This is a genomic window from Microbacterium hominis NBRC 15708, assembly GCF_001592125.1.
Classification (GTDB): domain Bacteria; phylum Actinomycetota; class Actinomycetes; order Actinomycetales; family Microbacteriaceae; genus Microbacterium; species Microbacterium hominis.
In genome coordinates, this window is sequence record NZ_BCWI01000005.1 from 57672 (window position 1) to 112686 (window position 55015).

The window sequence follows — 55015 nt, forward strand, 5'->3', positions numbered from 1 at the left end:
GCCTTCCCGCGGTCGGGTGCCTTGACACGCCCGCGGCCGCCGCCCTACCGTGAGCCGCGTCGGATTGTTTCCGCTAACACGCACGACCGTCCATCGGCGGTCGACCCCCTGAGCGATGGCGCCCTCCCGATCCCGCGACGCAGCCGTCGCGGGATCGGACCACCGGCTCGTCGCCGCGACCGAGAACAGCGAGGTACCCGCGCATGACGACGCGCCCGAGAGCCCGATTCCGCCTCCCCGGAGTCCCGAACCGTCCCGCCGCCGCCCGGCCGCCGATCCGCGCCGGCGCCGTCCTGACCGCCGTCGCCCTCGCGGTCGCCGGAGCGACGGTTCCCACGGCCGCCCAGGCGGATGCCGCGGCGCAGCCGATCATCCACTACTCGTTCGACGCGGCCGCCGGCACGACCGTCGCCGACGCGAGCGGCAACGGGAACGACGCCACGATCCGCCTCACCGGCGCCACGGTCGCCGACGGCGCGCTGTCGCTGCCCGGCGGCGCCCGCGCGACGGCGGCCTACCTCGAGATCCCGACCGCCGCGCTCGTGGGCAAGAAGGACCTCACCATCTCGACGTGGCTCTCCCCCCGCACCGGCGCCGCGAACACGGCCGCCGCCTTCATCGGGGCGCCGGTCGCCTCCGGCGCGTCGTACTCCTCCGGCTACTGGCTGCTCAACCCCAGCAACCCCTCCGGCTACGTCAAGTCCGTCATCACCAACGCGACCAACGCCGGGTCGCCGTGGAGCACGGAGGTCGGCGCGGGCGCGACCGGCGCCGCGACCGCGGGCGCCCGTACGCCGGCGGGGCTGAGCCTGTACACCACCGTGATCGACGGCACGAGCGGACAGCTGCGCGTGTACGTCAACGGGTCGCGCATCACCCAGAACGCCATCGCGCGCGACGTCGCCTCGTTCGGCGCCACGCTGACGGCGAGCCTCGGCCGCTCGACGTACAACGACACCAACTGGAGCGGTCTGGTCGACGACTTCGCCGTGTACGCCCAGGCGATGTCGGATGCCGACGTCCAGAGCCTCTACGCGGGCCAGGCCCTCGACCGCGCCGTCGCGGGGGTCACCGTCCCCACCACGGCGACGGCCGACTTCACCCTCCCGACGACGAGCGCCGGCGTCGCCGTCGCGTGGCAGTCGGATGCCGCGGCGATCTCCGTCTCCGGGGGATCCGCGACCGTGCGCCGGCCCGCGGGGGGCGCGGGCGACGCGCACGTGACGCTCACCGCGACCTTCACGGTGGGCACGACCACGCGCACGAAGACCTACTCCGTGACCGTGCCGCAGGAGCTGACCGACCAGCAGCGGGTGTCGCAGGACATCGCGGCCGTGCAGGTGAGCGGCCTCGACGACGTGCGCACCAACTTCTCAGTGCCGACGATCGGCGCGCAGGGCTCGACGATCACCTGGACCGTCAGCTCCGGCGCCGCCTCGGCCTCGCTCCGCGACGGCGTGCGCGCCGACGCGCGCACCGTCGTGGTCGCCCGACCGGCCGCGGGATCCGCCGCGGCCACCGTCGAGCTCACGGCCGTCGCCCGCAGCGGCGACGCCAGGGCCAGCCGCACCTTCACGGCCCGCGTGCAGCCGATGCCGGGCGGCTCGGCCACGACCGAGGCCTATTTCTGGACGTTCTTCACCGGCGAGGGTCAGGGCGCGGAGCGGGTCAGCATCGCGGCATCCAAGGGCAACGACGCGCTGAGCTGGAACACGCTCAACGGCGGGCAGCCCGTGTTCTCCTCGACGGTGGGCACGCAGGGCCTGCGCGATCCGTTCATCCTGCGGGCGCCCGGCGGCGACAAGTTCTACATGATCGCCACCGACCTCAAGATCGACGGGCTGGCCGGCGGCTTCACGACGGCGCAGATCTCCGGCTCGCGCTACATCGAGGTGTGGGAGTCGACCGACCTCGTCACCTGGTCGGCGCAGCGCCACGTGAAGGTCTCCAGCGACTTCGCCGGCAACACCTGGGCGCCCGAGGCCTACTGGGACGAGGAGCTCGACACCTTCGTGGTCTATTGGGCCTCGAACCTCTACCCGACCGCGAACGCCGCCGACCGCACCGCCGTCACCTACAACCGCATGATGTACGCCACGACCGACGACTTCGTCACCTTCTCGGAGGCGAAGCCCTGGATCGACGTGCGTCGCGGCACGGGTCTCGGCACGATCGACTCCACCGTGGCCAAGGTCGGCGACGTCTACTACCGCTTCACCAAGGACGAGGCGAGCATGACGATCCGCGAGGAGAAGTCGACGAACCTGCTGGCGACCGTCACGGGCTCGCTGCCGGGCACCTCGGGAGCCGCGGACCAGTGGACGCTCGTCCAGGAGCGCGTCGCCACGGGCCTGTCCAACGGCGAGCCGGGCGGCGTGTACTCCAGCGGCGAGGGGCCGAACGTCTTCCCCGCCAACGAGGGCGACGTGAACGGGCTGGACTGGTATCTGTTCATCGACCAGCCGAACTACCACGGCGGACCGAACCACTACGTCCCGTTCGGCACGACCGACCTCGACGGGGGCACCTGGCAGCCGCTCGGCGCGAAGCTGCGGCAGGGTCTGCCGCAGAACGCCGACGGCGGCAAGCCCCGTCACGGCACCGTCCTGCCGATCACCCGCGCCGAGTACCAGAAGGTGCTGGAGGCGTACGCCCCCGACATCGCGGTCGCCTCGGTCGCGGCGATGGACCTGTCCACCACGGCGGGCACCGCCCCGACGCTGCCGCAGGCCACGCTGACCACGCTCAGCGGCGCCCAGCGCACCGTCGACGTCGTGTGGGACGCGGTCGCCCCGTCGTCGTACGCCCAGCCGGGCACCTTCACGGTGCGCGGCGTCGCGCAGGACGACTCCCGCATGCCGGTGGAGGCCACCGTCACGGTGACGGCCGCGGCCCACGTCGCGGTGACCACCACGGCCCGCTGCGTCCTGGGCAAGGCGACGCTCGTCGTCACGACCGCGAACGAGCGCGGCGGCGACGCGACGGTCACGGTCGTGACCCCGTACGGGTCCCGCAACATCACGCTGGCCGCGGGCGCGACGTCGTCGTACGCGTTCACGACGCGTCTGACGACGATGCCGGCCGGTCAGCTGTCGGCGACGGTGACGCAGGGCGGGGCCGTGTCCCCGCTCACCGTGGCCTACGCCGCCCGCAGCTGCGGCTGACGCCGCCGCATCGTCGGTCGACGACGGGGGTCCGTTCTGTCGGGAACGGGCCCCCGTCGTCATACGCTCGAGGCATGCCTCTGGACGATGCCGCCCCCGAAACACCGGCCGACGCCGTCGACGCGGTCGTGGATGCCGTGGACCGCGCGATCGACGAGATCACCGGGGTGCCCACCGACGACGGCCGCATCGAGGTGTTCGCCGATGCCGGGGCGAGCCTGATCGCGGAGCGCCGCGGCGACCCGCAGGCCGAGCTGACGGTCGTGCTGATCCACGGGATCGGGATGGGACGGAAGGTGTTCGGCGACCTCGTGCTGCACCTGCAGGACCATGCGCTCGTCGTGGCCGTCGACCTGCCGGGCTACGGCGACGCCCCCGAGCCGCCGCGCACGCCCACGATGGAACGCATGGCGGATCTCGTCGCGGCCTACCTGCGACACCTCGACCGCGGTCCGGTGGTCCTGCTGGGCCACTCCATGGGGACGCAGGTGGCCACCGAGGTCGCCGTCCGTCACCCGGAGACCGTGGGCAGGCTCGTCCTCGTCGCGCCGACCGTCGACCGCCACCACCGGCGGGCCCTGCGCCAGCTGTGGCGCCTCGGGCGGGATCTCTGGGGCGAGAGCCCCAAGGTGCTGCTCCTCGGTGCGCGCGAGTACGTGCGGGCCGGGCCGCACCTGCGACGCAAGATGCGGGCGATGCTCGCGCACCGCCCGGAGCACGCGTTCCCCCGGATCGCCGCGCCCACCCTCGTCGTGCGCGGGGAGTTCGACGTCGTCGTGCCGGCACCGTGGTTCGACGAGGTCGTCGCCGCGATCCCCGATGCGCGCCCGTTCGTGATCGAGGGACATCGCCACGAGACGCTCATCCGCACGGCCGATCCGGCGGCATCCGAGCTGCGACGCTGGCTGTCGCAGGACTGAGCCCCGCGACCCTTCAGCCGGCGGTGTCGGCGGCCGACAGCTCCGCGATCAGACGCGCGACGACGTCCTCGTCCACGGTGAGCCCGGTCTCCGCGATGCGTCCGCGGACCGCCTTCTCCACCGTCGCGACGTTCTCGCCGAGCACGTCGGCGCGCAGTTGCGCGACCAGCCCGTCGAGCCGCTCCCCCTCCGTCGCGTCGTGCATCGCGAGCGCGGGCTCGTCCTGCGTGGCGCCCTGCGGGCCGCTCGCACCCTCGGGCCGTCCGTCACGGTCGTCGACCATGGTGTCCTCCTCCTCGCCGAGCCCACGTCGTGGCTGAGATCACTGTGCCGCCCGCCCGGCCGGCGGGCCAGGGCCTTGACGGCGCGGTCGGGCCCGCAGTAGGCCCTCAGCCGGCGCGGCGCTCGGCGAGCAGGGACCGGTGCTCGGGGTGGGCGTCGAACCAGTCGGAGACGTACCAGCAGACCGGGCTGATCGCGCGATCGCCGCGGGCGGCGACCTCGGCGACGGCGCGGGCGACGACCTCGCCGGCGTAGCCGTGGCCGCGGAAGGTCGGGACGGTGTACGCCCGCGTCATCGCGACCGTGCGGCCGTCGTCGCGGTAGTCGAGCACGCTCACGATCTGCTCGCCGTCGCGCAGGACGTACCGCGACTGCTCCGCCTCGTTCGTGAAGGACAGGTCGTCGCGTGTCTCTCCGGTCATGCCTCTACGCTACGCCGCGCCGCCGTGACGGGGGCCGGGTGCGTCGCTATCGCCGCGGAGCCTCCGGCAGCGAGCGCACCCACGCGTCGACCTCGCGCTGCCCGCGCAGCCGGACGACGGGATCGCCCGCCGCGATGCGCGCCTCCATCCGCCGGGTCATCGTCGGATGGGTGGTCCACGCCCAGCGGATGATGTTGTCCTCCGGCGCCCACTTCAGCCAGGTCCGCGGGCGCTCGCGGTTGCCGTGCCAGAGCTCTTCGCGAAGGATGCCGCGGCGCAGCGTGCGCCGGATCACCCGCGCCATCACGACCGGCCGCGAGTGGTCCACCCAGACCACGGCGTCGGCGCCGCCCGGGGTGCCGGGCTCCATCAGGTCGCCCAGGCGCGAGTTCCAGTTGCCGTCCGCGACCCACCCCTCCGGGTGCGCCGCGAGGAACGCCCGCACGCGGTCCTGGGCCTCGTCGAGGTCGCGGTACGTCCACCCCTCGTCCCAGAACACCGCGTCGAGCTCGAGCCGGGCGAGCCCCATCCGCGCGGCCACGACCTCCGCGAGCCGGGACTTGCCCGACCCCGAGGTGCCGACGACACGGATGCGATGGGGAGGGGACGCGCGCACGATCATGCACTCTGTCATATTCCGTCATCTTGCGGCGGCGGCATCCGTGCGGTTTGACACATCCGGACACCGTTCGTCATAATCAGGCGCATGACTGACAACGCACGCACTCTGTCCGCCCTGGAGGCGAACGGACATGCCGGCATCATGATGCCGCGCGTTGCCATGTGTTGCCGAATGTGCCACTGACGGTGAACCCCGCCGGGTGCGCCCGCCGACGCTGACCCACACTCTCAGCCGGCGCCACCCCCCGAGCACCGCACCGCGCACAACGCGGATGCCGGCTGTCTCGCACAGGCCCTCGCATCGGATCCGATGCGACATCTTCCTCCGGGCCCCTCGCAACACACACTCGAACCCGCTTCTCGGCCCTGCGCCCGGGTTCCGCCTCCGAAGGACATCTCCCGTGTCGAACTCCGCTCTCCTCGCCTCGCCCGCCCCCGTCCGTCACCTCCGCGCCGTCCCCGACGTCGCCGCCCGCCCTGCCGCTCCCGCTCCCGCCGCTCCGGCGACGGCCGCACCGCCGACCGGCAGCGTTCCCGTCGGCACCGCTCCGCGCGGGTTCGCGCTGTACGTCGGCATCGACGAGGCGAAGGCCGCCGCCGCCGGCGTGTCGCTGTCGACGCTCGTCGAGGCCCTGCGGCGCACGCTCGGCGAACTCGCCCCGCACGCCGAGACGTACGCGACCGTCGCCCTGGCCCCGGCCGGCGCGGGCGGCCGTGACGTCGACGTCGTCCGCCTCGCCCTGCACGAGCCCAGCGCCGTCGCGCGCACGAAGCAGGAGGAGCCGGAGGACGACCACGTCCCCGGCGGCGTCACGATCGACATCTCGCGTCGGCGCGTGCACATCGAGGGCGAGGCGGCGCAGCTGACGTTCAAGGAGTTCGAGCTGCTGCAGTACCTCGTGCTGCGCGAGGGGCGCACGATCGAGCGGGCCGAGCTCGTCTCGTCGCTGTGGAGCCACGCCGACGCCGAGGAGGCCCCCGGCGAGCGCACCATCGACGTGCACGTGCGACGGCTGCGCTCCAAGCTCGGCCGCTACGAGGACATCGTGCGAACCGTCCGCGGCATCGGCTACCGCTTCGACCGCCACGCCGACGTCGTCATCCGCTACGGCCACGGCACCCCCTCGCCCGACCGCTTCTGAGCCACGGCGCGTCCGGCGCGTCCGACCGCCCGCGGTGTCGGAGGTGGTGACGTAGGGTGTGCGCATGACGACGCGGGAGAGGATGCCGGTGCGCCCGGCACCGGTGCGCACCCGTGACCCGCGACCCGCCTCGCCGCGCCCCGTCGAAACCGAGTACCGCCCGCGCCTGCCGATCGATGCGGCGCGAGCGATCCGGCATCAGCAGCGCGGCGCGCACGATCCGTCGCAGCGGGAGCACGAGGGGGTCATCTGGCGCGCGACCCGCACGCCCGAGGGCGTCGCGACGCTCGCGCTGCGCATCGAACGCACCCGCGTGCGCGCCGCCGCGTGGGGACCGGGAGCCGCGTGGGCGCTCGCGCAGGTGCCGGCACTGTGCGGCGCCGATGACGACCCCGCCGGCTTCGAGGCGCACCACCATCCGGTCGTCGCCGAGACCCACCGCCGGCACGACGACCTGCGCCTCGGCCGCACCGATCTCGTCTTCGACGCGCTCGTCAGCGCGATCTTCGAGCAGAAGGTCACGGGCCTGCAGGCCTTCGGCGCCTGGCGGATGATCCTGACCTGGTGCGGCGAGCGCGCGCCCGGTCCCACGCCGCTGCCGATGTTCGCCCCGCCCGCCGACTGGCATCGCATCCCCAGCTGGACCTGGCATCGCGCGGGGCTCGAGCCGGCGCAGTCGCGGACGATCGTCGAGGCCGCCGCCCGGCGCGCGTCGATCGAGCGGGTCGCGACGGATGCGGCATCCGCCGATGCACCTCTCACCGCTCTGCGCGGGATCGGTCCGTGGACGAGCGCGGAGGCGCGCATCCGCGCCTTCGGCGACGCGGATGCCGTCAGCGTCGGCGACTATCATCTCGCCCACCAGGTCGGTTACGCGTTGACGGGACGCCGCGTCGACGACGACGGGATGCTGGAGCTGCTCGAGCCCTGGCGCGGGCACCGGCAGCGGGTCATCCGCCTGCTCGGGCTCAGCGGCCGGTTCGAGCCGCGGCGGGGTCCGCGCCTCGCGCCGGAGGACCATCGCGCGCGGTGACGCGGTGACGGCGATCTCCTAGGCTGACGGCATGACGCACAGAGGCTGGCCGCGCGGTCGCATCGGATGGCTGGTCGGCACGCTCGTTCTGCTGGCGGCCGGCGTGGTGTTCGGGCTGATCCTGCAGAACGTCTGGCTGGGACTGCTGCTGGCCATCATCGTCTCCATCGGCTGGCTCCTCGCCTACGAGTCATGGCGCGGTCGCACCCCGCGGCTCGACGATCCCTGGGACGACGGCGCGCAGCTCTGACCCCCTCCTTTGGCGGTGTCGACGCCCATCCGGCATAGTAGAGATTAGGTATGCCTAACCTATCTCGCGACGACGGTCGCGTCACACCGCAACCGAGGAGTTCCCTATGACCCTGCGCCGTTTCGCGGCCGCCGTGCCGCTGGCCCTGGCATCCCTGCTCGTCCTGTCCGCCTGCGCCGGCACCTCCACCGCGCCCGCGTCGTCCGCCGCGGCCGCCGCCGACTACTACCCCGTGACGGTCACCGACCTCGGCGGCAACGAGGTCACGATCGAGAGCGCGAACAGCGTCGCGATCACCGACAACCGCCTCTTCCAGCTCGCCGCCGACTGGGATCTGCCGATCACGGTCGCGCCGCGCGATCTCATGAGCCCGAACAACCCGCTGAAGGACGACGAGGACATCCTCAACATCGGCACGCACGGCGAGCCGGACTACGAGCAGATCGTCGCGGCCGGCCCCGACCTCGTCATCACGGGCTACCGCTTCGGAGGCGAGGAGACCGCGAAGGGCGTCCGCGACGCGGCCCCCGACGCGGCGATCGTCGACACCGACACCCCCGCCGGGATGTCGGCCGACGAGTACCTCGTGAAGAGCGTCACGCTCATGGGCGAGATCTTCGACCGCAAGAACGAGGCCGCCGCGCTGATCGCGCAATTCCACGACGCCGTCGCCGCCGCCACGGCCGCCTACGACCCGGCCACGACGGTGATGGGGCTGATCACGACGGGCGGCGAGATCAACTACTCCAACCCGACGGACGGGCGCGGCGCGAGCATCTTCTTCAGCCTGCTCGGGCTGACGCCCGCCCTGGATGCCGCGGGCACGCAGACCGACAAGGGCGACACCCTCTCGCTCGAGGCGCTGGCCGCCGCCGACGCCGACGTGTTCCTCGTGCTGGACCGCGACGCCGCCGTCGGCGACGGGGAGGTCACCCCGGCGCTCGATCTCATCACGGGCTCGACCGCACTGGCGAACGTCGCCGCGGTGAAGGATCGCGCGATCTACATCCTCCCGTCCGACTACTACCTGACCGAGGACGTCTTCGCCTACATCTCGGTCCTCAACGGCCTCACGACGCTCTTCGAGAGCCGCTGACGCCCCCACAGGTCGCCGCCGCGACCCCCGGCATCCCGCACGGCGGGCCGGGAGGCCGTGGCGGCGGCCACCGCTCGGAGCCGCCTCCCATGCCCGATCCCACCGCCCTGCGTCGCGTGACGAACGTCGACGCGCTCGCCACCCGGCGAGCACCCGTGCGGAGCCGGCGCCGGCGCGCCGTGACCCTCGCCGCGGGCGTCGCCGCCACGGCGGTGCTGCTGGGCGTCTCCCTCTTCGTCGGCGTCGCCGACATCACCGACCCCACCGGCGCCGACTTCCTGTGGATCACCCGCGTCCCGCGCACCGCGTCGCTCATGCTGGCGGGGGCGAGCATGGCGATGGCGGGACTCGTCATGCAGCTCATGACCCAGAACCGCTTCGTCGAGCCGACCACCGTCGGCACGACGGAGTGGGCCGGCCTCGGACTCCTGCTCGCCGCAGTGCTGGCGCCGTCGGCGGGAGTCGTGGCGAAGATGCTCGCCGCGATCGCGTGCGCGTTCGTGGGCACCCTCGTCTTCTTCGCGTTCCTGCGGCGCGTGTCGCTGAAGTCCTCCCTCATCGTCCCCATCGTCGGCATCATGTTCGGCGCCGTGATCAGCGCCGTCACGGCGTTCATCGCCATCCGCGCGGGGCTGCTGCAGATGCTCGGCGGATGGTTCCTGGGCCGCTTCACCGGCGTCGAGGCCGGTCGCTACGAGCTGCTGTGGATCGTCGTCGCCGTCGCCGCGGTCGTCGCGTTCACGGCCGACCGCTTCACCGTCGCCGGGCTCGGCAAGGAGGTGGCCACGAACGTCGGGCTGCACTACGAGCGCGTGGTGCTCATCGGCGTCGGGCTCGTCGCCATCACGACCGGCGTCGTCACCGTCGTGATCGGGATGCTCCCCTTCCTCGGCCTCATCGTGCCGAACCTGGTCTCGATGATCCGCGGCGACGACCTCCGCGAGAACCTGCCGTGGGTGTTCCTCGCGGGAATCTGGGTGGTGACGGTGTGCGACATCATCGGTCGCATCGTCATCATGCCCTTCGAGATGCCCGTCTCCCTCGTGCTCGGCGTGATCGGGCCGGTGGTGTTCATCGGGATGCTGCTGCGCACCCGGAGGACCGATGCTCGCTGACCGCGCCACCGGCCGTGCCACCGCATCCGCCCCCGCCGCGCCCCGCGCCGTCGGCGCCTACGCGAGCGCCGCGCGGCGCTCGCGCGCGCACCTGCGGACCGCCGCCCTCGTCGCCGTCGCCCTCGCGCTCACGGTGCTGCTGCTGACGTGGGACAACCGGTTCGAGCCGTTCAGCGATCGTTGGTGGCGGGTGACGTCGATGCGGACCACGACCGTCGTCGTGATCGCCCTCGTGACGTTCTGCCAGGCCCACGCCACCGTCGCGTTCCAGACGGTGACGAACAACCGCATCCTCACCCCCTCGATCATGGGGTTCGAGTCGATGTACGTGCTCATCCAGACCGCCGTCGTCTTCGTGTTCGGGACCACGTCGGTGTCGGGCCTGTCCCCGACCTGGCGCTTCGTGCTGCAGTCGGCGGCGATGGTGCTGTTCGCCGTGCTGCTGTACTCGTGGCTGCTGTCGGGACGCTTCGGCAACCTGCACGTCATGCTGCTCGTGGGCATCGTCCTCGGCACGGCCATGAGCTCGCTGTCGACCTTCCTGCAGCAGCTGCTCGATCCCAGCACCTTCGACGTGCTGCGCGCACGCCTGTTCGGCAGCATCGGCAACGCGGACACGGGGCTGCTGTGGCTCGTGGTCCCGATCTGCGCCGTCGCCGGAGGGGCGGTGCTCCTGCTGTCCCGGCGGCTCGACGTGCTCGCGCTCGGCGGCGACATCAGCACGGGTCTGGGCATCCGCCACCGGCGCCAGGTGATGCTCATGCTCACCCTGGTGGCGGTGCTGATGGCGATGAGCACGTCGCTGGTCGGGCCCATGACGTTCCTCGGCTTCCTCTCGGCGACGCTGGCCTACGCCGTCGCCGACACCCACGAGCACCGCCGGGTGCTGCCGACCGCGTGGCTGGTCGGCTACGTCATCCTGACCGGCGCCTACTTCCTGCTGCGCCACGTCTTCTCGCTCGTGGACAGCGTGACCATCGTCGTCGAGCTCATCGGCGGCATCCTGTTCCTGCTCGTCGTCTTCCGGAAGGGGCGCCTGTGATCCGTCTGGACGGTGTCGTGAAGGACTACGGAGCCACCCGCATCGGCCCCGTCTCGCTCGAACTGCCCGCGGGCGGGATCATCTCCCTCGTCGGGCCCAACGGCGCGGGCAAGTCCACGCTGCTCACGATGATGGGCCGCCTCTCGACGCCCGACACGGGGACGATCACGATCGGCGGCGTCGACGTGCACCGCACGGCGTCGAGAGAGGTCGCGCGCATCGTGTCGATCCTGCGGCAGGAGAACCATTTCGTCACGCGGCTGACCGTGCGCCAGCTCGTCGGATTCGGGCGGTTCCCACACAGCGGCGGCCGGCTGACCGCCGGCGACGAGGAGAAGATCTCCGAGGCGATCGACCTCCTCGATCTCGCCCCGCTCGAGCAGCGGTTCCTCGATCAGCTCTCCGGGGGCCAGCGCCAGCGCGCGTACGTCGCCATGGTGCTCGCGCAGGACACGCGCTACGTGCTGCTGGACGAACCGCTCAACAACCTCGACGCCGAGCACTCCGTGCGGATGATGATGCAGCTGCGTCACGCCGCCGACGCCCTCGGGACGACCATCGTGATCGTCCTGCACGACATCAACTTCGCCGCCGCCTACAGCGATCGCATCGTCGCGATGGACGACGGCGCGATCGTGGTGCACGGCACCCCCGACGAGATCATCCGGGACGATGTCCTCAGCCGCGTCTTCCGCACCCCCGTCACCGTCCTCGACGGTCCGACGGGACGATTCGCCGTCTACCACCGTCCGCCCGTCCACTGAGGAGCCCGCATGACCGCCACCCCCGCCTTCCGCCTCGAGCGTCGCCCCCTGGAGCTGCGGTTCCGCCGCGCGCATCTGACCGCGCGTCAGTGGCTGACCCCCGCCTACGTGCGCGTGCGCGTCTCCGGCGCGGACCTGCGCGGATTCGACTCCCCGGGCGCCGACGACCACCTCCGCCTCTTCTTCCCCGACGCGCCGCCGGCGTCCCTCGAGGAGCTGCGGGCGGCGCCGAGCCGCGAGTACACCCCGCTCGCGTGGGATGCCGAGGAGGGATGGCTCGACATCGAGTTCGCGCTGCACGGTGCGGAAAACGGTGCTGACAACGGTGCTGACGGCGGCGACAACGGCGTGGCCGCCGCGTGGGCGCGCGACGCGGAACCGGGCGCCGCGATCGGCGTGGGCGGCCCCCGCGGTTCGATGGTGCTCACCGGCCGGCCCGACGGCTGGCTCCTCGCCGGCGACGAGACGGCGGTGCCCGCGATGCGCCGCTTCGCGCACCTCATGGACGCCGACGCCGTCGGGCGCATCCTCGTCGAGACGTCCGACGAGGCGCACGAGCTGCCGATCTCGGCGCCGCCCGGGGTGATCGTCGAGCAGGTGCATCGCGGCGGCACGGCCGCCGGCGTCGCGCTCGCGCACCGGCTCGACGCGCTCGGGGCCGCCGACCGGCCGGCCGGCGACGTCTTCGGCTTCGTCGCCGCCGAGCAGGGGATCGTCCGCCCCGGGCGGGCGCTGCTCGTCGAGCGCTGGGGCCTGCCCGCAGACCGCATCGTCGTGAAGGGCTACTGGAAGCGCGGCGAGAGCGAGTACCACGCACCCCACTGAGCCGTCGACCGCCGCCCCGCCCCCTAACATGGGCGCATGATCGTGCGCTCCCGCCTCCTCGCCTTCGGGTATCGCGCCGTCGCGGCGCTCGTCATCGTCGTCGGCATCGCGCGGGTGTCGGGACTGTGGACCGCGTCGCCGACCTGGACGTCGTTCCTGTACTACACGGTGCTCAGCAACGTGCTGTGCCTGGCCTGGATGATCCTGTCGGCCGTCGTGACGCTGCGCGACGCGCAGCGCGAGGGCTGGACCGGAGCCTCGACGCCCTCCGCGCGCTGGGCGGCGGCGGTCATGGAGGCGATCACCGTCACGATGCTGATCTACCTCTTCGTGCTCGCCCCGTCGCTGTTCACCCAGCCGGGCGCCTATCAGCCGTTCACCCTGACCGACAACCTCGTGCACATCATCACGCCCGTCCTCGTCATCGTCGACTGGCTCCTGTTCGTCCCCAAGGGGCGACTGCGCGGCTACGACCCCCTGCTGTGGGCGCTCATCCCCTACGCCTACCTCGTGTTCGCGTTCGGCTACAGCGCCCTCGGCGGCCGCTTCGCGGGCGGCACGACGGTGCCCTACCCGTTCATGGACGTGTCCACGCACGGCGTGGGCGGCGTCGCGGTGTGGATCGTCGGCCTCACGGTCGCGCTCGTCGCCGTCGGCTATCTCTTCCTCGGGCTGGACCGGCTGCTCGCGCGCGTCGGGCCCGCCGCGGAGGCGGAGCCCGCCCGCTGAGCGACGACGCGCCTACATCTCCTCGTGGGTCTCGGGGTCGCCGTCCCACAGCCGGCCGCGTTCGAGCCCGCTGATCGCGCGGATCTCGGCATCCGTGAGCGTGAAGTCGAACACATCGGCGTTCTCCACCTGCCGCGCCGGAGTCGCGGACTTGGGGATCGGCGTCGACCCGAGCTGCGTGTGCCAGCGCAGCACGGCCTGGGTCGGGCTCACGCCGTGCGCGGCCGCGACGTCGGCGACGACCTGCTCGCTCAGCAGCTCGCTGCGCCGCGCCAGGGGGCTCCAGCTCTCCGTGCGGATGCCGTGGGCGGCGTGGAAGGCGCGGAGGGCGTCCTGGGGGAAGTAGGGGTGCATCTCCACTTGGTTCACGGCCGGCGTCACGCCCGTCTCGTCGATGAGCCGCGTGAGCATCGCCGCGGTGAAGTTCGACACACCGATCGAGCCGACCTTCCCGTCGCGGCGGAGGTCGATCATCGCGCGGAAGGTCTCGACGTAGCGATCGACGCTGGGGTTCGGCCAGTGGATGAGGTAGAGGTCGATGCGGTCGAGACCGAGACGCTCGAGCGACCCGTGCGCGCTGCGGACGGTCTCCTCGTAGCCGTGCTCGCGGCCCGGCACCTTCGTCGTGACGATGAGCTCGTCGCGGATGCCGCTGCGGCGCACGGCCTCGCCCACCTCGACCTCGTTCTGGTAGTTCACGGCCGAGTCGAGCAGGCGGTAGCCGGCTCCGATCGCCGCCTCGATCGCCGCGACGCCGTCGTCGCCGCGCAGCGTGTAAGTGCCGAAGCCGAGCTCCGGGAAGGCGGTGCCGTCGTTCAGGGAGACCGTGGGGATCGTGACCATGACCCCACGCTACGCCCCGCGGCGGACCGTCAGTCGCCGAGCAGCCGCGCGATCACGGTCAGCACGCCGGCCTGCGCGTTCGACGGCGCGCGGAAGCGCGCAACGGCGGCGACCTCGGGATGCGCGTCCGCCATCGCATACGACCAGTCGGCGGCCCGCAGCAGCTCGAGATCGTTCAGGTAGTCGCCGAAGGCGGCCGTCTGCGCCGACGTCACGCCCAACGCGTCCTGCAGCGCGCGCAGCGCGACGCCCTTGTTGACGGTCGGGTTCATGATGTCGACCCAGTGCTGACCGGAGACGACCACCTGATGGGTCGCGGCGAGGTCGGCGAAGGCGGGCGCCGTGTGCCGTTCCCCGCCGTCGACGTCGAAGATCGCCAGCTTGAGGATCTGATCGTCGACCGCGAGCAGGTCGGGAACGACCTCCAGCCGGGCGTAGTACTTGTCCACCTCGGCGAGGAACGCCTCGTCCGTGTCCTCGACGTAGGCCGAGCGCTTTCCGCACAGCACCAGCCCGGCCCGCAGGGCTCCGGAGGCGACCAGCGACCGCACGCGCACCACGACCTCGGCCGCGACCGACGGGTCGACGGCGTCGGAGCTGACCTCGACGTCGCCGCGGACGACGTACGCGCCGTTCTCGGCGATGTAGTCGAGCTCTGCGTCGACACCGGCGAACGTACGCTGCAGCGTCGCGAGCTGCCGTCCGCTCGCGGGAGCGAAGGCGATGCCCCGATCGCGGAGGCGCTCGAGCAGGGGCCACAGGCCCTCCGGCACCGAGCCGTCGGGCAGCAGCAGCGTGCCGTCCATGTCGACGGCGATGAGACGGATGTCGGCGGAGGTCACGCCTCCATCCTCTCCCACCGGCCCCGCCGCGCGTCGCGCGCCGCGACCGGGGGATAACCCGAAACGGAACCGGGGGACCGCTCCCCTGCGCCCGCGGTCGGCCGCGCCCTAGCGTGGAGTCATGCCCCACACCGATCATGCCGGCGCCCGTCCCGCGCCACCGGCGACCGTGCCCGAGGCGACGCCCACGCGTCGGATCGGCCTGCTCGCCCACCTGGGCGCCATCGCGCAGCTCGCCGCGATGGGCCTCGCCGGCACCGCCGTCTTCACCGTCCTCCTCCTGCTGCTGAGCCTCGGGCTGGGCCTGCTGCCCGCCCTCGGCATCGGCGCGGTCTTCCTCGTCGCCTTCGTCTACGCGATGTGGGCCACCGCCTGGCTCGAGTACGCCCGCGTCGACGGGCTCTACTCGTTCGGCCTGCCCGCCCTCCCCCTCCGACACAGCGGCCGTCCCGGGTTCGGCGGCTGGCTGCGTTCGCTGTGGCGTCAGTTCACCGACGGACCCATGTGGCGCGGCATCGCCTCGGCGGCGATCTCCACGATCCTCGGTCTCGTGGTGCTGCCGATCGTCGGCGCCCTCGCCTCCAGCGTCGCCGTGCTGTTCACCCCGCTGGTCGGCGGCGACAGCGTGCGCGTGCCGAGCACCGACGTGCACATCGGCAGCGAGTGGGCCGTGTTGGTCGGCGTCGTCGGCATCCTCGCCGGCCTCGCCCTCCTGGTCGGCGCCGCCCTCCTGCACGGCGTGCTCACCCGCGCCGTCCTCGTGCCCAGCCGCGAGGCCGTGCTCCTCGAACAGGCCCGCACGGCCGGCACCCAGCGCGAGAGCGCCGTGCGCGCCGGCGAGGTCGAGCGCACCCGCATCGAGCGCGACCTCCACGACGGCGTGCAGCCCCGGCTCGTGTCCGTCGGGATGACGCTGGGCCTGGCCCAGCAGAAGATCGACTCCGACCCTGCCTCCGCGAAAGCCCTGATCGACGAGGCGCACACCTCGACCAAGGCCGCCATCACCGAGCTGCGCCAGCTGGCCCGCGGCATCCATGCGTCGGTGCTGGACGACCGCGGGCTGGATGCCGCGCTGAGCGCGCTCGCCGCGCGTTCGCACGTGCCGGTGAGCCTCGACGTGCGCCTCCCCGCCCCCGCGGCCGGCCGCTGCAGCCGCACCGCCGAGGCGGCCGTCTACTTCGCGATCGCCGAGTCGCTCACCAACGCGGCCAAGCACTCGCGCGGCAGCGAGGTGCGTGTCACGGTGCGTCTGCGCGACGCCGTCGACGGCGCGGCGCCGATGCTCTGGGCGCGCGTCGAGGACAACGGCGTCGGCGGAGCCCAGGTGCTCCCCGGCGGCGGGCTGGACGGCATCGCCCACCGCATCGCCGCGGCCGGCGGCATGAGCCGGCTCGACAGTCCCCACGGCGGCCCGACGGCGCTGGAGGTGAGCGTCCCGTGCGCATCCTGATCTGCGAGGACTCCGCGCTCCTGCGCGAGGGACTGGTACGGCTGCTCGACGACGCCGGACACGAGGTCGTCGCAGCCCTGCCCGACGCCGGCGACCTCGTCGCCACGGTCGAGGCGACCGCGCCCGAGCTCTGCATCCTCGACGTCCGCCTCCCCCCGACCTTCACCGACGAGGGCATCCGCGCCGCGGTGCACCTGCGCCGCACCCGCCCCGACCTGGCGGTGCTGGTCCTCAGCCAGTACGTCGAGGAGCGGTACGCCGGCGAGCTCATCACCGAGCAGTCGGGCTCGCTCGGCTACCTGCTGAAGGACCGCGTCGCCGACGTCTCAGACTTCCTCGACGCGGTCGCGCGGATCGGCGCCGGGGCGACCGTGCTCGACCCGGAGGTCGTCGCCCAGCTGCTGACCCGTCGCGGTCGCGACGTGCGCATGGAACGCCTCACCGACCGTGAGCGCACCGTGCTGGCGCTCATCGCCGAAGGCAAGAGCAACCAGGCGATCGCCCAGACGCTGTTCGTCAGCGAGGCGAGCGTCGAGAAGCACATCACCTCCCTGTTCCAGAAGCTCGATCTGGAGCAGGACGAGCACGGCAACCGCCGCGTGCTCGCCGCCCTCATCCACTGGGAGAACGGAACCGCCCGATGACCACCCTCACCCCGCCTCCCGTCCCGCCGTCCCTTCCGGCCCCGCCCCAGCCGCCCGCGCAGCCGCCCGCGACCACACGCTCGGCCTCCCGGGTCGTCGCGATCCTGACGATCGCCCTCGGCGGCGCGCTGATCCTCGGCGCGCTCGGCACGGCCGCACTCGGCGCGCTCGGCTCCGCCACGCGCGGTGCCGGCGGCACGCTGACGGCGGATGCCGCCGGCATCCGTTCGCTCGACGTCGACGTCGCCGCGGCCGACCTCACGATCGTCTACGGCGGCGACGAGGTCACCCTCGACGTCGACGGCGCGGCCTCCGACTGGCGCCTGCGCCGGGACGGAGGCAGCCTCGTGGTCGAGACGCAGCGCGCGTGGTGGAGCGGCATCCGCCCCTTCGCCGAGAGCGACACGGCCGTGCTGACCCTCCCGCGCGCCCTCGAACGCAGCGCGCTCGACGCCGACATCTCCTTGAGCGCCGGCGCGCTGCGCGCCCAGGGCACGTACGGCGAGCTCGACCTCACGGTGAGCGCCGGGTCGATGACCGTGTCGGGTGGGGCGTCCGCGCTGGAGGCGGACGTGTCCGCGGGGCGGCTGGTGATCGACCTCGACCGCGTGCAGACGGCCGACTTCACCCTCAGCGCCGGCTCCGTGGAGGGCAGTCTCACGGGGTCCGCGCCGCGCGCGCTGACGGCGGAGCTGAGCGCGGGACGCCTCGCGCTGGTGCTGCCGGACGACACCTACGCGGTGTCCACCGATGCGTCGGCGGGCGACGTCGAGAACCGACTCCGCGTCGATCCGGCCTCGCCGCACCGCATCACGATCAGCGTCGCGGCCGGCTTCGCGTCGCTGCGCTCGTGAGTCGTCGCCGCCGTAGCTGACAGGACGGTATGCGAACGGTATGCACTCGTCGGGCTCCCTCGGCTCCGTGACCGAACCGTTATACGGTGAAGTCATCGCCGGAACCCGAATACGACTCCATGATCCGGGGGTCGGCGACGCAGGACTCTCCCCCTGCGAATGTGGTGCAACGGATTGCAGGGCCGGTCGTCCGCTCGGACGGCCGGCCCACCGTCGTTCTCGGGCACCGGCGCGGGCCGTGTCTTTCTCACAGGACACACGACTGCGCACCCTCCCCCGCGGGCGCTAGCGTAAGGGCGTGAGCACTCCCATCGACGCCACCCGCACTCCCGCCTGGGCCGCCCTCTCCGACCGCGCCGCGAGCTTCGCGCCCGATCTGCGGGCCTGGTTCGCCGACGACCCGACGCGCGTCGAACGCCTGACCTTCGACGCCGCCGACCTGCACGTCGACCTCTCCAAGAACCTGCTGGACGACGGCATCCTGGCGTCGCTCCTCGCCCTCGCCGACGACGTGCACCTCGCCGACCGCCTCGCGGCGATGTTCCGCGGCGAGCACATCAACACGACCGAAGACCGTGCCGTGCTGCACACGGCGCTGCGCCGTCCCGCCGGCGCGACACCCGAGCTCGTCGTCGACGGACAGGACGTGGATGCCGACGTGCAGGCCGTCCTGGAGGCGATGACCGCGTTCGCCGACCGCGTGCGGTCGGGGGCATGGAAGGGCGTCACCGGAAAGAAGGTGACGCACGTCGTCAACATCGGCATCGGCGGCAGCGACCTCGGCCCCGCGATGATCTCCACGGCGCTGGAGCCGTATGCGACCGCCGGCATCCAGGCGCGCTTCGTCTCGAACATCGACCCGTTCGACCTCGCCCACAAGACGAAGGACCTCGACCCCGAGACGACGCTGTTCATCGTCGCGTCGAAGACCTTCACCACGCTGGAGACCCTCACCAACGCACGACTCGCGCGCGACTGGCTGTGGGCGGGCCTGACCGCCGCCGGCGCGATTGACGGGTCGGACGCGCAGAAGCAGGATGCCGTCGCCCACCACTTCGTCGCGGTCTCCACCGCGCTCGACAAGGTCGCGGCCTTCGGCATCGACCCGGCCAACGCCTTCGGGTTCTGGGACTGGGTCGGCGGCCGCTACTCGGTGGACTCCGCCATCGGCCTCTCACTGATGGTGGAGCTGGGCCCCGACGCGTTCCGCGAGCTGCTCGCGGGCTTCCACGCGATCGACGAGCACGTGCGGACGACCCCGTTCGAGCGGAACGTCCCGGTGCTGATGGGCCTGCTCAACGTCTGGTATACGAACTTCCTCGGCGCCCAGTCGCACGCCGTGCTCCCCTACGCCCAGCAGCTCAGCCGCTTCGCGGCGTACCTGCAGCAGCTGACGATGGAATCCAACGGCAAGAGCGTCCGCTGGGACGGCTCTCCCGTCACGAGCGACACGGGCGAGATCTTCTGGGGCGAGCCGGGGACCAACGGCCAGCACGCCTTCTACCAGCTGATCCACCAGGGCACGCGCCTCATCCCGGCCGACTTCATCGCCTTCGTGAACCCCGCCTACGACCTCAGCGACGGCGGCCGCGACGTGCACGGCCTGTTCCTGGCGAACTTCCTCGCGCAGACCAAGGCGCTCGCCTTCGGCAAGACGGCCGAGGAGGTCGAGGCCGAGGGTACGACCGGCGCCCTGGTCGCGGCGCGCACCTTCCCCGGCAACCGTCCGACGACGTCGATCTTCGCGCCCGCGCTCACGCCGCGGGTGCTGGGCGAGCTGGTCGCCCTGTACGAGCACATCACGTTCACGCAGGGCGTCGTCTGGGGCATCAACTCCTTCGACCAGTGGGGCGTCGAGCTCGGCAAGCAGCTGGCCCTGCAGATCGCCCCCGCGATCGAGGGCGACGAGGCCGCGACCGCCGCGCAGGACGCCTCGACCCAGGCGCTGCTGTCCTACTACCGCTCCCACCGCAGCTGACTCCCGCATCCGTGCATCCGCGAGAAACCATCGCCGCGTCGAGAAACACGCGCCGGCGTGGTTTCTCGCGGGGGTGGTGATTTCTCGCCGTCAGGCGAGGTGCGTGTGGAAGCGTTCGCCGGCGGCGCTGAAGATGCTCAGCACCTCGGCGGGGCCTTCCGCGGTCGCGCTGAGGGAGTGCGGCAGACGGGTGTCGAACTCGGCCGCCTCCCCGACGGCGATGGTGTGCTCCGTGCCGTCGAGGGCGAGCCGCACGCGACCGCTCAGCACGTACAGCCACTCGTAACCGTCGTGGATGCGCGGCGCCGGGGCGGCCGCCGACGGCGGGTAGACGATCTTCAGCGCCTGCACGGCGGAGCTCTCCCGCGTGAGCGGTGCGATGACCATGCCGTCGCGGCGCTCGACGGCGCGGTGCACGCGCGGGTCGGCGGTGCGGGCCGGCAGCAGATCGTCGATGCGGATGCCGAGCTGACGCGTCAGCGGCAGCAGCAGCTCGAGCGAGGCCTGCCGCTTGCCGGACTCCAGACGCGAGAGCGTGCTGACCGAGACGCCGCTCGGGCCGGCGAGGTCGTCCAGCGTCCAGCCGCGAGCCCGCCGCGCGGCCCGCAGACGCGCACCGACCTGATCGAGCCCCGTTTCCATGCGCCGATCTTGCCATTACCGCAAATCAGATTGCAACAGCGGCATCCCTCGCGCAGAGTGGAGCCATGCAGGAACGGGAATGGGATGCCGTGGTCATCGGCGGCGGGGCCGCCGGGCTGAGCGCGGCGCAGATGCTGGGGCGCGCCCGGCGCCGGACGCTCGTCATCGACGGCGGCGCGCCGCGCAACGCCGCCGCGGAGCACATGCACGCCGTGCTCGGGCACGACGGCATCGCGCCGGCAGAGCTGCTCGCCCGCGGGCGCGACGAGGTGGCCCGGTACGGCGTGCGGGTCGAGGCCGGCGAGGTCGGGGCGGTCCGCGACGAGGGCGCGACGCTGCGGATCACGCGCGTCGACGGCACGGTCGACCTCGCCCGTGCGCTCGTCATCGCGACCGGCGTGCGCGATGTCCTGCCGCCGGTCGACGGCATCGCCGCGCTGTGGGGCCGCAGCGTCCTGCACTGTCCGTACTGCCACGGCTACGAGGTGGCCGATGCCCGCCTGGGCGTGCTGGCGACGTCGGCACAGAGCCTGCACCAGATCGAGCTCGTCCGGCAGTGGAGCGCCGACCTCACGGCGTTCACGGCGGCGATCGAACCGCTCGACGAGACCGTCCGGGCGCGCCTGCGCGCCCGCGGCATCCGCATCGTCGACGCCCCGGTCACCGGCGTGCGGAGCGAGGACGGGACGCTGCGAGCGGTGCAGGATGCCGCGGGCGGCAGCCACGGGATCGACGCCCTGTTCGTCGCGCCGGCACCCGTGGTCGACGTCGCCTTCGCCGACGCGCTGGGCCTCGCCCGCGCCGATCTGCCGGGCTCACCGCTCGCGGTCGACGTGCTGGGGGCGACCTCGCACCCCCGCGTGTGGGCCGCCGGCAACGTCGTGGCACCCTACGGCAACGTGCCCGTCGCCCTGGCGGCCGGGTCGATGGCCGGAGCGGGTGTCAACGCCGCCCTCGCGGCGGAGGACGCCGACCTCGCCGTCGCAGCGCGCGCCCGGCAGCGCGCCGCCGACTGGGAGCAGCGCTACGCGGAGCGCGACCGCATCTGGTCGGGCCGGGTCAACGCGGCCGTCGCCGCCGTCGCGGGTGGTCTCGAGGTCGGCACCGCTCTCGAGATCGGTTGCGGCGAGGGCGCGGATGCCGTGTGGCTCGCGGAGCGCGGCTGGCGCGTGACGGCGGTCGACCTCTCCCCCACCGCGATCCGTCGCGGCGCCGCCGCGGCGGCCGAGCGCGGACTGGGCGGCCGGATCGCGTTCTTCGTCGGCAGTGGCGCCGATGCCGCCCCGGCCGGCACGTTCGACCTCGTCAGCGCCGGCTTCCTGCACTCGTGGGAGGAGGACTTCCCGCGGATCGCGCTCCTGCGGGCGGCGGCCGACCGCGTCGCCGTCGGCGGCCACCTCCTCGTCGTCTCGCACGCCGCCGCGCCGCCCTGGTCCACCGGTCACGGCGACGGCCACGCGCCACGACTGCTGCCGCCCGCCGAGGAGCTGGAGCTGCTCGCGCTCGACCCCGACGCGTGGGAGCGCGTGATCGTCGACATCCGCGATCGCGAGGTGACCGGCCCCGAGGGCGAGCAGGCGGTGCTGAAGGACGGCATCCTGCTGCTGCGCCGCCGCTGACCGCCCCGACGGACGCGGCTCGCGCCGACGAGAAACCGGATCCGGCGCGAGAAACACCCCGCCACGCGGTTTCTCGCGGTGGTTATGGTTTCTCGGCGCCAGCAGCGGCGGCGGCGGCGCGGCGCTGCCAGGCGGGCGGCGTGCCGTAGCGCTGCGGTGGGATGAGGCGGCCTTCCGCGCAGTCCGCCACGAGCGCGGCGAGGCGGTCGGCGCGGGTCTGGGCGCGTTTGGCGCCGCGCACCCAGTGCGCGCAGACGCGGCGGTAGCCGTCGGTGGCGGCATCCCAGAACGCCTGCGCCGCCGGGACGGCGGCGAGGGCACGCAGCTCGACCTCGTCGAGCTCGTCGCGCGTCTCGTAGGAGTAGACGGCACTGCGGTCGGGGCGGCGCCGCTCGAACGCCGCCAGGCCGGCGGGGTGCATGCGCCCTTCCGCGGTCAGCCGTTCCACGTGGGCGATGTTGACGGCGCTCCACGTCGAGGAGGCCGTGCGGGGCGTCCACCGCTGGATGCGCGCGTCGTCGTCGAGGCGACGGCTGGTCGAGTCGATCCAGCCGAAGCAGAGCGCCTCGGGGACCGCGTCCTCCCAGCGCAGCCCCTGCTCGGGATGCCCCTTGCGGCGGCGCACCATCCACAGCTCGGTGGCCGTGGCGTGGTGCTGCTCGAGCCAGGCCCGGAAGGCCGCGGCATCCGCGAAGAAGACCGCCTCGGGACCGGCATCGCTCATGCCGCGACGCTATCAGCGCCGTGAGACACCGGCCAGAGATCGCTCTGCCGACGGATGCCGGATAGACCCCGCGGCCGACGACGCCGACGACGGCGGCGCGAAGACTGGAGGCATGAACACTCCCGTGCTGTCTGCGACCGGCCTCCTCAAGCGCTACGGCGATCTCACCGCGCTCGCGGGCGTCGACGTCGAGATCGCCGCCGGCGAGGCCGTCGCCGTGATGGGCGCGTCGGGGTCGGGCAAGACCACGCTGCTGCACTGTCTCGCGGCGATCATCCCCCCGGATGCCGGTTCGGTGCGCCTCGGCATCCCGGACGCCGCCCCCGTCGAGCTCGTCGGCATGACGGAGAACCAGCGGTCGGCGGTGCGACGCGCGCACCTCGGCTTCGTCTTCCAGGAGCACCTGCTGCTGCCCGAGCTGACGGCGGTCGAGAACGCCGCGCTTCCGCTCCTGCTGCAGGGCCGGCCACGCGCGGCGGCCGAGGCGCACGCCGCCGCCTGGCTCGGGACGCTCGGGCTGGCGGGCATGGAGCAGCGCCGCATCGGTCAGCTCTCGGGCGGCCAGGCGCAGCGGGTCGCGATCGCGCGGGCGCAGGTGACCGGTGCGCCGATCGTGTTCGCCGACGAGCCCACCGGAGCGCTCGATTCCCGGACCTCCGGCGAGGTCATGACCGCACTGCTGCACGCGACCACCGGCCAGGGGCGCAGCCTGGTCGTCGTGACCCACGACCCGGGCGTCGCGGCCCGCTGCGATCGCACGCTGCACATGATCGACGGACGCATCACGAGCCCGGCGGCCGCCGCGGACCGCACGCCCGCCCCGGACGGGAGCGTCGCATGAGCCTCGCCGGAACGCTCCGCCTGACCGCGATGCTGGCCCGCCCGGCGCGCCAGGGGCGCGCGGCGCTCGCGCTGCCCGTGGTCGCGTTCGCCGTGACCACCGCGCTGCTGCTGGTCGTCGCCGGCGGCGTGCGCATGTTCTTCACCGACCCGCGGGCCGCCGGTGACATGGAGATCCTCTATCGCGTGCTCAGCGCGCTCGCCCTCGTGCTGCTGACCGTGCCGATCGCGACCCTCGGCGCGGCGGCGGCACGACTGTCGGCGCGCCGGCGCAACGACCGGCTCGCGACGTTGCGACTGCTGGGCGCGAGCGTCGGCGAGGTGAGCGCGATGACGGTGCTGGAGGCCGCCGGCACGGCGATGGCCGGCGGCATCCTGGGGGTCGGACTGTACGCGGCCCTGCTGCCCGCGGTGGGCCTGCTGCCGTTCTTCGGCGGTCCGGTCGGCGCGGGCGCGCTGTGGACGGGCGCGGCCATCATCGTCGCGGCGGTCGCCGGCGTCGTGGTCATCGCGACGGCGAGCGCCGCGCTGAGCCTGCGCAGGGTGCAGCTGACCCCCCTCGGGGTGGCGCGGCGGACCGATCCGCCGCGGCGGCGCACCGCGGCGCTCGTCTTCGGCATCCTGGGACTCATCGCCGTGGCGACCGTGGTGTCGAACATCACGGCGATCGCGCAGGTGTGGGGAGCCGCCGTGGGCCTCATCGTGCTGGTGGGCCTGTTCGGGGCGGCGCTGCTGGTGGTGAACGTCGTCGGGACGCCGCTGATCGCGGCCCGCGGCCGCGGCCTGGCGCGCACGACCTCCTCCCCCGCGCGGCTCATCGCCGGGCGGGAGCTGTCGGCGCACGCCGCCTCGGCCTGGCGTCGCGTGTCGGGAATCGCGATGATCGCGTTCATCGCGGTGGTGGGCGGGGCGGGCGCGAGTCTGGTGATGCTCGCCGGCGACGACGGCGGGACGGGTGCCCAGGCGGTTGTCTTCGCCGACATGCGCACCGGCGTGCTGGTGACGCTCGCGATCGGCTTCGCCCTGCTCGCCTGCTCGGTGGGCGTCACGCAGGCCGCCTCCGTGCTGGAGGATCGCGAGCTGATCGTGGGGCTGGATCGCCTCGGCATGCCGGAGAGGGATCTCCGCCGCGCCCGGGCCCTCACGGTGATGGTGCCGCTGCGGTGGGCGGCGGTGGGCGGCGCGCTCGTCGGAGCGGCACTGGCGCTGCCGATCGTGGGACTCACGGTGCTGGTGGCACCGGCCTCGCTCGCGGTGATCGCGGGCACGTTCGTGGCCGGCATCCTGCTGGTGCGTCTGTCGCTCGTCGCGACGCGGCCCCTCGTCACCGCGATCCGCCGCGGCGTCTGAGGCGTCGGCGTCGGCGGCCCGGACGGGCTCAGGCGAGCCGGGGCCGGTTCCACTGCCCCGGCTCGTCGAACTCCGCGTAGCGCACGTCGACGCCGTCGGGGCCGAGGGATGCCGCGCACACCAGCAGCGACAGGGTCGGATAGCCGAACGGTCGGTTGTCCCGCACGATCGCGCGGTCGTCGGTGGGGCCGACCCCGCTCGTGCGCTCGAGCGTGTCGAGCCAGGGCTCCCACCAGCGCTCGTCCACGGCGGCGGGCTCGGCGAAAGCGTCGCGCCAGGCGGCGATGCGCGCCGTCGCCTCGTCGTCGATGTCGTCGTGCGCGATCATGTGGATGCCGGGCGTCAGACCGACGCGGCGCAGGTCGGTGCCGTCCCACATCGTCACCGTCACGCCGGCCCGGGTCACCTCGACGAGGTTGAACCCCTGCGCGTGCGGCGGCGCGATCGGGCCCTCCCCCGCGACGGCGTCGAGGACGATGCGTCCCCGCGACCGTGGCGGCTCCGCCTGCCCGGCGCCGTCGGCGGGCAGCACGTCGGCGCGGTTGAGGATCACCGCGACCCGTCCGGCCCCGGCATCCGCCGCCAGCCAGGCGCCGCCCGCGCGCCGGTCGCGCACCCCCGTGACGTCGGGGAGCTCGGGCCACCACGGCCCGAGCGGGTCCCACGAGCGGGCGGGGTCCTCGTCGCGCACGGCGAGCAGCCGCACGGGCGCTGCGGGGTCGGCCGGGACGTGGACGATGACGGTGCACACGGTGCTCGTGACCTCTCCGTCCGCTCCTCGTGCCCGCGCCGGCGGGCGTGGGAGGATCGGACCATGTTCGTTGTCGTGGGCGTGACGGGCGGCATCGCCGCGTACAAGACGGTGCACCTCGTGCGCGCCCTCGTGACCAACGGGCACGAGGTGCACGTTGTTCCCACGGCGGACTCGCTGCGCTTCGTCGGGACGACCACGTGGGAGGCCGTCAGCAGGAATCCTGTCACGACCAGCGTGCACGACGACGTCTCCCGCGTGCGCCACGTGGCCCTCGGCACCTCCGCCGACCTCGTCGTCATCGCCCCGGCGACCGCCAACACGCTCGCCAAGATGGCCGCGGGGATCGCCGACGACCTGCTCGGGGTCACCCTGCTCGCCACGACCGCCCCGGTCGTCGTGGCCCCCGCGATGCACACGGCCATGTGGGAGCACGCGGCCACCCAGGCCAACATCGCGACACTGCGCTCGCGCGGCGTGCACGTTGTGGACCCCGCCGACGGCCCGCTCACGGGCGGCGACAGCGGCCCCGGGCGGATGCGCGAGCCGGAGGAGATCGTCGCGGCCGCGCTGGCCGTCGCCGCCGGGCACCCGGCCGACCTCGCCGGACGGCGCATCGCCGTCTCTACCGGCGGCACGCGCGAGCCGATCGACCCCGTGCGCTTCCTCGGCAACCGCTCCAGCGGACGTCAGGGCGCCGAGCTCGCCGTTGCCGCGGCCGCGCGCGGGGCCGAGGTGACGCTCGTGGCGGCGCACGTGGACGAGGGCGTGCTGACCGCGGCATCCCGCCACCCCCGCATCGCGGTGGTCCGCGTGGGGACGACCGCCGAGCTGCAGGCCGCGATGACGGATGCCGCGGCCACCGCCGACGTCGTCGCGATGGTCGCCGCGGTCGCCGATTTCCGCGTCGCGGAGGTGTCGCACCACAAGCTCCGCAAGGAGGACGGCGCACCGCGGCTGGATCTCGTGCCGAACCCCGACATCCTCGCGGGATTGGTCGCGGCGCGGCGGCCGGGCCAGATCGTCATCGGGTTCGCGGCCGAGACGGCGGCCGACGACACCGAGCTGCTCGCGCGCGGGCGCCGCAAGCGGGAGCGCAAGGGCGTCGACCTGCTCGCCGTCAACCGCGTCGACTGGGAGCACGGGTTCGAGGCGACCGAGAACCGTGTGCTCCTGCTGGATGCCGCGGGTGCGGTGGTCGCGGAGGCCGCGGGCTCCAAGCACGCCGTCGCCGACGCGATCTGGGACGCCGTCGCCGTCGTGCGCTGAGCGGCTCGCCGCGTTTCGACTCGTCGCTGCGCTCCTCGCTCAACGACCGGGGTTCCTCTTCCCCGGTCGTTGAGCGAGCGTAGCGAGTCGAAACGCAGAGCGCAGCGAGTCGAAACGCAGAGCGCCTGCGGTCAGGCCTTCTTCTGCACGTCCAGCAGCGGCGATCCGTGGGTCACGGGGCCCAGGGCCACCGGGTCGACGGTGTCGAACGAGTCGCCGTTGAGGACGATCACCGGCGTGATCAGCGGGTAGCCCGCCTTCTCGATCACGGCGCGGTCGAAGGTGACGAGCGGGGTGCCGGTCTCGACACGATCGCCGTTCTTGACCTTCACGTCGAAGCCCTCGCCCTTCAGGTTGACGGTGTCGATGCCGACGTGGATGAGCACCTCGGTGCCGTTGTCCAGCTGCAGGCCGAAGGCGTGTCCGGTCGGCTGGGCGGCCACCACCGTGCCGGCACCGGGCGCGTAGACCGTGTCACCGGTCGGCTCGATCGCCACGCCCGGTCCCATCACACCGCCGGCGAAGACGGGGTCGGGAACCTGGTCGAGGGCGACGACGGTCCCGTCCAGCGGCGCGGCCACCTGGACGAGCTCGCCCACGGCCGCAGGCCGCTCGGCGACGGCGGTCGCCGTCGTGGCCGCTGCCGTCTCGCCCGCGACGCCGACGAGCTCCGCACCGCCGGCGACGGCCGGGATGCTGTCGCGAGCGGCGCCCGGGGCGACCGCTCCCGCACCGGCCGTGGCCGTCGCGACGGCCGCGTCGGCCGGCTCGGGGTTCTTGTAGCCCGAGATCATGACCAGCACCATCGCGACCACGAACGCGCCCGCGACGGCGATGAGGTAGAGGCCGATCGGGTTGAAGGCGGGGATCGTCAGCAGCGACGTGAAGACGAACGCCTGCGTCGTGATGCCGTGGGGAAGGCCCAGCAGCAGCGATCCGATGCCGATGATCAGACCACCCGTGAGGCAGCCGACCAGCATGCGCGGATAGATCCGCTTGTACCGCAGATGGATGCCGTACAGCGACGGCTCGGAGATGCCGCCCAGCAGGCCCGCCGCCAGGGCGCCGGTCGCCGTCTGCCGCATCTGCTTGTCCTTCTCACGCCAGGCCAGCACCAGCACGCCGGCGGTCGCGCCGAAGCACGCGAAGTTCCACGCGCCCATGGGGCCCTGGATGAAGTCGTAGCCGAGCGTCTGGATGTTCAGGAGCATGATCGCGTTGATCGGCCAGTGCAGGCCCAACGGCACCATGAAGGGGTAGGCCAGCGGGATGACGATCGCGAAGATGAACGGCGAGAAGGAGTTGATGGCGCTGAGGGCGTTCGCCAGCGCGGCACCGGCGTACACGCCGATCGGGCCGATGAGGAACGCCGTGAGCGGGATCATCACGAGCATCGCGATGAAGGGCACGAAGATCAGCTGGATGTTCTCGGGGATGACCTTCTTCAGCCCCTTGTAGACGAGGCCGAGCACCGCGGCCATGAGCAGCGGCGGGAACACCTGGGAGCTGTAGTCGAAGATGGTCAGCGGCATCCCGAACACCTGCACCGTGGTGATGTCGGAGCCCAGGAACGTCGTCTGCACGGCATCCTCGGTCTTCCCGAGCGCCGTGAAGCCGGGGAGCATGACGACGGCCATGATCGCGAAGCCGACCCACGGGTCGGCGCCGATCTTCTGCGACGCGTTGTAGGCGACCATCAGGGGCAGGAAGATGAACACGCACTGCCACATGAGGTTGACGAAGGCCCACGACGGCGGCAGCACCACGCCGGGCGCGTTCCACGCGGGGATCCAGCCGAGCGTCGCCGCGAGGGCCATGAACGTGATGAACAGCGACGCGCCGAGCAGGGCGCCGAGGATCGGACGGAACGAGTCCGAGAGGAACTCGAAGAGGGTGTCGAGCCACGCGTTCGTGCCGCGCGGTCCCTTCGCGCGCTCGCGCGCCTTGATGTCGGCGTCGCTCTCCGCGCTGGCGGGGGCGCCGCCGCCGGCCATGACGGGCAGCGCCATGATCTCGTTGTAGACGGTCTGCACGCCGCCGCCGATCACGACCTGGAAGCGGTCGCCGGCCTGCGGGACCGCTCCGAGCACGCCGGGGATGGCCTCGACGGCGGTCTTGTCGGCCTTGTCGCCGTCGTTGAGCTGGAAGCGCAGCCGTGTGGCGCAGTGCGTGAGACTCGCGATGTTCCCGGGCCCGCCGACGGCGTCGACGATCTCGGATGCCGAATTGGATGCCATGTTTTCGCCTCTTTTTCGTTGTGCGACGTCCTGTCGATGACGATCTGTCGCAGGCGACTCTATATCGCCGTCAGGACGGCGGACAGGCCCCGGACCGTGGCAATCGGGGCCCCTCGATCCGCTCCGCGCCCGGCATCCCCGTTCAGGTTTCACTCAGGTTCCGTGCCGGGGACGTCCAGAAAACGTTGTGAAGCTGTGACCTTCGTGTCCACCCGAGGACGCGCATCGCCCCTTCACCCGCCCCGGGGCGATTCTGATCCACCGGAAGCTGCTCTCTTTATGCCCCGTCTGCCCCACCGTCCCGTGACGTCCGCCCTCCTCGGCCTCGGCCTCGTGATCGGCGCCGCCACGACCACCGCGGGGGCCGTTCCGGCCTTCGCCGTGAGCACCGCCCCGGCCGCGACCAGCGGCTCCGTCGTCGCCGAGTCCACCTCCGCGCCGCTCAGCGCCATCACGGCGGGCGGCATCACCGCCCTCGCCAAGGCCCAGGCCGCCGTCGCCGGCGCCGCGAAGGTCTCCATGGACATCACGGCCTCCGGCCTTGACGTCGGCCGCACCGACATCGTGATCGACACCACGAAGCTCAGCGCGCTCGTCGACAAGCTGCAGGCGCTCGAGGTGACGCCGGCGATGATGATCCCGTCGCTGACCGCGGATGCCACCGCCGAGACCGAGGCCGTGCGCACTCAGACCGCCGACCTGCGCTCCGCCCTCGACGCCGCCAAGCAGCGCAAGGCCGAAGCGGATGCCGCCGCGAAGGCCGCCGCCGAGGCCGCCGCGGCTCAGGCCGCCGCCGAGGCGGCCGCCGCCGCACAGGCGCAGGCGGAGGCGGAAGCCGCCGCCGCCGCGAAGGCGTCGTCGGCATCGGCGTCCGTCCCCTCGGTCGACGTGAACGTCGACCCCGCCTCGGCACAGGGCATCGCCCGCTCCATGGCGGCTGCCAGCTACGGCTGGGGCGACGACCAGTTCGCGTGCCTCGTGTCGCTGTGGAACAAGGAGTCGGGCTGGCGCGTGAACGCCGCCAACAGCAGTGGCGCGTACGGCATCCCGCAGGCCCTGCCCGGAAGCAAGATGGCCTCGGCGGGCGCGGACTGGGAGACGAACCCGGCGACGCAGATCGCCTGGGGCCTCGGCTACATCTCCGGCCGCTACGGCACCCCGTGCGGCGCGTGGGACCACTCCGAGTCGGTCGGCTGGTACTGACCGCTCCCCCATGCCCCGAGAACGGCCCGGACGAATCCGTCCGGGCCGTTCTCCCGTTCTAGGGTGGGCGCATGACGTGGCAGACGCGCGCTTCGCGCACCGTGTACGAGAACCGCTGGATCCGCGTCGACGAGCACGACGTCCTGGGCCCCCACGGCGAGGGCATCTACGGCGTCGTCGAGATGCAGCATCCCGCGGTGTTCGTCGTGGCGCTCGACGACGACGACCGCGTCTGCCTGATCTCGCTCGAGCGCTACACCACCGGCCCGTCGTGGGAGGTGCCCGCGGGCGGTTCCGACGGCGAGGACCCCCTCGTCGCGGCGCGGCGGGAGCTGGCCGAGGAGACCGGGATGACGGCGCGCGAGTGGACGCCGCTCGGACGGATGAACGCCCTCAACGGCATCGCGCGTGCGCCCGAGTTCGTCTTCCTCGCCCTCGGCATCGAACGGGCGACGGATGCCGCCGCGACCCAGCACGAGGAGGGCATCGACGCGGTGCGCTGGGTGCCGTTCGCCGACGCCCTGCGGATGGTGCGGGACGGCGAGATCACCGACGGCGAGACGGTCGCGGCGCTCGCCTACGCCGGCATCCACCTGGGCCGATTCGCCTGAGCGTGCGGGGACCGATCGGGCTCAGCCCTGGCGTCCCTTGAAACGCGGGGTGAGCTTGTTGATGACGTAGACCCGCCCGCGGCGGCGGACGACCTGTGCGCCCGGCTGCGCCTTGAGGGACTTGAGGGATGCGCGAACCTTCACGATGACTCCTTATTGAGAATACTTATCAATAAAACGCTAGAGTGGTGCGACCCGTCCGTCAACCCGAGAGCAGGATCGTCGTGCCCCCCTCCCCCCTGATCGTCGCCGGACTGTGCACACCCGAGCGCCGCCGCTACGCCGCCGGGCTCGCCCACGCCAGCGGTCGCGGCCTGCTGCGGGTCAGCGCGAGCAGGGGCGGGACGGCGTCGGAACCCGACGGCCCCATCGCCGTGCCGCTGCTGCGCGACCGGCGCGAGATCGAGCGCGTCGTCATCGATGCCGACATCGACGTCGACGTGCTGCACCTGGACCTCGTCACGCGTGCGGAGCCCGCGCCGATCGTGTGCGTCGTCGACGCCCGGCACCTGCTGGCGGATCTGCGCGATCCCAGCCCGCTCCGCGACGCGGCGCCCGGCGGAGGAGGCGACGCCGACACCGGCGCACGGGCGCGTCGCGCAGTCACGCTCCTGGAGGCCGCGACGCTCATCAGCTTCGTGCACTGGGAGCGGGTCGAGACCGCCGAGCTGTCGCTGCTCATGGCGCTGGCCTCGCACCTGGCGCCGCGGGCGCGCGTCCGCCTGTCGCGCGGCCCCGCCGAGGACCTTCCGGCGCTGGCGCACGGGCACCCGGACGGCGTCGGCGAGGCCCCGCTGCCGGAGCGCGCGGGCTGGGTGATGGCACTCAACGACGAGCACGACCCGTACATGACCGATCCGCGCGTGACGACCCTCCGGTACGAGCGCCTGCGCCCGTTCCATCCGTCGCGGCTCGCCGCTGCGCTCGACGAGCTCGACACCGGTCGCCTCGGCCTGCTCGTGCGCTCGGCGGGCTTCTGCCGGCTCGCGACCCGCGCGGGCATCCTCGCCCGGTGGGAACAGGTCGGCTCGGCGATGTGGATCGACCCCCAGGACGCGGGCGAGCACGCGGCCCTCACCGCCCAGGACCTCGCTCTCACGGGACTGGATCTCGTCGCGGATGCCGTCGCGCGCACCCTCGACGGTGCGCTCCTGACGGATCGCGAGCTCGAGGCCGGTCCGGCCGCCTGGGCGCGGTTCGACGACCCGTTGCCCGCCTGGCCGGTGTGGGCCGACGACGCGCGTCCCGATGCCCCGCGCGACCCCCGCTCCGACGCGAGCGGGCCGATGTAGCCCTTCACGGCGAACCCGTCAACCCTCTGCCGTGCTCACGGCGGCGCTCCTAACGTCGAGATCAGTGGTCCAGAGAAGGGAAGACATCATGGGTCTCGACGACAAGATCAAGAACGCGGCCGAGGACCTCGGCGGCAAGGTCAAGGAAGGCGTCGGCAAGCTGACGAACAACGAGCGCCTCGAGGCCGAGGGCGAGGCCGACCAGGCCAAGGCCCACGTCAAGAAGGCCGGCGAGGACGTCAAGGACGCGTTCAAGTAAGCCCCCGCTCGCGACGCCCCCACCCCTCGCGGTGGGGGCGTCGTTCTGCGTCGACCGGTCCGCCGCCCTAGAGTGGGACGACGATATCCGAGGTGGAACGACCATGTCCGAGAACATCGAGCCCTTCTTCACGGTGATCGCGATCGCCTTCGAGATGATCGGCGCCCTCGCGATGGTCGTGGGCTTCGTGATCGCCGTCGTCCTGGCGTGGCGCTCGCTGCGGCGCACGGGCGAGGGACACGCGGCGTACCTGGTGCTGCGCAACACGCTGGGCGCGGCCATCCTCCTCGGTCTCGAGGTGCTCGTGGCCGCGGACCTCATCCGCACCATCACCTCGAAGCCGTCGATCGAGGATGCCGTGATCCTCGGGCTCATCGTCGTCATCCGGACGGTGCTGTCCATGTCGATCCAGATCGAGATCGAGGGGACGCTCCCGTGGCGACGCGCCCTGTTGACCAGCGGCGGCCAGGTGCTGGCGCGGACCATCTCCCGCGAGCGCCAGGATCGGCGCCCCGAGACCCCGGCTACCTAGACGCGTCCCGGTCCGACTCCGACCGCCCCACCTCCCGGCGGACGGCGAGGGTCCGCTCCCGCATCGCGAGGAACAGCGGGAACACGAAGGCGAACGCCGTCACCAGCGACGCCACGACGTACAGCCACGGGCGGCGCATGCCCAGGCGGCGCCCCTCGACGATGATCAGGATGCTGCCGGCCACGGCCGCGACCATCAGATCGACGCCGATCGAGCCGACCGCGGGGCCGGATTGCACGAGGTCCAGCACGTAGTTGCGCATCAGCACGACCGACCAGACGTTGAGGGCGAACGTGCCGACCAGCCCGACGACCGCGAGCGCGAGGTAGGTGAGGGCGAGGGCGGACCGCCGGGGCGTCATGGACACAGTCTGGACCGCGGAGCGCTCCGGCGCAGCCGGCACGTCCGCGGCATCCTCACTCGGACACCGTCACCAGCACGCGATGCCATCCCGTCGAGCCGTTCGGCGCGATGGGCGCCCGCTCCTGGACCTGCAGCTCACCGTTCTTGTTCCAGGCGCGCACCGCGATGTAGTGCGTGCCCGCCGTGGCATCCCACTCGTGCATCCACTGCACCCAGCTGTCGTCGTTGACGGGCGTGGACATCTTGGCGGGGATCCAGCCGGTGTCGTCGATGTTCACCTCGACGCGCCCGACCCCGACCGGCTGCGCCCACGCCATGCCGGCGACCGCGACGGTGCCGGGCGCGACCGGCGTGTCGATCTTCGGCACGTCGACCCGGGAGGAGAGCTTGATCGGCGCTTCGGCGCTGTAGCCGCGCGGCGTCCAGTACGCCTCGTCGGCGGCGAAGGTCGTGACCTTCAGCTCGGTGAGCCACTTCGTCGCCGACACGTAGCCGTAGAGGCCGGGCACGATCATCCGCACGGGGAAGCCGTGCTCGGCCGGAAGCGGCTCGCCGTTCATCGCGACGGCCAGGATCGCGTCCAGGCCGTCGTCGGTGAGGGCGGACAGCGGCGTGCTCGCGGTGTAGCCGTCGGTGCTGCGGGAGAGCACCATGTCGGCGCCGGCCTGGGGACCGGCCATCCGGAGGATGTCGCGCACCGGCACCCCGAGCCAGGTGGCGTTTCCGAGCAGCCCGCCGCCCACCTCGTTCGACACGCAGGTCAGGGTGATGCCGTACTCGTCGAGCCCCATCGCGACGAGCTCGTCGAAGCTCAGCTCGACGCGGCGGTCGACCATGCCGTCCACGACGAGTCGCCAGGTGGCCGGATCGATGGTCGGCACCGTCAGGGCCGTGTCGACGCGGTAGAAGTCGGCGTTCGGCGTGAACAGCGGCGACAGGCCGGGCACGTCGAGCTCGGCGCCCGCGGGGATGGTCAGCGCCCGTCGGGGTGCGGGCAGTTTGAGAGCGTCGCGGATCGCGTCCACCGACGAGGTCGCCGCGGTGACGACGCGTGCCGCGACGCCGACGATCACCGCCGAGACGCCGGCGACGCCGGCGAGGCGGAAGAACCCGCGACGGCCGAGGGCCTGCTCCGACGGTGCGCCGTCGTCGGGGGCGCCGGACTCCCCGGCGGCCGCGCCACGCCAGCGCCGGAGGCGCCGGCCGAGCAGCACGAGGACGACGGATGCCGCGACCGTGCCGATCACCGGCGGAACGAACGACAGCGGCGTGACCCCCGTCCGCGAGACGACCGCGGCCGTGGAGAGCACTCCGGCGATGACGACGATCACGACGCCCAGCGGAGCGCGCAGGTACTCGAGCACCCCGCCGATCGCGGAGGCGATGACGACGGCGAGGCCGAGCCCCGCGAGCAGGGCGATCTTGTCGTTCGCGCCGAAGGTCGCGATCGCGAACTCCTTGAACGGCTGCGGCACGATGTCGATCACGAACCCGCCGACCGCGAGGATCGGGCTGGCGGTGCGCGCGAGCAGGAGGGCGAGCAGCTCCGCGACACCGAGGAAAACGGCGCCGCTCACCAGACCCGCGAGGGCTGCCAGGGCGAGAGACCTCACACGGCCGTTGCGTGTCGTCACAGTGATCTCCTGCCGCCGGGGTCGGGGTTACGCGTGTTGTTCGTCACCGACGCCGGATCGGATGGGAGGGGCGTCCGCTCTCAGCGGGAGAGGTCCACGTGGACGCCGTTCTCCTCCAGCGCGTGCACGAGCTCCGCCACTCCCACGAAGTGCTGCGAGACCATGCCGACACGGCGCGCTGCCGCGACATGGCCGGGCGAATCGTCGGTGAACAGCACGGCGTCGGGGCCGTCAGCCGAGGGTCGAAATGACGGACGACGCCGTCGAGATCGAACAGCCGGAGACGGCAGTTCGAGAGCCGCATGCGACTTTCGTATGAAGTCACGAAAAGGTAACGGAAACCCCTTGTGGGCCGTTACCTGGTCGTTATAGAGCGCTCGCACGGTAGTTGTTTTGCTGTGGCAGCTACCGGCATGTGATTGCAGGACACTCTTGGTGCAAGGGACAAGGGCCGGTCGGAAGCCTCTCCGACCGGCCCTTACTCTTGCGCGTCTTCCTCCCCAGCCCAGCCGCCTGTGCAGTTATCCACAAACGGATTCTGACCAGCCCTTTTCCCGCTCCGATGTCGGAGGTCCGCGGGAGAATCGAGGCATGGAAGACACCGATCCGCTCACGCCGCCGGACGACCGCGCGCGCCTGAACGCGATCCTCGACGGCCTTCTCGACGGGCGCCGCCGCATCGCCGCGCTACAGGCCGAGGAAGCCGAGCTGCTCCATGCCGCCCAGGAGTTCGCGCTCGCGCGACACGACGCCTTCGCGGCCGATCGCGATGCGCCGGACGACCTCCCGCTGCGTTCGGTGGCGGCCGAGATCGGCGCCGCGACCCTCCAGTCCGACCGCACGGTGCAGGCGCGGATGGGCGACGCCGCCACCCTGGTCGCGCGCTTCCCGGCGACTCTCGCCGCCCTGCGCGCGGGCCTGATCAGCCGCGCGCACGCGGCCGTCATCGTGGATGCCGGGGGTGCGATCCCCACGGACGACGCGCGCGACGCGTACGAGAGCGCGGTACTCGCCGTCGCCGAGCGCGAGACGGTCGGCCGACTGCGTCCCGTCGCGCGACGTCTCGCCGATCTCGCTCATCCCGTCCCCCTCGACGAACGTCACCGCACGGCTCGCCGCGATCGTCGCGTCTGGGTCGCCGACCGCGATGACGGCATGGCCGAGCTCGGCCTCACCGGTCCCGCGCACCTGATCCACGGCGCGTTCGACCGGCTCACGCAACTCGCGCGCGCCGTCACCGACGCCCGCCGTCGCCCGCCCGCCGTCGATCCGGTGGGCGCCACGACCGCGCTCGCGGCCGCCGACACGACTCGACCCACGACCGACGGCGAACCGCTCGACGCCCTCTTCCCCGCGGACGACGGCGCGTCCCCCGACACGCGACGCCTCGACGAGGTGCGCTGCGACGTCGCGCTCGACCTGCTGCTGAGCGGGCACGCCACGAGCGAGGCGAGCAACGCGTCCCTGCCCGAGAGCGCGTCGATCCGCGCGCGGATCCAGGTCACGATCCCCCTCCTCACCCTCGTCGGCGCCGATGACCGACCCGCCGATCTGGCCGGGTACGGCCCCGTGGATGCCGACACCGCTCGGCGCCTGGCCGAGACCGCACCCGGGTGGGACCGACTGTTCACCGCCCCGACCGGCGGGACCGTTCTCGCCGTCGACCGCTACCGCCCGAGCAACGAGCAGCGCCGCCTCCTCCGGGCACGCGACGAGCACTGCCGCTTCCCCGGATGCCGCCAGCCCACCCCACGCTGCGACATCGACCATACGATCGCCCGAGAGCACGACGGTCCGACGACGGTGGCGAACCTCGCCCACCTGTGCCGTCGCCACCACACCCTCAAACACCATTCCGCATGGCGGGTCCGGCAGCGGCCGGACGGCAGCCTCCAATGGACCAGCCCGGCCGGGCGCACCTACGACGATCGCCCCGCGCGCTCGCTCGCCTTCGAGCCCGCGCCGTTCTGACGCACCCGCCACCCGCCCGAGCCCGCCCGAGCCCGCCCCGCCGACACAGCCCGCCCGCGCGCCCGTGATGGAATGGCACCATGACCGACACCGCGATCTCGCTCACCCTCGACGGCACACCCGACCTGCCGAGCGCGATCCTGCAGGCGCTCTACCGCATCACCGGGCGTTCCACGGTCGAGCTCCGGCGCAGCATCCAGGGCCGGCAGCCGCTGTTCACCGCCGCCCTCTTCGGCAACGCCCACATCGACGTGGTCCCCCGTCTGGAGAAGACGATCGACTACCTCACCGACCTCGGACTGCCGTTCACGCTCCACGAACACGTCGACGGAGACCGCGACGAGATCGACCTCGCCACCCTCCATGCCATCCTCGGCGGCGCTGACGGCCAGTTCGCCTGACCGCCGCGGCGAGCGACCGGCTCAGACGCCGCCGCCCCCGCCGCCTCCTCCGCCCCCACCGGCCGAGCCTCCGCCGCCCGATCCTCCCGACGTCGATGACGACGACATCGCCGCACTGGAGAGCGAGCCGATGCCCGACGAGAACGCCGACGCATCGAAAGCCCCCGAGCCGTAGTACCAGTACGGACCCGTCGCGCCGACAGCCGTGTAGAGCACCGCGAGCTGCGCCGACCACTCCTTCTCCTGACCGAACACGACGGCGTAGGGCAGCAGCTTCTCGTACAGCACCAGCTTCTGTCGCGGGTCGTCCACGTCCACCGGCGCCCGTTCCGCGCCGGAGGGCGACTGCAGCGTGCGGATGCGATCGGCCTCGGCCCAGCGGATGAACTCCTCGAGCCCCTTGAGGTGATCGCGCGTCTCGGCGCCCAGCGCGGTCAGCGGCTTGCGGGAGCACATCGCGATCACGACGACCGCGATCGCGACGCTGACTCCCAGCACCGTCCACGGCACGGCGGGCTGCACGTACGAGCCCAGCGCCACGAAACCGAGGCCCATCGCGGCCCCCGCACCGACGACCGCCAGCAGGATCGGAAGCCAGCGCGCCCGCGCGGGCACCTGTCGACGCAGCCCTCGGGCGCCGAGCTCGGCCTCCGCCGCGGCGAGGATCTTCTGGGCCACCTTCGACAGGCGGGTGTCCTGCGTGCCGAACCGGTATTGCTCCCCCGGCACGCCGTCCGGGAACAGTCCGTCGAGGAGCATCCTGCCGTCGCCGTCCGCCTTCGACGGGTCGACGAGCTCCGCCGCCAGCTTGTCCTTGCCGAACCAGCCGCCGTCCGTGTCGAGGATCCGGATCGAGCCGCGCACGGCCTGCTCCAGCACCTCGGCGGGGATCGCCTTCGACGTCTCGCCGAGCAGCACCGCGCTCTCCAGCGCATCGACGATCTTGGGCGGGTCGTACTCGGCGATGATCGTCGGCCGCCCCGGCTCGTCCGCGAGCTGCCGGCGTCGCGCCCGCACGCCCAGCACGCCGCCGGCGACGGCGAGGAGCCCGGCCACCGCCTGCCCCCACCCGAACGGCGACGCCAGGTAGCCGGTGTCGTAGGTCGAGAAGGTGCCGTCCGTGAAGCCGACCGCCATCGTCAGGGTCTCGTACGGCTGCACGGCGTCCGCGACCGCCGTCACGATCGTGCCACCGCCGGCATCCGGCGACGCGGCGATCGACGCACACGGCGTCGAGGAGTTCTGCACCCCCTGATAGCAGGCCATTCGGCCCGTGAGTGCGGGAGCGAGCTCGGACCCCAGGTGCAGCCGCGCCGTCACGGTGCCGAACACCTGCGGCCAGTCGACGCCGTTGACGTCCCAGTAGAACTCCAGACCGGAGTCCGGGAAGACCCACGTGACGTTCTCGAGCGTGTAGGTCAGCACGAACGTCTGCGTCCCGCGCAGGAACCCGTCCGCGCGCGACACGATCGAGAAGGCGCCGTCCTCGCTGTCGATCTCGCTCGGGCGCGGCGCGCCGTTCTCGTCGGTCACGGACACGAGTTCCGGGTGCAGCGGCTGCCCGTTGTAGGTGGTCGGCAGCGACCGACGGATGCCGTGGTTCTGATCGGCATCCGGGAACTGCGCGACCAGCGTCTCGACCACCTCGAGGCGGCTCGTCCCGTCGTCGGCGCGGGTCAGCGTGTAGTCCGCGGTCATCGACGAGAACGAGAAATCATCGGCGCTCGTCGGGCGCAGGGCGGGCGCGGATGCCGCGAGCGGACCCGCCGCGGAGGTCGCCGACGCCGGCGCCGCCGGACCCACGAGCAGCAGCGCCGCGAGAGCCGATCCGATCCCGACGAGCAGCGCCCGTCCGCGTCGCCGATGCCCCATGCGCTCCACCCTAGGCGGCGGTGCCCGGCCCGCGCACTACAGTGGACGCCATGACCGACCGCCGCCTCGCCGTCGCCGCGTGGGAGAGCCTCTTCCGCGCGCAGCACGAAGTGCTCCGCGAGATCAGCGATGACTTCGGCGAGGACGATCTGACGCAGGCCGAGTACGACGTGCTGCTCACCGTGGTGCGCGGCGACGACAACGCCGCCCGGCTGCGCGACGTCACCGCGAACATGCTGATCAGCCAGCCGAGTGTCTCCCGTCTCGTCGACCGGATGGTCGCGCGCGATCTCATCAGCAAGTGCACCGATCCGCACGACGGGCGGGGCGCCATCGTCCGGGCGACCGACAAGGGCGTCTCCGCGTTCCGCCGCGTCGCGACGGTCCACGGCCGCTCCATCGCCGAGCGGATGTCGGTGCTCAGCGACGCCGAGCTCGAGCAGCTCCAGCGGCTCACGAGCAAACTGCGCGGCGCCTAGGGCTCAGAGGGATCAGGGGGGCTCAGGGGGCCCAGGTGCGGCTCAGGGGGTGCGCCGCCGCAGGGTGAGGGCGGCGAGCGCGAGGCACAGTACCGCGACCCCGGCGACCACGAGCACCGGCGCCCACAGGTCCCATCCGTCGTCGCCCGCGCTCACGGCGGCGACGGCGTCGATCGCGTAGCTCAGCGGCAGCACGTCGCTGACGGCGCGCAGCACGTCGGGCATCTGATCGCGCGGCAGGAAGAGGCCGCCCAGCAGCAGCTGCGGGAAGACGAGCACGGGCATGAACTGCACGGCCTGGAACTCCGTGCGCGCGAACGCGCTGGCGAGCAGGCCGAACGCCGTCCCCATCAGGGCGTCCACCACCGCGACCACGCCGAGCTGCCAGATTTCGCCGTCCACCTCCAGCCCGCACACCACGACCGCGAAGGCGACCGTGACGACGGCCTGCACGAGCGCCACGAGCCCGAAGGCGAGCGCGTAGCCGAGGATGACGTCGGCTTTGGCGATCGGCGTCGTCATCAACCGTTCCAGCGTGCCGCCGCGACGCTCGCGCAGCGTCGTGATCGAGGTGACCAGGAACATCACGAGGAACGGGAAGACCGCCAGGATGCCGCCGCCGAACTGCGCGAAGACCCCCTCCCGGTCGGAGAAGATCCAGGCGAACAGCCCCACGAGCAGCGCCGGGGCGGCCAGCATGAGCACGATCGAGCGGGGATCGTGGCGCAGCTGGCGCAGGACGCGCACCGTCGTCGCGCCCACACGGCGCGCGTTCACGGCATCCCCCCGTCGCCCGCCGCGCGCACGAGCGCGAGGAACGCCGCGTCGGGATCGGTGGTCCCGGTCGCCGCGAGGAACCGCTCCGGCGTGGAGTGCGCCAGCACCCGCCCCTCCCGCAGCAGCACGATCTCGTCGCAGCGCAACGCCTCGTCCATCACGTGGCTCGACACGAGCAGCGTGGCACCGGCATCCGCGAGGGAACGGAAGATGCCCCACAGCGTCTCGCGCAGCAGCGGGTCCAGGCCCACGGTCGGCTCATCGAGCACGAGGAGGTCGGGCGCGCCGAGCATCGCGACCGCGAGCGAGACGCGTCCGCGCTGGCCTCCCGAAAGGGAGCCCACCAGCCGGCGCTGCTGCGGCCGCAGCCCGACGTCGTCGAGGACGCGCGAGACGTCGCCGCGCGTCGCACCGAGGACCGCCGCGAAGTACTCCAGGTTCTGGGCGACGGTGAGATCGTCGTAGACCGACGCCCCCTGACTGTCATACGCCACGCGGTGGCGCAGCGGCCGCGATCCGGCCGGCGCGCCGAGCACCGTCACCGTGCCCGCCGCGAGGCGTTGCACCCCGACGATCGCACGCATGAGCGTCGTCTTGCCGCTGCCGCTCGGCCCGAGCAGCCCCGTGATCCGCCCCGCGGCGATGTCGAGGTCGAGCCCGTCGAACACCGCGTCGCGTCCGCGCCGCACCACGAGGCCGCGGACGACCACGGCCGGGGCGGACGCTGCGGCCGGGGCGGACGACACCTCGGGAATGCTCGTCATGGGGGCATTATCCGCCTCAGGAGGCGCGCGCGGGGTTCGTGGCCTTGCCGTCCAGCCACAGCGTGTCGCTCGCATCGCTGTGGGTCGACGCGGTGCCCACGTGGGTCGACGCGATCTTCGGGCCCTTCGTGATCACGTGCACGAGAGCCATCGCATGCCCGCGGCCGAGGCCGTACTCGTCGGCGAGCCACGCGACGATCTCCCCGGCCTTCGTGCCGGGGCCGAAGCCCTTCTGCGTCGCCTGCTCCACGAACTGGCGCGGGGTGAGCCCGGTCTTGTCCTCGATGTTGTCGAGATATGCCTGAAACGACATCCGTTTCCCTTCCGGCGGTGCCTCCGCCTCGTGTTCAGCTCTACCAGCGATTGCGGACATCCTCGGCGAAGCCCTCGATGCCGTCGAAGTCGATGACCCCGCCCTCCACGGCGACGCGTCCCGACCACCGGCCGAAGCACTGGTCGGTGCGCGAGGCGACGACCCCGAGGCTGGTCGCCGACCGCTTGTCGAACGCGGGCTCGAACACCGCGTCGAGACCGCCGCCGCGCACCCGCCACGGACGCAGCGGCGTGGCGAGGTCGTAGTCCCAGGCGACGGGGACGGAGATCTTGTGCAGCACGCCGTCGACGACCACGCCGTTCTCGGTCGCCCCCGTCCCATCGGTCCAGCGCCCGCCCACCTGGATGCCGAACGTCCGGCCGTCGGCGAGCAGACCCGACCCGGCGCCCCAGTTCCACGCGACGTCGTACGGCCAGCGGCCCCGCCCGTGATCCAGGACCGCCCACGATCCGGCCGGCACGTCGTGATCGATCCCGTCGAGGGTGAGCGTGCCGGATGCCGGCAGCGCGACGTCCTTCACGGTGTACTGGAAGCGCCGGGACGACCACGGCACCACGACGGCGAGCAGGTCATGGCCGGGCGGGCGGGTCACGGTGATGTCGAACGACGCGGCGGGGATCTCCGCGTGCAGCCGCCAGAGCTGCCCGCGCTCGGCGGGCGTGATGGTCGCCGCGAGGTCGCGATGACGGGCGATCGTGATGCCCGTGCCGAGCGAGCCGGGCAGCGACACCTCGCGCGAGGGCAGGACGGTGGCGTTGCGGGACCACGTGCGTCCGGTGGCACGGTCGCGGATCCACACTTCGTGCACCGCGGCGTAGTCGAGCGACGACACGGTCAGCGACACGATGTGCGTGGGCGTGATGACGTTCCAGTACTCCCACCGCTTGTTGCGACCCCACGATCGCACGAACCGGCCGCGCCCCCGGCCGATGCCGTCGGTGTCGACGAGGGGCCTTCGGCTGAACCCGATCGCGGCCGGGTTCAGCCGGCCGTCGGGGCGCGTGAGGGAGACGGGTGCGGTGAGCTCGCGCTCGTGCGCGGCGGGGAGGTCGGGCATCGGCATCCTTGCTGACGTTCCGGGTCGGGTGCTTCGACACTAGCGCTGTCGACGCGAACCGCCCCGGTCCGAGGCGGACGCGGGGCGGTTCGGGCGGTGGCGCAGGGCGCCGACGGTCACGGCTCGACGGGCTGCGGCTCCTGTGCCGACGCGTGGGCCTGGATCGTGGGCGCGCCGCCGTCGGCGACGACCTGGACCTTGCGCGGCTTGGCCTTCTCGCTCACGGGGATCGTCACGGTGAGCACGCCGTTGCTGTAGGTCGCGGCGATGCCGTCGGTGTCGATGCCCTGGCCGAGGTTGAGCTGGCGCAGGAAGCTCGCGGTCTCGCGCTCGCGCGTGATCCACTTCACTCCCTCGCCCTCGGTGAGGGTGCGCTCGGCGCGGATCGTCAGCAGCTGGCCGTCCACGTCGATGTCGACCGAGCCCGGATCGATGCCCGGCAGGTCGGCGCTCAGCACGTAGTGGTCGCCGTCGCGGTAGAGGTCCATCGGCATCCGGCGCGGTCCGCGGCGCGTGTCGAAGAGGCCCGACGCGATGCGGTCGAGGTCACGGAACGGGTCATACGTGGCCATTGTTCTCTCCTGTTCGTGTATGGCTCTGTGAGTTCTGAAAGTTGAGCCTCATCGACTCAACTAACTTCAGATTAGCACTCACCCCAGGAGAGTGCCAACGGTTCACGCACAGCGAACGATGGTGCTGCGAGCCGGTGCTCAGCACTCCACGACGTTGACGGCGAGACCGCCCTCGCTCGTCTCCTTGTACTTCGTCGACATGTCGATGCCGGTCTGGCGCATCGTCTCCACGACGGCGTCCAGCGGCACGTAGTGGGTGCCGTCGCCGCGCAGCGCGAGACGCGCCGCCGTCACGGCGGTGGAGGCCGCGATGGCGTTGCGCTCGATGCAGGGGATCTGGACGAGCCCGCCGACGGGGTCGCAGGTGAGGCCCAGATGATGCTCCATCGCGATCTCCGCGGCGTTCTCGATCTGACGGTTCGTCCCGCCCATCACGGCCGTCAGCCCGCCGGCCGCCATCGCGCACGCCGAGCCGACCTCGGCCTGGCATCCGCCCTCCGCACCCGAGATCGACGCGTTCGCCTTGAACAGCGAGCCCAGCGCCGTCGCCGTCAGCAGAAACCGACGGATGCCGCGGCGCCGGTTCGCCTCGGCGAGCGCCTCGGCCGAGGCCACGACCGCCTCCGGCGCGGGATCGGTCTCGCCGTGCAGGCCGAGCAGCGCCGAGCCGACCAGCTCCCCGTACGGGGTGACGGCGTTCGCGGCGCCGATCCCCGAGTCGGCGAGGAAGCGCCACCAGTACATCGCGACGGCGGGCAGGATGCCGGCCGCACCGTTGGTCGGCGCCGTCACGACCCGTCCGCCCGCGGCGTTCTCCTCGTTGACGGCGAGGGCGAACGCGCCCAGCCATTCCCCGGGCAGCTCCCGCCCCGACGCGGCGACCTCCTCCAGCTGCGCCCGGATCGCTCCGGCGCGCCGCTTCACCTTGAGCATGCCGGGGAGCACGCCCTCGGCGTGCAGCCCCGCGTCGACGCACGCGGCCATCGCGTCCCAGATCGCGTCGAGGCCGGCGGCGACCTCCTCCTCTGATTGCAGCGCCTCCTCGTTGCGTCGGGCGACCTCCGCGATCGTCAGACCGTACTCGTCGCAGACGTCCAGCAGCTGCGCCGCCGTGGAGAAGGGCAGGGGCGAGGATGCCGCGGACACGGCCGCCTCCTCGCCCTCGCGGCGGATGAACCCGCCGCCGATCGAGTAATAGGTGTCCTCGCACACCGCCGCTCCCGCGGCATCCCGCGCGACCAGCGTCATCGCGTTCGGGTGACCGGGAAGGCGCGTGCGCGGCGCGAGCACGATGTCGGCGCGCGCGAACGCGACGGCGAGACGTCCGTCGAGCAGCAGGTCCGCCCCGTCCGTCCATCCCGACCACGCGCCGCGCACGAGAGCCGGATCGACCGTCTCGGGCTCGTGCCCCTGCAGCCCCGCCACGACGGCGTCGGGTGTGCCGTGACCGATGCCGGTGGCGCCGAGGGAGCCGTACAGCGCGCACTCGACCCGGACGATCCCGGCTCCCGTCGCGGCGGCGCGATCGGCCGCGCGGCGCGCGAAGTCGCGGGCCGCGCGCAGCGGACCCACCGTGTGGGAGCTCGAGGGGCCCACCCCGATGGAGAACAACTCGAACGCCGAGACGTACGCACTCACGCTCCGAGCCTACGCGCCGGTTACGCTGAGAACTCGGAGGGGGCACCATGACCGCACTGACGAGGCCGGAGGTCGACCTCCGCGCCGCGCTCGAGGCCTGCGAGGGCGCCGGACGCGTCGACGAGGGGTTCCTCTCCCGCGTCGATGCCCAGTTCCCCCGCCTGCACGAGCTCTTCACCCGTCTGTACGGCGATCGCGCCGACGGCCAGGAGCAGCTCGCGGCGACCGTGGCCGCGGCATCCGCGTCGTGGAACGCACGCCCGCTCGACCTGAAGGTGCGCGACGCGCAGCGCGAGACCGACCCCGAGTGGTTCCAGTCCGAGCGGATGCTGGGCGGCGTCTGCTACGTCGACCGCTACGCCGGCAACCTCGCCGGCATCCGCGACCAGATCCCGTACTTCCGCGAGCTGGGACTGACCTATCTGCACCTCATGCCGCTGTTCGACGCCCCCGACGGCGACAACGACGGCGGCTACGCGGTCTCGAGCTACCGGCGCGTCAACCCGAGCCTGGGCACGATGCAGCAGCTCACCGAGCTGGCGGCCGATCTGCGGCTGGCGGGCATCTCGCTCGTGCTGGACTTCATCTTCAACCACACCAGCGACGAGCACGAGTGGGCACGCAAGGCCGTCGCCGGCGACCCCGAGTACGCCGACTTCTACCTGATCTTCCCCGACCGTGAGATGCCCGACGCGTACGAGCGCACGACGCGGGAGATCTTCCCCGACGACCACCGTGGCTCGTTCGTGCCGCTGGAGGACGGCCGCTGGATCTGGTCGACGTTCTACCACTACCAGTGGGACCTCAACTACGCGAACCCCGCCGTCTTCCGGGCGATGGCGGGTGAGATGCTCTTCCTCGCGAACCAGGGCGTCGAGGTGCTGCGCATGGACGCCGTCGCCTTCATCTGGAAGCGGCTCGGCACCTCGTGCGAGTCGCTGCCCGAAGCGCACCTGCTGCTGCAGGCGTTCAACGCGGTGCTGGCGATGGCCGCTCCGGGCATGGTGTTCAAGTCGGAGGCGATCGTCCACCCCGACGAGGTCGTCAGCTACATCTCGCCCGACGAGTGCGAGCTGTCGTACAACCCGCTGCAGATGGCGCTGACGTGGGAGGCGCTGGCCACCCGCGACGGACGGCTGCTGCAGCAGGCGCTGGATCGCCGCCACGCCCTGGCGCCGGGCACGGCGTGGGTGAACTACGTGCGCAGCCACGACGACATCGGGTGGACCTTCGCCGACGAGGATGCCGCGGAGCTCGGCATCGACGGCTACGCGCACCGGCAGTTCCTCAACCGCTTCTACACCGGACGCCACGAGGGCACCTTCGCGCGCGGCGTCGCCTTCCAGGAGAACCCCGCCACGGGGGATGCCCGGGTGACCGGGACCACCGCGTCGCTCGCGGGCATCGAGGCGGGCGATCCCGGTGGCGAGGACCGGGTCATCCTCGCCCACGCCCTGGCGCTGTCGACCGGCGGCATCCCGCTGCTGTATCTCGGCGACGAGGTCGCGCAGCTCAACGACTACACCTACGCCGACGACCCGGTGCGCCACGGCGACACCCGGTGGGTGCACCGCGGCAACCGTCCCCGCGACGCGTACGCCCACCGCGGCGACGACACCACGGCCGCCGGCCGCGTCTTCCACCGCCTCACGAAGCTCATCTCCGTGCGCCGGCAGTCGCCGGAGCTCGCCGGCAACGCCCTCCTCCCCTTCCACACCCCGCACGCCGCCGTCGTCGGCTACCAACGGCCGGGCCCCGAGACGCGCATGCTGGTGCTGGCGAACGTGGGGGATGCCGAGGTCACCATCGACCCGCTGACCCTGTCGGGTTTCGAACGGACCGCGTTCGACCCGGTGCACGACGTCGAGGTCGACCTCGACGAGGGCGTCGCCCTCCGCCCCCACGGCTTCGTGTGGCTGCGGGTCCGCCCCGTCTGAGGCGTCAGCTCACGCGCCGAGCAGGCCGCCGCGCGGGCGGAACACCCCGGCGCGGGCCAGCGCGAGGTATAGCAGGCAGCCCAGGCACAGGCCGAAGGCGGCGTTGAGGAAGGCTGCGATGAACGCGGCGGCCGCCGCGATCGGCAGCGCCCACGCGACGCCGGCGACGTGCAGCACGAGCCCGACCGTCACGACGATGAAACCGACGACCTGCGCGAACCGCGGCGGACGCGGGTCTTCGAGGTCGACCGGCGGCCGCAGGCGCGGCCGGATCGCGACCCGGTACAGCGCGCCCCACGGCGCGGTGCGGGGAGCCGCGAAGCCCCACACGAACAGCAGGTCGACGACCAGCAGGAGCAGGAACGCCGGATCGGTGACGCGCTCCCCGGGCGTCGTCGCCGTCGTGGCCGTGGAGGAGCCGACGAGGGCGAGGAAGGTGCCGACCAGAAGCAGGGCGGCGGTGACGGATGCCGCGAACCGCGGGCCGCGCGGATCGATGCCGGCGGGGCGTGCGGTGGACGGGGCGGAGGAGGTGGTCACCCTCACACGGTAGGCGCGATGGCGGCGTACGGGGCCGTCGCCGTCACAGTTCTTCATGCACGAGCATCGTCATCGACGGCGTCGACGAAGAAGGCCCGCGGCATGCCGCGGGCCTTCTTCGTTACTGTCTCAACACAGTGTGCGCCCGAAGGGACTCGAACCCCTAACCTTCTGATCCGTAGTCAGATGCTCTATCCATTGAGCTACGGGCGCAGTTTCAGCACCTCGTCGAGGGCCGAGGACCAGCTTAGCCTACGCGCCGGGATGTGACGAATCGAGGCCGACGTCGAGCTCGTCCAGGCCGGGCCTCCCCGCGCCCGAGCGCTCCGCGATCTCCGCCGGCTCCACGCCGGCGGCGCGCTGCTTCTGCTGCGCGGCGACGCTGCGGCGGTGGGCGCGCAGTTTCGGCAGGTCGACGAGCCGCAGCGCCTGCATGCGGGCGTTGCGCATGCGGTCGTAGTCGGGGTCGAGGTCGGGGCGGGCGGCCTCGATGCGCAACGTCCGGTCGATGTTGCTCGCGACCTCCGCCCATGCGGCATCCCGCGCGTCGATCACGAGCTTGCGCAGCTCCTCCTCGTCGTCGGCGCGCACCCGCAGCTCGTGCGCGACGTGCAGCGACTGCTTCTGCCGCCGGCGCAGGTTGCGCACGTCGCGACTGCGATAGTCGTGCGTGCCGTCGGAGTCGGTGTGGCGCCCGCGCGCCGCGCGGCGCTCGCGCTCCGTGCGTGCCGCGTCGTCCTCGGCCTCCGCGGCGAGGGCCTCCAGCGCCGCCTTCGCCTCCGGGAGGTAACGGTCGAGGTCGAAGTCCTCGCCGTCTGCGAGGATGTGCACGAGGATGGTGTTCTTCAGGCTCAGACGCGTCGCGGCGGACGCGATGTACAGCCCCTCCGCGACGACGTCACGGGTGCGTACGCGCTTGCTGCTGGCTGCCACGGCACCCCCTCACCCTCGATCCTACGGAACCGGCTCCGCGGGGGTCGAGGCGGGCGCCGTGGGTTCCCGCCTCACGCCGGACGGGAGTAGCGGTCGCCGCTGAAACCGATGACGAAGTAGCCGATCGGCGCGATCACCCACAGCAGCACGAACGAGAAGAAGCCGCCGTGCCCGAAGCCGCGTCCGATGCGCAGCGCGACGATGATCGAGAACACGATGTTGACGAGCGGGACGATCGCGAGCAGTCCCCACCACGCGGAGAAGCCCGCGATCTTGACCTGGATGAACCAGTTCACGATGGGGATCAGGGCGAGGATGCCGGGATACCCGGCCTTGCTGAACACCTTCCACATCGCCACCGCGAGCAGCACGTAGTAGGTGAGGAAGAGCGCGAGCCCCGTCCCCTGCCCGAAGAAGGACTGCCACTGGTCGAGGGTGCCTGCGCTGGTCATCACGGCGCCATGCTAGGGCATCGCCCGCCGACGCATTCGTAAGCGCGACCGACGCGCCGCATAGAAAGCGCATAGCGAGCCCGTCTGTCATGGGAATCCGGACACACACGTCAGGAGTTCCCATGGCCCCCTTCGCCGCCGTCGCCCTCGATCTCGTCGCGATCGCCCTGCTCGCCTTCGCCGTCTACTACCCGCGCCATCGGCGCCGCGACCTCGCGGTCGCCTTCGTGGGGGTGAACGTCGGGGTGCTCGCCGTCTCGATGGTCCTCACCGACACGGCCGTGGGGGCGGGGCTCGGGCTCGGCCTGTTCGGCGTACTCTCGATCATCCGTCTGCGCTCGCGCGAGATCGAGCAGAGCGAGATGTCGTACTACCTCGCGGCGCTCGCGATCGGCCTCATCGCCGGTCTGAGCTCGTCGGTGACGTGGCTGAGCATCGGCCTGATCGCACTCGTGGTGGGCGTCATCGCGGTCGTCGACAGCCCCGCGCTGCTGCGCCGCTCGCGCGAGCAGCAGCTCGTGCTCGACCGCGCCTACATCGACGAGGCCGAGCTGCACCGGGCCGTCGCCCAGCTGCTGGGCACCCCCGCGCACCGCATCACCACCCGCAGCATCGACCTCGTCGCCGACACCACCGTCGTGGACGTGCGGTACTCGGCTCCGCGACCGGGCAGCGCACCGTCGCGGCATCCCGAGACGCTGGAGACCATCGGCACGCCGGGGCTGGGACGATGAGCCCGCTCACCGCCCTGCAGCCGCTGCAGCACCTCGACACCGTCGATCTGACCGCGCTGAACGCGGAGGCCGCACTGCAGACCCGCGTGGACAGGAAGTACCTCCTCCCCCTCCGCGCACTCCCGGAGGTGCTGGCCGCGCTCCCCGCGGGCGCCCAGGTGCTGGAGGTGGCGGGCGAGCGGTCGCTGCGCTACGCCTCCCAGTACTTCGACACCCCGGCGCTGGACAGCTACTACGGCGCCGTCCACGGCCGCCGCCGCCGTTTCAAGGTGCGCTCGCGCACCTACCTCGACTCGGGCGGATCGTTCCTCGAGGTGAAGACCCGGGGAGCGCGCGCCGCCACCGTGAAGGATCGCGTCCCCGTCGCGGTCCGCGCCGCCGACGACGTCCTCGACGACGACGCCGTCTCGTACGCGACCGACCTGCTCGCCGACGCGGGCATCCCCGACGCCGAACGGCTGGCGACGGCGCTCGTGCCGGTGCTCGTCACCCGCTACCGGCGCACGACGATCCTCCTGCCCGGCACCGACCGCCACGACCCGTCGCGGGCGACCATCGACACCGACCTCGCCTGGCTGACGCGGCTCGACGGCGACGGACGGATGCTGCGGCTGCCGGCATCCGTGGTCGTCGAGACCAAGTCGGGCCAGCGCGCGGGGGCCCTGGACCGCGCGCTGTGGCGCCACGGACACCGCCCCGCGACGGTGTCGAAGTACGGCACCGGTATGGCCGCGCTGTACCGCGACCTGCCCGCCCATCGCTGGAACCGCGTTCTCACGCGGCACTTCTCCGCCGCGACGGTCAGCACCGTCGCCGCGTGAGCCCCGCTCCTCCACTCCCCCGTCGAAAGGACGACATCATGAACGACACACCCACCGCCCGCACGCCCCGCACCCCTCGCGGCCGGCTCTGGCTGCTCGCCGCCCCCGCACTGGCGGTCAGCCTCGTGCTGGCAGGATGCGCCGCCACGGCGACGTCCTCGCCGACACCCAGCGCCACCGCGTCCGCCTCCACCGTGGAGACGGCGTCCACGCTCTCCAGCGCGATCACCGGCGCCACCGATGCCACCCAGACGGCCGCCGACGTGCTCGCCGGCAACCAGGAGACCCACGACAAGGCCGACGACGACGCGTACGACGCGGCGACGGCGACCACGATCACCCTGTCCGGATCATCCGCGACCGTCTCCGGGGAGGGCGCCGCCGTCAGCGGGGCGACCGTGCAGATCACCGCTCCCGGGACGTACGTGCTCTCCGGCTCGTACAGCGGCCAGATCGTCGTCGACTCGACGGTCGACGGACAGGTGCGCCTCGTGCTCGACGGGGCCCAGATCGCCACGACGGCGGGCGCCGCGATCGACGTTCAGGCGGCCGACGAGGCGGTCGTGATCCTCGCGGACGGCACGACGAACAGCCTCTCCGACGCGTCGAGCTACGCCGACGGGGCCCACAACGCGGCCCTCTACAGCGCCGCCGACCTCACGATCACGGGCACCGGCTCGCTGACGGTGACCGGCAACGGCAACGACGGCATCGCCTCGACGGACGGCCTGGTGATCCAGTCGGGCACCGTCGCGGTGACGGCCGTCGACGACGGCATCCGCGGCAAGGACTACGTCGTCGTCCGCGGCGGCGCCATCACGGTGTCCGCCGGCGGCGACGGCCTGAAGAGCGACAACACGGAGGATGCCGCCCGCGGCTACGTCTACCTCGCCGATGGCACCACGACGATCACGAGCGGCGACGACGGCATCGACGCCGCCACCGACGTCGTCACCACCGGCGGCACCCTGTCGATCACGGCGGGCGGCGGCTCCGGCGGCGACGCCGACGGCGGCGCGAAGGGCATCTCCGCGGGCGTCATCGCCGTGCTCGAGGGCGGGACGGTGCAGGTGGATGCCGCCGACGACGCGGTCAACACGAACGCGTACGCGCACCTCGGCGGCGCGGCCGTCACCCTCTCCTCGGGCGACGACGGCGTGCACGCCGACCTGCAGCTCGTCGTCTCGGCGGGAACGACCACGGTCGCCCGGGCGTACGAGGGATTCGAGGCGGCGCAGATCACGGTCTCGGGCGGCGACACGTCCGTGACCTCGAGCGACGACGGCCTCAACGTCTCCGAGCCGGATGCCGGCGGAGGGGCGCAGACCCTCGTGATCACCGGCGGCACGCTCCTGGTGGACGCGCAGGGCGACGGCCTGGACGTCAACTCCGGCACGCTGACGATGTCGGGCGGCACGGTCGTGGTGAACGGCCCGACCGCGAACGACAACGGCGCGCTCGACGTCGACAACGGCATGACGATCTCGGGCGGCGTCTTCCTCGCCGCCGGCTCGTCGGGCATGGCGATGGCACCGTCCGCCGACTCGGCGCAGGCCTCCGTGCAGTTCACGACGAGCGGGACCATCGCGGCCGGCACGGTCCTGTCGGTGGTGGACTCGTCGGGAACGGTGCTCGCGACCTTCACGACCACGAAGCAGACGCAGAGCCTCGTCTACTCCGACGCCGCCCTCGTCAACGGCCAGACCTACACCCTTACCTCCGGCGGCACCGCGGGCACCGCGCTGCTGGGCGGGCTCACCAGCGGCGGCAGCTCCGGCGGCACGACGGTGGGCTCGGCGGTGGCCGGCGAGCAGACGTCCTCGGAGATGGGCCCCGGCGGCGGCATGGGCGGCGGCGGCCAGCGTCCGTGACCTGACCGATAGCACGTGTCCGAGGGCCGGACAAGCCCCTCGTGGCGGCCCCGCCGGGGCGCCTACCGTGGAACGGACACTGTACGAGCTGGACGAGGGGAGTCACATCATGGGATTCATCGACGACGCGAAGACCGCCGCGGAGACGGCCGGCCGCAAGCTCAAGGAAGGCTTCGAGGACACCGTCGACCGCGTCGAGGACAAGATCGACGAGGTCAAGGCGGATGCCGAGGTCAAGAAGGCCGAGGCCGAGCGCGACTCGGTGCACAAGCGCAACGAAGTGAAGGAAGAGCTCCGCGGAGACGCGTGAGACCCGCCGCACGACGAGGGGCCCCGGAGATCTCCGGGGCCCCTCGTCGTCGTGGTGTCAGCGCGCGAACCCGGCGATCCGCCACGACGCCGCGGCGGTGGCGCCCGGCTCGATGACGACGAGTCCGGCGTCGTAGTCGTAGCGCTCGGCGTTGAAGGCATCCGGCGCGCACGTCATGGGCTCGACCGCGAGTCCGGCCCGGTTCCCCGCGGGCGCGCTGCCGTCGGCGAGCGGCGGGAGATCGGCGGTGTGGATCTGCACCCACGGGCACGCCGCATCCCAGACCATCTCGACCCCGGTGCCCGACGGGTCGGTCAGGCGCACGACCGCGGCGCCGTCGGTGCGCTGCAGACCGGTGAAGGCGTGGTCGATCTCCACGTCGCCGAGCGTGCGCTCCGCACGCCAGTCGAACCGCGGCGACCCCGTGACGTCGGCCAGCCCGATCGGCGCGAGCTGCGCGTCGGTGACCTCCAGCACCTGGCCGGCGGGCAGGTCGAGCGTCCACTCGTCGAGCCGCGCGGGGCCTGCGACGAGATAGGGGTGCGGGCCGGTGCCGAACGGCGCGGCATCCGCGCTCCGGTTCGTCGCGGCGACGGTCTGCGTGAGGCCGTCGGCGGAGAGGCGGTAGGTGGTCTCGACGTGCAACCGCCACGGGTAGCCGGCCTGCGGCACGATCTCGGTGGCGAGCGTCACCTCGTCCTCGCTCTGCGCCACGACGTCGAAGTCGAGCCAGACCGCGAGGCCGTGCAGGGCGTTGGGGCGGCCGGGATCGCTCAGCGCGAGCCGGTGCGTGTGCCCCGCGAAGGTGTACACCCCGTCGACCACGCGGTTGGGCCACGGAGCGAGGGTGGCGCCGCGGTAGGCCGGACGCACCTCGTCGGCGGCGAAGGGGACGACGAGGTCGCGCCCGTCCAGGGTGAGGGCGCGCAGCGACGCGCCGACACTGGCGATGTGCGCTTCGTACGATCCGGAACGGAGGGTGACGTCGGTGCCCGAGGCGGGGACGGACGTCGCAGACAGGTGTGCAGGTGACAGTGGCATCGTCAACATCGTAGTGTCAGGGCCGGTCGCCGATCGCGACCGGCCGGCCGGGGGTATTCGACCACTGGCTCCACGAGCCGGGATACAGCGCCGCGTCGTGGCCGGCGACCCGCAGCGCCAGCACGGCGTGCGCCGCGGTCACCCCCGAGCCGCAGTAGACCCCCACCGGCAGGCCGTCGAGATCGGCGTACGCCGCGCGCAGCGCCTCGGCCGGACGGAAGCGTCCGTCGGGGTCGAGGTTCGCGGTCGTCGGCGCGTTGCGCGCCCCCGGGATGTGCCCGGCGGCGGGATCGAGGGGCTCGACGTCGCCGCGATACCGTTCGGGGGCGCGCGCGTCGAGCAGCACGCCGTCGCGGGCGAGGGCGGCCGCGTCGTCGATGTCGAGCCGTCGGCGTCGCCCCGGGCGCACGGTCGCCGTGCCGGCCGGGCGCGTCACGACGCCGGTCTGGAGGGCGCCGCCGGAGCGCGTCCAGGCGCCGAGGCCGCCGTCGAGCACACGCGCGGCGATCCCGGCGTCGGTCAGCATCCACCAGGCGCGCGCCGCGGCGAAGGAGTTCCAGTCGTCGTAGACGACGACCTCGTCGCCGTCATCGATGCCCCACCGTCGCACGGCGCGCTGGAACGCGGCCGCGGACGGGAGCGGATGGCGCCCCTCCCCCGGATCGCCGTGGGCGGCGAGCTCGTCGTCGAGGCTGACGTACACGGCTCCCGGGAGGTGGCCGGCCGCGTAGGCGGCGCTGCCGTCGGGAGCATCGAGCCGATAGCGGATGTCAAGGAGGACGGGCGGCGTCGGCGAGGACAGCTCGACGGCGAGGGCGCTCGCGTCGACGAGGGGCGTCGGGGATGTCATGGCTCCGACGTTACGCCCGACACGCACACGGGCGGATGCCGGAGGCCCGGCATCCGCCCGCGATCAAGCGAACCGACCGTCGATCAGTTCAGGCGACGCCTCCGCAGCACGACCGCACCACCGGCGGCCATGAGCAGCAGTCCCACGAGGACGCCCGCGACGAGACCGTCGGGGGTGCCGCCCGTCGCGGGCAGGGTGGACCCGCCCGCCGTCGTCGCCGTCGGTGTCGGCGTCGGCGTGCCCGACCCGGTGCCGGGGTCGGTCCCCGCCGCGGCGAGCACGGTGATGGCAGCCGAGGCCACGACCTCGCCGTCGACCC

General features: G+C 72.5%; 58 protein-coding genes and 1 tRNA gene (1 of these 59 running past the window's edge). 32 read left to right on the forward strand and 27 right to left on the reverse strand.

What is annotated here, in order from left to right:
- The first annotated feature begins 203 nt into the window (after positions 1-203).
- Positions 204-3164: an immunoglobulin-like domain-containing protein gene (locus MHO01S_RS05850; protein ID WP_061781978.1), complete on the forward strand. Its 2961-nt coding sequence runs from the start codon at positions 204-206 to the stop codon at positions 3162-3164.
- A 74-nt stretch (positions 3165-3238) separates the two neighbouring features.
- Entirely contained in the window at positions 3239-4084 is an 846-nt protein-coding gene (locus tag MHO01S_RS05855; RefSeq protein ID WP_061781979.1) for an alpha/beta fold hydrolase, read from the forward strand.
- Positions 4085-4097: 13 nt separating this feature from the next.
- On the opposite strand, the gene MHO01S_RS05860 is transcribed toward MHO01S_RS05855, so the two are convergent.
- From MHO01S_RS05860 to MHO01S_RS05870, 3 genes are all read right to left on the reverse strand, one after another.
- Complete coding sequence (locus MHO01S_RS05860; RefSeq protein WP_060959376.1) at positions 4098-4367, reverse strand: hypothetical protein; 270 nt, start codon at positions 4365-4367, stop codon at positions 4098-4100.
- A gap of 106 nt (positions 4368-4473) precedes the next feature.
- Entirely contained in the window at positions 4474-4788 is a 315-nt protein-coding gene (locus MHO01S_RS05865) for a GNAT family N-acetyltransferase (RefSeq protein WP_060959375.1), read from the reverse strand.
- Between the two features lie 46 nt (positions 4789-4834).
- Positions 4835-5410, reverse strand: a complete 576-nt coding sequence (locus MHO01S_RS05870; protein ID WP_060959374.1) for a P-loop NTPase family protein — start codon at positions 5408-5410, stop codon at positions 4835-4837.
- Positions 5411-5810: 400 nt separating this feature from the next.
- On the opposite strand from MHO01S_RS05870, the gene MHO01S_RS05875 reads away from it, so the two are divergent.
- From MHO01S_RS05875 to MHO01S_RS05915, 9 genes are all read left to right on the forward strand, one after another.
- The gene (locus tag MHO01S_RS05875) at positions 5811-6551 is read left to right on the forward strand and encodes a winged helix-turn-helix domain-containing protein (RefSeq protein WP_061781980.1); all 741 of its coding nucleotides are present in this window, start codon (positions 5811-5813) and stop codon (positions 6549-6551) included.
- Between the two features lie 64 nt (positions 6552-6615).
- Positions 6616-7584, forward strand: coding sequence for a DNA-3-methyladenine glycosylase family protein (locus MHO01S_RS05880; protein WP_061781981.1), 969 nt, complete (start codon positions 6616-6618; stop codon positions 7582-7584).
- A 31-nt stretch (positions 7585-7615) separates the two neighbouring features.
- Entirely contained in the window at positions 7616-7834 is a 219-nt protein-coding gene (locus tag MHO01S_RS05885; RefSeq protein ID WP_060959372.1) for a hypothetical protein, read from the forward strand.
- A gap of 106 nt (positions 7835-7940) precedes the next feature.
- A complete protein-coding gene (locus MHO01S_RS05890) occupies positions 7941-8930 on the forward strand; it encodes an ABC transporter substrate-binding protein (protein WP_060959371.1) in 990 nt (329 codons plus the stop codon).
- Positions 8931-9019: 89 nt separating this feature from the next.
- The gene (locus MHO01S_RS05895) at positions 9020-10045 is read left to right on the forward strand and encodes an ABC transporter permease (protein ID WP_061781982.1); all 1026 of its coding nucleotides are present in this window, start codon (positions 9020-9022) and stop codon (positions 10043-10045) included.
- Positions 10035-11087 carry an iron chelate uptake ABC transporter family permease subunit gene (locus MHO01S_RS05900; protein WP_061781983.1) on the forward strand — a complete coding sequence of 351 codons (1053 nt, stop codon included), beginning with the start codon at positions 10035-10037 and terminating at the stop codon, positions 11085-11087. Before MHO01S_RS05895 ends, MHO01S_RS05900 begins: the two co-directional genes overlap by 11 nt.
- Positions 11084-11851, forward strand: coding sequence for an iron ABC transporter ATP-binding protein (locus MHO01S_RS05905; protein ID WP_060959070.1), 768 nt, complete (start codon positions 11084-11086; stop codon positions 11849-11851). Before MHO01S_RS05900 ends, MHO01S_RS05905 begins: the two co-directional genes overlap by 4 nt.
- Before the next feature lie 9 nt (positions 11852-11860).
- A complete protein-coding gene (locus tag MHO01S_RS05910; RefSeq protein WP_060959069.1) occupies positions 11861-12676 on the forward strand; it encodes a siderophore-interacting protein in 816 nt (271 codons plus the stop codon).
- A gap of 36 nt (positions 12677-12712) precedes the next feature.
- Positions 12713-13405, forward strand: coding sequence for a Pr6Pr family membrane protein (locus tag MHO01S_RS05915; RefSeq protein ID WP_060959068.1), 693 nt, complete (start codon positions 12713-12715; stop codon positions 13403-13405).
- Positions 13406-13417: 12 nt separating this feature from the next.
- Here the strand turns inward: MHO01S_RS05915 and MHO01S_RS05920 are convergent, their stop codons facing one another.
- Both MHO01S_RS05920 and MHO01S_RS05925 read right to left on the reverse strand, forming a co-directional pair.
- Positions 13418-14248 carry an aldo/keto reductase gene (locus tag MHO01S_RS05920; RefSeq protein WP_061781984.1) on the reverse strand — a complete coding sequence of 277 codons (831 nt, stop codon included), beginning with the start codon at positions 14246-14248 and terminating at the stop codon, positions 13418-13420.
- 29 nt (positions 14249-14277) lie between these two features.
- Positions 14278-15090 carry a Cof-type HAD-IIB family hydrolase gene (locus MHO01S_RS05925; RefSeq protein ID WP_060959066.1) on the reverse strand — a complete coding sequence of 271 codons (813 nt, stop codon included), beginning with the start codon at positions 15088-15090 and terminating at the stop codon, positions 14278-14280.
- Positions 15091-15211: 121 nt separating this feature from the next.
- On the opposite strand from MHO01S_RS05925, the gene MHO01S_RS05930 reads away from it, so the two are divergent.
- The 4 genes from MHO01S_RS05930 to pgi all read left to right on the forward strand — a co-directional run bounded on the left by MHO01S_RS05930 (position 15212) and on the right by pgi (position 20016).
- A complete protein-coding gene (locus tag MHO01S_RS05930) occupies positions 15212-16540 on the forward strand; it encodes a sensor histidine kinase (protein WP_061781985.1) in 1329 nt (442 codons plus the stop codon).
- Entirely contained in the window at positions 16528-17184 is a 657-nt protein-coding gene (locus tag MHO01S_RS05935; protein WP_060959064.1) for a LuxR C-terminal-related transcriptional regulator, read from the forward strand. Before MHO01S_RS05930 ends, MHO01S_RS05935 begins: the two co-directional genes overlap by 13 nt.
- A complete protein-coding gene (locus MHO01S_RS05940) occupies positions 17181-18038 on the forward strand; it encodes an HtaA domain-containing protein (protein ID WP_061781986.1) in 858 nt (285 codons plus the stop codon). The genes MHO01S_RS05935 and MHO01S_RS05940 overlap by 4 nt, the downstream gene beginning before the upstream one ends.
- A gap of 298 nt (positions 18039-18336) precedes the next feature.
- Entirely contained in the window at positions 18337-20016 is a 1680-nt protein-coding gene (gene pgi, locus MHO01S_RS05945) for a glucose-6-phosphate isomerase (protein WP_060959062.1), read from the forward strand.
- A gap of 90 nt (positions 20017-20106) precedes the next feature.
- On the opposite strand, the gene MHO01S_RS05950 is transcribed toward pgi, so the two are convergent.
- A complete protein-coding gene (locus MHO01S_RS05950; RefSeq protein ID WP_060959061.1) occupies positions 20107-20658 on the reverse strand; it encodes a helix-turn-helix domain-containing protein in 552 nt (183 codons plus the stop codon).
- A 65-nt stretch (positions 20659-20723) separates the two neighbouring features.
- On the opposite strand from MHO01S_RS05950, the gene MHO01S_RS05955 reads away from it, so the two are divergent.
- A complete protein-coding gene (locus MHO01S_RS05955; protein ID WP_061781987.1) occupies positions 20724-22277 on the forward strand; it encodes an FAD-dependent oxidoreductase in 1554 nt (517 codons plus the stop codon).
- An 82-nt stretch (positions 22278-22359) separates the two neighbouring features.
- Here MHO01S_RS05955 and MHO01S_RS05960 read toward each other — a convergent pair whose 3' ends face one another.
- A complete protein-coding gene (locus MHO01S_RS05960; protein WP_060959060.1) occupies positions 22360-23001 on the reverse strand; it encodes a YdeI/OmpD-associated family protein in 642 nt (213 codons plus the stop codon).
- Between the two features lie 112 nt (positions 23002-23113).
- Between MHO01S_RS05960 and MHO01S_RS05965 the strand changes: the two genes are divergently transcribed.
- Both MHO01S_RS05965 and MHO01S_RS05970 read left to right on the forward strand, forming a co-directional pair.
- The gene (locus MHO01S_RS05965; RefSeq protein ID WP_061781988.1) at positions 23114-23842 is read left to right on the forward strand and encodes an ABC transporter ATP-binding protein; all 729 of its coding nucleotides are present in this window, start codon (positions 23114-23116) and stop codon (positions 23840-23842) included.
- Positions 23839-25191: an FtsX-like permease family protein gene (locus tag MHO01S_RS05970; protein ID WP_061781989.1), complete on the forward strand. Its 1353-nt coding sequence runs from the start codon at positions 23839-23841 to the stop codon at positions 25189-25191. Before MHO01S_RS05965 ends, MHO01S_RS05970 begins: the two co-directional genes overlap by 4 nt.
- A 28-nt stretch (positions 25192-25219) precedes the next feature.
- Here MHO01S_RS05970 and MHO01S_RS05975 read toward each other — a convergent pair whose 3' ends face one another.
- Entirely contained in the window at positions 25220-25942 is a 723-nt protein-coding gene (locus tag MHO01S_RS05975) for an NRDE family protein (protein WP_061781990.1), read from the reverse strand.
- A 63-nt stretch (positions 25943-26005) separates the two neighbouring features.
- Between MHO01S_RS05975 and coaBC the strand changes: the two genes are divergently transcribed.
- The gene (gene coaBC, locus MHO01S_RS05980; RefSeq protein ID WP_061781991.1) at positions 26006-27211 is read left to right on the forward strand and encodes a bifunctional phosphopantothenoylcysteine decarboxylase/phosphopantothenate--cysteine ligase CoaBC; all 1206 of its coding nucleotides are present in this window, start codon (positions 26006-26008) and stop codon (positions 27209-27211) included.
- Between the two features lie 131 nt (positions 27212-27342).
- Here coaBC and MHO01S_RS05985 read toward each other — a convergent pair whose 3' ends face one another.
- Positions 27343-29448 (reverse strand): glucose PTS transporter subunit IIA, encoded by a 2106-nt coding sequence (locus MHO01S_RS05985; RefSeq protein ID WP_061781992.1) that lies wholly within the window; start codon positions 29446-29448, stop codon positions 27343-27345.
- Positions 29449-29727: 279 nt separating this feature from the next.
- Between MHO01S_RS05985 and MHO01S_RS05990 the strand changes: the two genes are divergently transcribed.
- Positions 29728-30651, forward strand: a complete 924-nt coding sequence (locus MHO01S_RS05990; RefSeq protein ID WP_061781993.1) for an aggregation-promoting factor C-terminal-like domain-containing protein — start codon at positions 29728-29730, stop codon at positions 30649-30651.
- Positions 30652-30722: 71 nt separating this feature from the next.
- Complete coding sequence (locus MHO01S_RS05995) at positions 30723-31262, forward strand: NUDIX domain-containing protein (protein WP_060959055.1); 540 nt, start codon at positions 30723-30725, stop codon at positions 31260-31262.
- Between the two features lie 21 nt (positions 31263-31283).
- On the opposite strand, the gene ykgO is transcribed toward MHO01S_RS05995, so the two are convergent.
- A complete protein-coding gene (gene ykgO, locus MHO01S_RS06000) occupies positions 31284-31406 on the reverse strand; it encodes a type B 50S ribosomal protein L36 (RefSeq protein WP_060959054.1) in 123 nt (40 codons plus the stop codon).
- An 80-nt stretch (positions 31407-31486) separates the two neighbouring features.
- Here ykgO and MHO01S_RS06005 point away from each other — a divergent pair, with 80 nt between their 5' ends.
- The 3 genes from MHO01S_RS06005 to MHO01S_RS06015 all read left to right on the forward strand — a co-directional run bounded on the left by MHO01S_RS06005 (position 31487) and on the right by MHO01S_RS06015 (position 33345).
- On the forward strand, positions 31487-32554 hold the full coding sequence (locus MHO01S_RS06005; protein ID WP_060959053.1) for a GTP-binding protein: 1068 nt from the start codon (positions 31487-31489) through the stop codon (positions 32552-32554).
- A gap of 88 nt (positions 32555-32642) precedes the next feature.
- On the forward strand, positions 32643-32813 hold the full coding sequence (locus MHO01S_RS06010; RefSeq protein ID WP_060959052.1) for a CsbD family protein: 171 nt from the start codon (positions 32643-32645) through the stop codon (positions 32811-32813).
- A 103-nt stretch (positions 32814-32916) separates the two neighbouring features.
- Positions 32917-33345 (forward strand): DUF1622 domain-containing protein, encoded by a 429-nt coding sequence (locus MHO01S_RS06015; protein WP_060959051.1) that lies wholly within the window; start codon positions 32917-32919, stop codon positions 33343-33345.
- Here MHO01S_RS06015 and MHO01S_RS06020 read toward each other — a convergent pair.
- The 3 genes from MHO01S_RS06020 to MHO01S_RS16455 all read right to left on the reverse strand — a co-directional run bounded on the left by MHO01S_RS06020 (position 33338) and on the right by MHO01S_RS16455 (position 35560).
- Positions 33338-33706, reverse strand: a complete 369-nt coding sequence (locus MHO01S_RS06020; protein ID WP_060959083.1) for a DUF2834 domain-containing protein — start codon at positions 33704-33706, stop codon at positions 33338-33340. The two genes, MHO01S_RS06015 and MHO01S_RS06020, sit on opposite strands and share 8 nt — an antisense overlap.
- A gap of 55 nt (positions 33707-33761) precedes the next feature.
- Complete coding sequence (locus tag MHO01S_RS06025; RefSeq protein WP_061781994.1) at positions 33762-35342, reverse strand: molybdopterin-dependent oxidoreductase; 1581 nt, start codon at positions 35340-35342, stop codon at positions 33762-33764.
- Positions 35343-35422: 80 nt separating this feature from the next.
- Positions 35423-35560, reverse strand: a complete 138-nt coding sequence (locus MHO01S_RS16455; protein ID WP_157553743.1) for a hypothetical protein — start codon at positions 35558-35560, stop codon at positions 35423-35425.
- 373 nt (positions 35561-35933) lie between these two features.
- Here MHO01S_RS16455 and MHO01S_RS06030 point away from each other — a divergent pair, with 373 nt between their 5' ends.
- Both MHO01S_RS06030 and MHO01S_RS06035 read left to right on the forward strand, forming a co-directional pair.
- A complete protein-coding gene (locus tag MHO01S_RS06030; protein WP_060959049.1) occupies positions 35934-37313 on the forward strand; it encodes an HNH endonuclease signature motif containing protein in 1380 nt (459 codons plus the stop codon).
- 80 nt (positions 37314-37393) lie between these two features.
- On the forward strand, positions 37394-37714 hold the full coding sequence (locus MHO01S_RS06035) for a hypothetical protein (protein ID WP_060959048.1): 321 nt from the start codon (positions 37394-37396) through the stop codon (positions 37712-37714).
- A gap of 21 nt (positions 37715-37735) precedes the next feature.
- Here the strand turns inward: MHO01S_RS06035 and MHO01S_RS06040 are convergent, their stop codons facing one another.
- On the reverse strand, positions 37736-39586 hold the full coding sequence (locus tag MHO01S_RS06040; RefSeq protein ID WP_061781995.1) for a DUF2207 domain-containing protein: 1851 nt from the start codon (positions 39584-39586) through the stop codon (positions 37736-37738).
- A 50-nt stretch (positions 39587-39636) separates the two neighbouring features.
- Between MHO01S_RS06040 and MHO01S_RS06045 the strand changes: the two genes are divergently transcribed.
- Entirely contained in the window at positions 39637-40065 is a 429-nt protein-coding gene (locus tag MHO01S_RS06045; protein WP_060959046.1) for a MarR family winged helix-turn-helix transcriptional regulator, read from the forward strand.
- 42 nt (positions 40066-40107) lie between these two features.
- Here MHO01S_RS06045 and MHO01S_RS06050 read toward each other — a convergent pair whose 3' ends face one another.
- The 6 genes from MHO01S_RS06050 to MHO01S_RS06075 all read right to left on the reverse strand — a co-directional run bounded on the left by MHO01S_RS06050 (position 40108) and on the right by MHO01S_RS06075 (position 45207).
- Entirely contained in the window at positions 40108-40842 is a 735-nt protein-coding gene (locus MHO01S_RS06050; protein ID WP_060959045.1) for an ABC transporter permease, read from the reverse strand.
- The gene (locus MHO01S_RS06055; RefSeq protein ID WP_060959044.1) at positions 40839-41606 is read right to left on the reverse strand and encodes an ABC transporter ATP-binding protein; all 768 of its coding nucleotides are present in this window, start codon (positions 41604-41606) and stop codon (positions 40839-40841) included. Before MHO01S_RS06055 ends, MHO01S_RS06050 begins: the two co-directional genes overlap by 4 nt.
- A gap of 16 nt (positions 41607-41622) precedes the next feature.
- Positions 41623-41919: a DUF4287 domain-containing protein gene (locus MHO01S_RS06060; RefSeq protein ID WP_060959043.1), complete on the reverse strand. Its 297-nt coding sequence runs from the start codon at positions 41917-41919 to the stop codon at positions 41623-41625.
- Between the two features lie 40 nt (positions 41920-41959).
- Entirely contained in the window at positions 41960-42997 is a 1038-nt protein-coding gene (locus MHO01S_RS06065) for a DUF2804 domain-containing protein (protein WP_060959042.1), read from the reverse strand.
- Between the two features lie 116 nt (positions 42998-43113).
- The gene (locus tag MHO01S_RS06070; protein WP_060959041.1) at positions 43114-43569 is read right to left on the reverse strand and encodes an Hsp20/alpha crystallin family protein; all 456 of its coding nucleotides are present in this window, start codon (positions 43567-43569) and stop codon (positions 43114-43116) included.
- A gap of 138 nt (positions 43570-43707) precedes the next feature.
- Positions 43708-45207: an L-serine ammonia-lyase, iron-sulfur-dependent, subunit alpha gene (locus MHO01S_RS06075; RefSeq protein WP_060959040.1), complete on the reverse strand. Its 1500-nt coding sequence runs from the start codon at positions 45205-45207 to the stop codon at positions 43708-43710.
- A gap of 47 nt (positions 45208-45254) precedes the next feature.
- Between MHO01S_RS06075 and MHO01S_RS06080 the strand changes: the two genes are divergently transcribed.
- On the forward strand, positions 45255-47144 hold the full coding sequence (locus MHO01S_RS06080) for an alpha-amylase family protein (protein WP_061781996.1): 1890 nt from the start codon (positions 45255-45257) through the stop codon (positions 47142-47144).
- Between the two features lie 9 nt (positions 47145-47153).
- Here the strand turns inward: MHO01S_RS06080 and MHO01S_RS06085 are convergent, their stop codons facing one another.
- The 4 genes from MHO01S_RS06085 to MHO01S_RS06100 all read right to left on the reverse strand — a co-directional run bounded on the left by MHO01S_RS06085 (position 47154) and on the right by MHO01S_RS06100 (position 49069).
- Positions 47154-47684, reverse strand: a complete 531-nt coding sequence (locus MHO01S_RS06085) for a DUF4395 family protein (RefSeq protein ID WP_060959082.1) — start codon at positions 47682-47684, stop codon at positions 47154-47156.
- Between the two features lie 140 nt (positions 47685-47824).
- Positions 47825-47897 (reverse strand) — tRNA-Arg (locus MHO01S_RS06090).
- Positions 47898-47936: 39 nt separating this feature from the next.
- Entirely contained in the window at positions 47937-48617 is a 681-nt protein-coding gene (locus MHO01S_RS06095) for a hypothetical protein (RefSeq protein ID WP_060959038.1), read from the reverse strand.
- Positions 48618-48688: 71 nt separating this feature from the next.
- Positions 48689-49069 (reverse strand): DUF5684 domain-containing protein, encoded by a 381-nt coding sequence (locus MHO01S_RS06100; protein ID WP_060959037.1) that lies wholly within the window; start codon positions 49067-49069, stop codon positions 48689-48691.
- 122 nt (positions 49070-49191) lie between these two features.
- Here MHO01S_RS06100 and MHO01S_RS06105 point away from each other — a divergent pair, with 122 nt between their 5' ends.
- The 4 genes from MHO01S_RS06105 (at position 49192) to MHO01S_RS06120 (ending at position 52805) form a co-directional block, all read left to right on the forward strand.
- Positions 49192-49803: a DUF4956 domain-containing protein gene (locus tag MHO01S_RS06105; protein WP_060959036.1), complete on the forward strand. Its 612-nt coding sequence runs from the start codon at positions 49192-49194 to the stop codon at positions 49801-49803.
- Complete coding sequence (locus tag MHO01S_RS06110) at positions 49800-50624, forward strand: polyphosphate polymerase domain-containing protein (RefSeq protein WP_060959035.1); 825 nt, start codon at positions 49800-49802, stop codon at positions 50622-50624. The genes MHO01S_RS06105 and MHO01S_RS06110 overlap by 4 nt, the downstream gene beginning before the upstream one ends.
- Positions 50625-50662: 38 nt before the next feature.
- Entirely contained in the window at positions 50663-52495 is a 1833-nt protein-coding gene (locus tag MHO01S_RS06115; RefSeq protein WP_082808039.1) for a carbohydrate-binding domain-containing protein, read from the forward strand.
- 67 nt (positions 52496-52562) lie between these two features.
- A complete protein-coding gene (locus MHO01S_RS06120) occupies positions 52563-52805 on the forward strand; it encodes a hypothetical protein (protein ID WP_231734974.1) in 243 nt (80 codons plus the stop codon).
- Between the two features lie 57 nt (positions 52806-52862).
- Here MHO01S_RS06120 and MHO01S_RS06125 read toward each other — a convergent pair whose 3' ends face one another.
- The 3 genes from MHO01S_RS06125 to MHO01S_RS06135 form a co-directional block, all read right to left on the reverse strand.
- On the reverse strand, positions 52863-53846 hold the full coding sequence (locus MHO01S_RS06125; RefSeq protein WP_060959033.1) for an aldose 1-epimerase family protein: 984 nt from the start codon (positions 53844-53846) through the stop codon (positions 52863-52865).
- A 16-nt stretch (positions 53847-53862) separates the two neighbouring features.
- Positions 53863-54696 (reverse strand): sulfurtransferase, encoded by an 834-nt coding sequence (locus MHO01S_RS06130; RefSeq protein WP_061781997.1) that lies wholly within the window; start codon positions 54694-54696, stop codon positions 53863-53865.
- Positions 54697-54779: 83 nt separating this feature from the next.
- Positions 54780-55015 carry the 3' end of a family 43 glycosylhydrolase gene (locus MHO01S_RS06135; RefSeq protein ID WP_255266068.1) on the reverse strand. It continues 2413 nt past the right edge of the window, so 236 of the gene's 2649 nt are visible here — the last part of the coding sequence; its start codon lies beyond the right edge, outside the window; it ends in the stop codon at positions 54780-54782.

Coding starts and splice junctions, on each gene's coding strand:
- MHO01S_RS06055 (WP_060959044.1), bottom strand. CDS start 41,606: ATGACGAGCATTCCCGAGGTGTCGTCCGCCCCGGCCGCAGCGTCCGCC.
- MHO01S_RS06060 (WP_060959043.1), bottom strand. CDS start 41,919: ATGTCGTTTCAGGCATATCTCGACAACATCGAGGACAAGACCGGGCTC.
- MHO01S_RS06035 (WP_060959048.1), top strand. CDS start 37,394: ATGACCGACACCGCGATCTCGCTCACCCTCGACGGCACACCCGACCTG.
- MHO01S_RS05950 (WP_060959061.1), bottom strand. CDS start 20,658: ATGGAAACGGGGCTCGATCAGGTCGGTGCGCGTCTGCGGGCCGCGCGG.
- MHO01S_RS05930 (WP_061781985.1), top strand. CDS start 15,212: ATGCCCCACACCGATCATGCCGGCGCCCGTCCCGCGCCACCGGCGACC.
- MHO01S_RS06080 (WP_061781996.1), top strand. CDS start 45,255: ATGACCGCACTGACGAGGCCGGAGGTCGACCTCCGCGCCGCGCTCGAG.
- MHO01S_RS06130 (WP_061781997.1), bottom strand. CDS start 54,696: ATGACATCCCCGACGCCCCTCGTCGACGCGAGCGCCCTCGCCGTCGAG.
- MHO01S_RS06010 (WP_060959052.1), top strand. CDS start 32,643: ATGGGTCTCGACGACAAGATCAAGAACGCGGCCGAGGACCTCGGCGGC.
- MHO01S_RS06030 (WP_060959049.1), top strand. CDS start 35,934: ATGGAAGACACCGATCCGCTCACGCCGCCGGACGACCGCGCGCGCCTG.
- MHO01S_RS05940 (WP_061781986.1), top strand. CDS start 17,181: ATGACCACCCTCACCCCGCCTCCCGTCCCGCCGTCCCTTCCGGCCCCG.
- MHO01S_RS06070 (WP_060959041.1), bottom strand. CDS start 43,569: ATGGCCACGTATGACCCGTTCCGTGACCTCGACCGCATCGCGTCGGGC.
- MHO01S_RS05995 (WP_060959055.1), top strand. CDS start 30,723: ATGACGTGGCAGACGCGCGCTTCGCGCACCGTGTACGAGAACCGCTGG.
- MHO01S_RS05955 (WP_061781987.1), top strand. CDS start 20,724: ATGCAGGAACGGGAATGGGATGCCGTGGTCATCGGCGGCGGGGCCGCC.
- MHO01S_RS05855 (WP_061781979.1), top strand. CDS start 3,239: ATGCCTCTGGACGATGCCGCCCCCGAAACACCGGCCGACGCCGTCGAC.
- MHO01S_RS05910 (WP_060959069.1), top strand. CDS start 11,861: ATGACCGCCACCCCCGCCTTCCGCCTCGAGCGTCGCCCCCTGGAGCTG.
- coaBC (WP_061781991.1), top strand. CDS start 26,006: ATGTTCGTTGTCGTGGGCGTGACGGGCGGCATCGCCGCGTACAAGACG.
- MHO01S_RS05890 (WP_060959371.1), top strand. CDS start 7,941: ATGACCCTGCGCCGTTTCGCGGCCGCCGTGCCGCTGGCCCTGGCATCC.
- MHO01S_RS06100 (WP_060959037.1), bottom strand. CDS start 49,069: ATGACCAGCGCAGGCACCCTCGACCAGTGGCAGTCCTTCTTCGGGCAG.
- MHO01S_RS05885 (WP_060959372.1), top strand. CDS start 7,616: ATGACGCACAGAGGCTGGCCGCGCGGTCGCATCGGATGGCTGGTCGGC.
- MHO01S_RS05870 (WP_060959374.1), bottom strand. CDS start 5,410: ATGATCGTGCGCGCGTCCCCTCCCCATCGCATCCGTGTCGTCGGCACC.
- MHO01S_RS06045 (WP_060959046.1), top strand. CDS start 39,637: ATGACCGACCGCCGCCTCGCCGTCGCCGCGTGGGAGAGCCTCTTCCGC.
- MHO01S_RS05880 (WP_061781981.1), top strand. CDS start 6,616: ATGACGACGCGGGAGAGGATGCCGGTGCGCCCGGCACCGGTGCGCACC.
- MHO01S_RS06110 (WP_060959035.1), top strand. CDS start 49,800: ATGAGCCCGCTCACCGCCCTGCAGCCGCTGCAGCACCTCGACACCGTC.
- MHO01S_RS06105 (WP_060959036.1), top strand. CDS start 49,192: ATGGCCCCCTTCGCCGCCGTCGCCCTCGATCTCGTCGCGATCGCCCTG.
- MHO01S_RS05985 (WP_061781992.1), bottom strand. CDS start 29,448: ATGGCATCCAATTCGGCATCCGAGATCGTCGACGCCGTCGGCGGGCCC.
- MHO01S_RS05960 (WP_060959060.1), bottom strand. CDS start 23,001: ATGAGCGATGCCGGTCCCGAGGCGGTCTTCTTCGCGGATGCCGCGGCC.
- MHO01S_RS06020 (WP_060959083.1), bottom strand. CDS start 33,706: ATGACGCCCCGGCGGTCCGCCCTCGCCCTCACCTACCTCGCGCTCGCG.
- MHO01S_RS05920 (WP_061781984.1), bottom strand. CDS start 14,248: ATGGTCACGATCCCCACGGTCTCCCTGAACGACGGCACCGCCTTCCCG.
- MHO01S_RS06115 (WP_082808039.1), top strand. CDS start 50,663: ATGAACGACACACCCACCGCCCGCACGCCCCGCACCCCTCGCGGCCGG.
- MHO01S_RS05990 (WP_061781993.1), top strand. CDS start 29,728: ATGCCCCGTCTGCCCCACCGTCCCGTGACGTCCGCCCTCCTCGGCCTC.
- MHO01S_RS06015 (WP_060959051.1), top strand. CDS start 32,917: ATGTCCGAGAACATCGAGCCCTTCTTCACGGTGATCGCGATCGCCTTC.
- MHO01S_RS05970 (WP_061781989.1), top strand. CDS start 23,839: ATGAGCCTCGCCGGAACGCTCCGCCTGACCGCGATGCTGGCCCGCCCG.
- MHO01S_RS05860 (WP_060959376.1), bottom strand. CDS start 4,367: ATGGTCGACGACCGTGACGGACGGCCCGAGGGTGCGAGCGGCCCGCAG.
- MHO01S_RS06125 (WP_060959033.1), bottom strand. CDS start 53,846: ATGCCACTGTCACCTGCACACCTGTCTGCGACGTCCGTCCCCGCCTCG.
- MHO01S_RS05900 (WP_061781983.1), top strand. CDS start 10,035: ATGCTCGCTGACCGCGCCACCGGCCGTGCCACCGCATCCGCCCCCGCC.
- MHO01S_RS05865 (WP_060959375.1), bottom strand. CDS start 4,788: ATGACCGGAGAGACACGCGACGACCTGTCCTTCACGAACGAGGCGGAG.
- MHO01S_RS05915 (WP_060959068.1), top strand. CDS start 12,713: ATGATCGTGCGCTCCCGCCTCCTCGCCTTCGGGTATCGCGCCGTCGCG.
- MHO01S_RS05850 (WP_061781978.1), top strand. CDS start 204: ATGACGACGCGCCCGAGAGCCCGATTCCGCCTCCCCGGAGTCCCGAAC.
- MHO01S_RS06040 (WP_061781995.1), bottom strand. CDS start 39,586: ATGGGGCATCGGCGACGCGGACGGGCGCTGCTCGTCGGGATCGGATCG.
- MHO01S_RS05895 (WP_061781982.1), top strand. CDS start 9,020: ATGCCCGATCCCACCGCCCTGCGTCGCGTGACGAACGTCGACGCGCTC.
- MHO01S_RS05965 (WP_061781988.1), top strand. CDS start 23,114: ATGAACACTCCCGTGCTGTCTGCGACCGGCCTCCTCAAGCGCTACGGC.
- MHO01S_RS06065 (WP_060959042.1), bottom strand. CDS start 42,997: ATGCCCGACCTCCCCGCCGCGCACGAGCGCGAGCTCACCGCACCCGTC.